Raw genomic sequence first — 57,671 nt, forward strand, 5'->3', positions numbered from 1 at the left:
CGCCAGACCTCGCGGTCGACGATGCCGTCGGCCTCCCAGCGGTCGTGGTACGGCACCGCCTCCCGGCGGAGGAACGCCCGGCACAACTCCCGGAACTCGTCGTGCACCGGCTCGTAGAGGTGCTGCTGCATGCTCAGCGGCGCGCGTCGACGCCGGCAAGTGCTCCGGCCACGACCGTCAGGTCGGCGACCAGTCCCGCGTAGGCGGCGTCCCGGTCGTCGGCCCGGAGTACCGCGGACGGGTGGATGGTGGCGACGAGCCGGGTCGGGGCGACCGTTTCCCGCTGGCCGGTCGGGCCGACCGGCACCTTGGCGAAGTCCTGCGGTCGCTGCGCCGACTCGGGCCACGGCAGCAGGACGCCCCGGGACTGGGTGACCCGGAACGAGGGGCCGAGCAGCGCCTTGGCCGCCGTCGCGCCGAGCACCACCACGACCTCGGGGTGCAGCCGGGCGAACTCGGCGACCAGCCAGGGGCGGCAGGCGACGATGTGCACCCGGTCGGGGGTCTTGTGCAGCCGGCGCTTGCCGCGCATCTCGAAGCGGAAGTGCTTGACGGCGTTGGTGATGTAGAGGTGCGCGGGATCGATACCGGCCTCGTCCACGGCGCGCCGCAGCAGGTGCCCGGCCGGTCCGACGAACGGCAGACCCTTCTGGTCTTCGATGTCGCCGGGCTGCTCGCCGACGAAGACCACCCGAGCCTGCTCGTCTCCGCGGCCGAAGACCGTCTGGGTGGCGTCCTGGTACAGCTCGCAGCCGCGGCAGCCGCCCGCCGCGTCGCGCAGCTCGGCCAGGCTGCCGGCATCGGGTGGGATGAACTCCTGTGCGCCGGGTGCGGTCTCCGTCTCAGGCATGTCGGATGTTCTACCCCGTACCCCGGGGCTCACGCACCAGGGGCACCGGCGTGCCGCCCCGCCGATGTCAGGATTCCCGACGAACTACAGCTAGTAGTATTTCGTAGCGACGGCACCGGCAACGGGTACGGTCGCCCGGTGATCGACGACACCTCCGCCCAGCGGGTCGACACCTCCGCCCAGCGGGTCGAAGAGCACCGGCGCGCGAGCTGCGGGTGCACTGCCACCGCAGGCCGGGCAGCCGGTCGGGGCCGGGCAGCCGGCGACTTCGCATTACAGACCGCCGACGGCACGGTCCTGTGGCACTTCACCATAGTCCCTTGACGGGTTCGCGGCCGGGCCCGACCACGACGTGAGCCGACTGATCCGGAAGTTGGCGGGGCGGCCGCGTGGGGTCGGACGGGCAGCCGGATCGCCCTGCGGCGTGCCGCTGGGTCACGCGCTGAGGGTGGCCGGCGTGGTGGGGTCGGCGGCCCTGGCAACCGCGTCGGCCAACGGCGGGATCTCCGCCCCGGTGAGCGGGCTGACGGTGATCCGGATTCCCGCCCCGCTGGCCAGCCGGAACAGCGAGCCGGGCGCCACCACGTAGCCGGCGTCGCGCAGCACCGCGACCGCCCGGGTCTCGTCGGGCACCGGCACCCAGACGTTGATTCCGGTACGCCCATGCCCGGTCAGGCCGCGTTCGGCGAGTGCGGCGCGGAGTGCGGCGATCCGCCCGGCGTAGCTGGCGCGGGCCAGTGCGATCCGCTCGGCGGTCGCCGGATCCTGCCAGAGCGCGAGGGTGAGCCGTTGCAGCACGGTGGAGACCCAGCCGGAGCCGACCCGGAGCCGTCCGGCGACCCTGGCCACCGTCACCTCGTCGCCGGCGAGCACGGCGAGCCGCAGATCCGGCCCGTACGGCTTGCTGGCCGACCGGACGAACGCCCAGCTCCGGGTGGCACCGGCCAGGGTGTGCAGCGGCTCGACAGAGATCTCGGCGGCGTGGTCGTCCTCGATCAGCAGCACGTCGGGGTGCCCGGCCAGCACCGCGCGCAACGACGCCGCCCGCCCGGCGGTGACCACCGCACCGGTCGGATTCTGCGCCCGGCTGGTCACCACCACCGCCCTGACTCCGCCGGCGAGCGCGGCCCGCAGCCCGGCCTCGGTGGGACCGGCGTCGTCGATCGGCATCGGCACCGCCCGCAGTCCGAGCGTGGCGACCAGGTCGATGGTGTTGGCCCAGCCCGGGTCCTCGATGGCGACCGCGTCACCGGCGCGCAGGTTGCCGACCAGCAGCCGTTCGAGGCCGTCGGACGCCCCACCGGTCACCGTGACCGCCTCGGCCGGCACCCCGTCGGCGGCCAGCCGCACCCGGGCCGCGTCGACGAGCTCGGGCAGCACGCCACCGTCCCGGTAGTTGACCGGGCCGCCGGCGGTGCCGGCCAGCGCGACCAGGTGCGGGCCGAGCGGTGGCAGCAGCGTGGGATCGGGTTCGCCGACCGAGAGGTCGAGCGCGCCGGGCGGCGCCGGGAGCCGCAGTGCGGCGCGGCGGCCGGTGAGCGGCGGCTCGGGGCGGATCCGGGTGCCGTTGCGGCCGGCGGTCTCCACCACGCCACGCTGCCGCAGCCCCTGGTACGCCTTGGCGACCGTGGCCGGGCTGACGCCGAGCCGCTGCGCGAGAGCTCGGACGGCTGGCAGTGGCGCGCCGGCCGGCAAGCCGCCGGTGCGGACTCCGGCCTCCACGCTGGCCGCAATTTCGACTGACGTCGTCCCGGCGATCTGGTAACGTACTGGCACAGTTTAAAGATTGTACTATAACAAAAGGGCGGACGCGAGATGGTCGAGCAGACGCAGCCCCGGAACACACACCCCCGGAACGCGCAGCCCGAGGACGACCCCGCGGCCCGCTATCCGCAGACCCGGCGGACCACCGCCAGCCGCGACCGGGGACGGACCGACTATCGCCGCGCCACCGCACACGACCTGCTCGACGAGGCGTACCACTGCCACCTCGGATTCGTCGTGGACGGCGAACCCCGGGTGCTGCCCACCCTGCATGTGCGGATTGGCGACGTGCTCTACCTGCACGGCTCCACCGGCAGCCGGCCGCTGCTCGCCGCCCGGCGCGAGAGCGGGCTGCCGGTCTGCGTCGCGGTGACGGCGCTGGACGGTCTCGTGTACGGCCGGTCCCAGTTCCACCACAGCGCCAACTACCGCTCGGTGGTCGCGCACGGCACCGCTCACCTGGTCGAGGGCGAGGCGGAGAAGCGGGCCGTGCTGACCGCGCTGGTGGAGAAGGTCGGCCGGGGCCGCGCCGCCGACAGCAGGCCGCCGAGCCGGCGGGAGCTGGCCGAGACCGCCGTACTGGCCCTGCCGCTGCGGGAGGTCTCGGTCCGGAGCCGCACCGGGGGCGTACGCGACGAGCCCGCCGACCACGACCTGCCACACTGGGCCGGGGTGCTGCCGCTGCGCACCGTCGCCGGCCGGCCGGAGCCGGATGCCGGGGTGACCGCAGAACTCCCCGCCTACCTGCGCGATCGCCACCCTTCCGGGTCCGCTCCCTTCCCACCTTCCGGGTCCGCTCCCTTCCCACCTTCCGGGTCCGCGCCCTTCCCACTCTCCCCACCCGCGCCACACCCACCCGCGCCACCCGCACCACCCGCGCACACGTCACACAAGCACACGCCGCGTCCACACATGCCGCGCCAACACACGCCGCCCGGCCGGCACGGCCCGGCACTGACGGCAAGCCCGCACAGCCCGGCACCGACGCCCGCCCGGCACAGCCCGGCACCGGTAGACGCCTGGTACAGCCCGGCACCGATGGCCGGCGATCACGTCCGGCTCGAGCCACTCGCCGAGTCGCACGTCGACGGCCTCTACGCGGCCACCCGGGATTCGGAGGTCTGGCCACATCTCAGTACGGCCCGGCCGGAGGACCCGGCCGGGATGGCCGCAATCGTCGGGATGGCACTCGACGCCCACCGGCGGGGCGAGCGGGTACCGTGGGCGCAGCTCGACGCCGTCACCGGCGAGGTCGTCGGCACCACCTCCTACTACGAGATCAACCCGGTCCACCGCGCGGTCGCGATCGGACACACCTTCCTCGGCCGGCGCTGGTGGCGCACCGGGGTGAACACGGAGGCGAAGCTGCTGCTGCTGGGCCGGGCCTTCGACGTACTCGGTGCGGAGCGGGTCGTCTGGCACACCGACATCCGCAACGAGCGCTCGCAGCGTGCCATCGCACGGCTCGGCGCCACCCGGGAGGCGGTGCTGCGGCGGCACCGGCAGCGCCCAGACGGCTCGTGGCGGGACACCGTGCAGTACGCGATGATCGCCGACGAGTGGCCGAAAGCACAGGTCAGGCTGCGGGAAAGGCTTCGCGTCGCGGTCGCGCCGGAGCGATGATGACCGGCGTGCTGGGGATCACCGACATCTGGACGTACGTGCTGGGCACCGTCGCCATCATCCTGCTGCCCGGACCCAACTCGCTCTACGTGCTGAGCACGGCCGCAAAGTCCGGGGTACGCGCCGGCTACCGGGCCGCCGCGGGGGTCTTCCTCGGTGACACGGTGCTGATGGTCCTCTCCGCCGCCGGGGTGGCGTCGCTGCTCCGGGCGTACCCGCCGATCTTCCTGGTGATCAAGTACGCCGGCGCGGCGTACCTGGGCTACGTCGGGCTGATGATGCTGCGCGGGGCGTGGCGGCGCTGGCGTACCCGGAACGACCCGGCGGCCCCGCGCCTGGTCGACACCCGGCCGGCGGTGGCCGACCGGCCGTTCCGCCGGGCGGCCGTGATCAGCCTGCTGAACCCGAAGGCGATCCTCTTCTTCATCTCCTTCTTCATCCAGTTCGTGGACCCGGCCTACCCCTACCCGGCGTTGTCGTTCCTGCTGCTCGGGGCGATCGCCCAGGTCACCAGCGCGCTCTACCTGACAATGCTGATCTTCACCGGCACGTTCCTGGCCGTCCAGTTCCGCCGGCGCCGGCGGCTGGCCGCCGGGGTGACCACCGGAATCGGCGCACTCTTCCTCGGCTTCGGCATCAAGCTCGCCACCGCCAGCGTCGGCTGAGCCGCACGCCTCAACAGGTGTTAGGAAGGGCCCCCGCTACAACAGAAAACGATAAGCGGGGGCCCTTCCTTTCAGGTTCCGGCGCCGCCGCTGCCACCGGCGGCGCCGCCCGCACCGCCGCCGATCCCGCCCTCGCCGCCGCCCATCTGGCGCAGCCCTCGGTCGGGGTCCGGGTCGTGGCCGGCGGCGGGTGCCGCGCGGTGTGGTTCACCGCCGGCGGGGGCGCTGTCCGGGGTGTTGGTGCCGGACGGGCCCCGGTGGACCCCCTCGGTGCCGGCCGGACGGGGCGGCGGTGAGGGGCGGCGTTCGGTGCGGACCTGGTAGCCGGCAGCGGTGGCCGAGTGCCGCTGTACGGCGTACCGGAGCCAACTGTCGACCACGGTGATCCAGTCGAGCTCCGCCGCTCCCTGGTGCGCCACCCGGAAGCGGCTGAAGCTCAGGTGCCCGGCGCCGGCCAGCGCGACCCGGCGGTCCAGGGCGAAGAGCACCTCCACCCGGGACGGGTCGGCGAAGAAGCTCACCTCCAACTCGCTGAAGGGACCGCCGTAGAGCGGTGCCGCCCAGTACGCGATCTTCTGGTGGAACGGCAGCTTCTGGTCGATCCCGGGCAGCCGTTCGGCGAGGAGCCCGACCTGCCGCAACTCGAAGCCCAGCTCGCCGAGGGCGCCGAGTACGCCCGCCTGGGCGGGGAGCGGGTGCACGTGCACCGGGCGCAGGTCACCCCGGTCGAGCAGCGGACTGACCGCGACCTCGGCGCGGAGTCCCATCCGCAGGTTGAGCAGGCAGTGGCCGTTGACCACCGTCACCGGGGTCTCCCAGGGCACCGGTACGCCGAAGTCGAGGATCCGGCGCTCGTGGGGGGCGAGCACGAACGGTCCGGCGGCCGGCACCCGGTGGAACTCCACCGGCTGGTATTCCACCTCCCCGCCGGCCGGCTCGACCCGGGTGACCAGGCCGAGGGTCACCCGGTCGACCGTCACCGGGGACCGGCCGGCGGTGACGCTGAGCCGGCCGGGCAGCGACAGACCCGGCCGGGTGCTCGGATTCGTCAACATGGTCCGCACGGTCAGTCCCGAACCTGGTAGGAGTCCCCCGAAGCCCACCATCGCCGCCCTCGCCCCGCCCTCGTCCCGGCTCCGTCCCGGCTCCGTCCCGCGCTCCGTCCCGGCTCCGGTCCGCGCTCCGTCCCGGCTTCGTCCCGCGTTCCGGTCCGGCGGCTTCCGCCGGTTCCGCTGGCTCCGCGTCAGCGCAGCCGGCGGCCGCGCGGGATCGGGTCGGTCTCGTCGTCGAACTCGCCGATGACCTCCTCCAGCAGGTCCTCCAGCGCGACGAACCCGACCGGCCGGCCGGCACCGGCGCCGTTGCTGACCATCGCCAGCTGCACCTGCCTGGCACGCATCGCCGCCACCGCCTCGGTGACCGTCGCCGTCGCCTCCAGGGTGAACGGCGCCGTCATCAGGTCTCTCGCCGTCGCCGCCCGGCCGGCCGTGGTGGCCCGGACCGCCTCCCGAACGTGCACCAGCCCGGCCACCCGGCCCGGACCGTCGAAGACGGCGAGCCGGGACCGGCCGCTGGAGCGGCAGACCTCCTCGACCTGTTCGGCGGAGTCGTCGGGGCGTACCGAGACGATCGTCTCGACGGGCTCCATCACCTGGGCGACGGTGGTGCCCTGGAGTTGGAGCATGCTGGTCAGCATCTCGTGCTGGTCGGCGGCGAGCAGGCCGTGCTCGCGGGACTGCTGGATCAGCATCCGCAACTCCTCCGGCCCGTGCGCCACCGCCAACTGCTCCTCGGGGCGTACCCGGGCCAGCCGCAATGTCACGTTGGCGAGCCCGTTCAACGCGGCCAGCACCGGCCGGGCGACCCGGGCGAACGCCCGGAACGGCAGGGCGAGCAGCACGGCGGAGCGCTCGGGATCGGTGATCGCCCACGATTTGGGGGCCATCTCGCCGACGACCAGGTGCAGGAAGGTGACCACGGCGAGCGCGATCACCAGCGCGATCACGTGGCTCGGTGCCTCCGGCAGGCCGACCGCGTGCAGCAGCGGACTGAACAGGTGTTCGATGGCCGGCTCGGCGAGCGCGCCCAGCCCCAGCGTGCAGATGGTGATGCCGAGCTGGGCACCGGCGAGCATCAGGGTCAGCTCGCGTACCCCGTCCAGCGCCGCCCGCGCGGCCCGGCCGCCGGAGGCGGCGGCCTGCTCCAGCCGGTAGCGCTTCGCGGCCAGCAGCGCGAACTCGGCGGCCACGAAGAAACCGTTCAGCGCGAGCAGCAGCAGGGAGATCAGCAACGCCCAGGTGGTACTCACGGGCTGCGCTCCGTCCCGCCCTGCGGCACCAGGATCCGGAGCCGGACGGAGTCGGCGACGTGCCGGTCGACCGCCAGCACCTCGACGTGCGCCCGGGGCGGCGGCGCCTCCTGGTCCGGCTCACCGTCCGCGGAGAGTTTGATCTCCAGCCGGTCGCCGACCTCGGGTATCCGGCCGAGTTCCCGCATGACCAGTCCGGAGAGGGTGTCGTATTCCGGGGCCTCCGGCAGGGTGATCCCGGTGCTGTCCGCGACCTCGTCGATCCGCCAGCGTGCCGGTACCACCCAGGACCCGTCGGCCTGCCGGACCGGGGCCCGCTCGGGTGGGTCGTCCTCGTCCCGGATCGGCCCGACCAGTTCCTCGGCGATGTCCTCCAGGGTGATCACCCCGGCGAATCCGCCGTACTCGTCGACCACGCAGGCGAGCTGGCGGTGCCCGGCCCGGAGCCGGTCCAGCACCGTCGGCAGCGGCAGGGTCGCCGGCACCAGCAGCGGCGGTACGGCGACCGCCGAGACCGGTGTGCTGGCCCGCTGCGCCGGCGGCACGCCGAGTACGTCGGAGATGCCGACGATCCCGACGACGTCGTCCACGCCCTCGGCGCCGCGTACCGGAAACCGCGAGTGCCCGGTGTCGAGCAGCTCGACCAGCCGGCTGACCGGTTCGTCGGCGCGTACGGTGTGCACGTCCACCCGGGGCACCATCGCCTCGGCGGCGGTGAGCTGCCGGAAGTCGAGGCCCCGGTCGAGCAGCGTGGACATCTCGGCGTCGAGGTGCCCCTCCTGGCGCGACTCGGCGATGATCTGCTCCAGATCCTCCGGCGTCGCCCCGCTGGGCAGCTCCTCCACCGGTTCGATCCCGATCCGGCGCAGCAGCCGGGTGGCGGCGGCGTCGAAGAGCCGGATCACCGGACCGGCGACCGCCAGGTAGATCAGCGTGGAGCGGGACAGGAACCGGGCCAGCCACTCGGCCCGGACGATGGCGAGGTTCTTGGGGGCGAGTTCGCCGAAGACCATCTGCACGACGGTGGCGATCACCAGGGCCAGCGCGACCGCGAGCGGCGTGCTGACCGCCGCCGAGACCCCGGCCACGCCGAGCAGGTCGGCCAGTCCGTCGCCGAGGTACGGCTCCGCGACGTAACCGACGAGCAGGGCGGTGACGGTGATCCCGAGCTGCGCTCCGGAGAGCATGAAGGAGAGCCGGCCGGTGACCGCGAGGGCGCGTTCCGCGGCGACGTCGCCCTCCTCGGCGAGCTGGCGCAGTTTGCCCCGGTCTACGGCGACGTAACCGAATTCCTGGGCGACGAAGTAGCCCGTTGCCACGGTGAGCAGGATGATCAGCAGAAGACCGAAGGCGATCAACACGGAGGGCTCAGCGCTCCCCGCTGTCGCGACCGGTGCGAGAGGTGCCGGGTGCGACCCGGCTGGCTACAGCTGCCCTCCTGGACAGTTGAGTCGATCACCCGACCATCGTACCCAGGCCGGCGGGCCGCTGCCGGCCAACCGGCACCGGCGCTGACCAGCGGCCGAGCGCCGGTGGGGACGGCAGCGGCACCGGTGGGGACGGCAGCGGCACCGGTGGGGACGGCAGCGGCACCGGTGGGGACGCAACCGGCCACGGGCCCGGCGGCGGCGCCGTCCAGCATCCGATTCATGCGGACCGGATGCCGGCTCCACTCACTCCGCCGGGCCCGCCCTACCGCCGCGCTCGGCCAGCTCGTCGGCGTCCAGCAGGTCCCGACGGAGGCGTCCGGTGCGGTACACGGCCCGGGCGATCATCTGGGCGGCGAGCGGCGCGGTGCCGAGCTGGAACCCCCCGATCAGCACCAGCGTGGCCAGCTCCGCGCCGTTGCGCAGGCTCGCCGCCAGCGCCACCAGGATCAGCAGTACGCCGAGCACCTGCGGCTTGGTGACCGCGTGCATCCTGCTGAGTACGTCCGGGAGCCTGATCAGCCCGATCCCGGCGACCAGGCTCAGCAGCCCCCCGGCTATCAGGCAGACCACCGCCACCCCGTCCAGTACGGCCGCCCCGGTCACGCCTCCTCCCCGGCGGCGAAGCGCACCAGGGCCACCGAACCGACGAAGCCCAGCGCGCTGAGGACGATCAGGATCGGCAGCGTGGTGGCGTGCCGGTTGACGGCCGCCTCCGCACCGAGCGCACCGATCATGACCGAGATCAGCATCTCGCCGGCGACCACCCGGTCCAGCAGGTCCGGGCCGCGGACGATCCTGATCAGGGCCAGCCCCACGGCGGCCGCCAGCAGGACGGCGACGATGACGACGGCAACTGTCACGGCGTACCCCCCGTTTCGGTGTTTGTGGTGTGCGACGAGACCAGGCGCAGTTCCGCCGCGGAGCCGACACTGCGGACGATGCGTGCCTCCAGCGCCAGGACGCGGTCCCGGTTCCGGGCCAGGTCCTCGGCGCCGCGCACGTCCAGGACGTGCAGGTAGAGCGTTCCGGTCTCCCGATCCGCCTCCACGATGAGCGAACCCGGCACCAGCGACAGCACCTCGGCGGTCAGTGCCAGGTTGAGGTCGCTACGCACGCGCAGCTGGACGGCGACGATCGCGTTCCGGGGCGGGCGCCCGGGGCGGAGCGCGACCCAGCCGACCTGCACACTGGCGACGATCAGTTCGACGACGAACCGCCCGGCCAGCTCGGCCAGCGCCAGCGGCCGGAGCCGGCCACCGAAGGTCACCCGGGGCAGTGGGAGGAAGACCAGGATCACCACCGCGACCAGCGCGCCGCCGACGAGGTTGCCCCAGGTGAACTCCCCCCAGAGCAGGCTCCAGAACCCGGCCAGCCAGCCGACGGTGATCAGGTGGTCCCGGAAGCGCCGCCGGTCCGGAAGCCGGCGCCGCAACGCGGTCCAGCCCGCCACGAGTCGGCCGGAGAGCCGGCCGGGCCGGGCCGGAGCGGTCGGCCGGGCATCGCCGGTCACGGTGGGCCGTCCGGGAAGACGGCCCGCACGTACGGCGTACGTTCGATCAGGTTCGTGGCGGCGTCGGCGCTCACCTCGAAGAGCGGGCCGGCCAGCACCGTCAGCCCGACCCCGAGCAGCACGAGGACGGTCGTGGTGCCGACCATCAGCCGGGGCAGCCGGCCCGACTCGGCAGGGCTCGCCAGCCGGGGCGGGCGCCAGAACGCCAGGCTCCAGACCTTCGTCGTCGCGTAGAGGGTGAGCAGGCTGGTCAGGGCACCGGTGACCACCAGCAGCCAGGGCAGCACGCCGCCGGCCGAGACCCCGGCCTGGAACAGGCCCAGCTTGCCGAGGAAGCCGGAGAAGGGCGGGATGCCGGCGAGGTTGAGGGCGGGCATCAGGAAGAGCACGCCGAGCAGCGGGGCGACCCGGGCCAGTCCACCGATCCGGTCCAGGTTGGTGCTTCCAGCGCGCCGCTCGACCAGGCCGGCGGCCAGGAACAGGGTGGTCTGCACGGTGATGTGGTGCACCACGTAGAAGATCGCCGCGGCCAGCCCCGGTCCCGAGGTCAGCGCGACCCCGAAAAGCAGGTAACCGATGTGGCTGACCAGCGTGAACGACAGCAGTCGCTTGATGTCGGTCTGGGCGACGGCGCCCAGGATGCCGACGAGCATCGTCAGCAGGGCCAGCACCAGCAGCAGTTCGCTGGCGCGTCCGTCGGGAAAGAGCAGCGTCTCGGTACGGATGATGGCGTAGATGCCGATCTTGGTCAGCAGGCCGGCGAAGACCGCGGTGACCGGGGCCGGGGCGGTCGGGTAGCTGTCCGGGAGCCAGGCCGCCAGCGGGAAGACCGCCGCCTTGATGGCGAAGGCGAGCAGCAGCGCGCCGTGCAGCGCCAGGCGCAGGTCGGGCGGGAGTGCGTCGAGCCGGCCCACCATCTGGGCGAGATTCAGCGTCCCGGTCGCCGCGTAGACCAGGCCGATCGCGGTGAGAAAGACCAGCGACGAGGCCAGGCTCACCACGACGTAGGTGGTACCGGCCCGGATACGCTCCTCGGTGCCACCGAGGGTGAGCAGCACGTAGCTGGCCGCGAGTACGACCTCGAAGCCGACGAAGAGGGTGAAGAGGTCCCCGGAGAGGAAGGCGTTGGTGACTCCGGCGGTCATCACCAGGTAGGTGGGGTGGTAGATGACCACCGGCGTCCGCTCACCGGACTCCCCGCCGTCCTCTCCCAGCGAATAGAGGAGCACGCCGAGCGTCACCACCGCCGAAACGATCAGCATCAGTGCCGCCAGCTGGTCGGCCACCAGGACGATGCCGAGCGGAGCCGACCAACCGCCGATGCTCACCACCGCCGGGGCGTCCAGGTGTGCGTTCCACAGCAGCATCCCGGCGACGACGAGCGTGATCACCAGAGCCGCGACGCTGACCACCTGCTGCGCCATCCGCCAGCGGCCGAGCATCAGGGTCAGGGCCGCGCCGAGCAGCGGCACGATCACCGGCAGCGGTACCAGGCGGCTCATGTCCCGTCCGTCCCGGTGCCGAGCCGCCGGGGGGCCGGCTCCGGGTCGACCTGTTCGGGGTCGAGGTCGGCGGTCCTGCCCGATGAGGGCTGCGGGTCCTCGCCGGTGTTGTCGTCCGGGCCCGCGAGTTCGTGCCGCTCGGCGCGCTGGACTATTCGGCGGTCCTCCGGGTCGTCGCGTACCTTGTCGTGCCCGCTCAACTGCCAGTTCCGGTACGCCATCGCCAGCAGGAACGCCGTCAGCCCGAGAGTGATCACGATGGCGGTCAGCACCATCGCCTGGGCCAGCGGATCGCTCATCCTGGGCCCGGGGGTGACGCCGAGGATCGGCGCCCCGCCGGACCGGCCGCCGAGCAGGACGAGCAGGTTGGCGCCGTTGGTGAGCAGAATGGTGCCGAGCAGCACCCGGCTGAGGCTGCGCTCCAGCAGCAGGACGACTCCGCAGCCGAAGAGCACTCCGACGACGATCGCGAGCGTCAGGTCCGGCCTCATCGCCCCTCCGCACCGGCTGAGTCGGGATCCGTCCCGCCCGGCGTGGCCGGCGACCCCGTACCCGCCATCCCGGCCGACCGCACCGGGTCGGTGCGCAGCCCCGTGCCCGGCTCGTCCTCCACCTCGATCTGCCGGTCCAGCTCGGCACCGAGGCTGCGCAGGATGTCCAGCGCCAGACCGACCACGACCAGGTAGACCCCGATGTCGAAGAAGATCGACGTGACCAAATGGACGTTGCCGACCAGCGGCAACCTCGGCTCCAGGACCGCGCTGCCCAGCACGTCGCCACCCACCGCCATGGACGCCAGGCCGGTGCCGACCGCGACGAAGAGACCGATGCCGAGCATCACCCCGGCGTCGACCGGGGCCGCCTGGTCGAGCTCGTGCCGGCCACCGGCGAGGTAGCGGACCGCGAGTGCCAGCCCGGCCACCAGACCGCCGACGAAGCCGCCACCGGGAGCGTTGTGGCCGGAGAAGAGCAGGAAGATGGAGAAGAGCACGACGGTGTGGAAGAGCAGCCGGACGACCACCTCGAAGACGATCGACCGACGCCGGGTCCGCAGCGTGGCGCCGGCCCGCAGCCAGACCCCCTCCGGGCCGGGCGGCGGCAGGTCGTCGCGGCGGGGAAGGTCCGGGCCGCGCCGGCTCTGGAAGATCAGACTGGCCACGCCGGTCGCCGCCACCACCAGCACCGCGATCTCACCCATGGTGTCCCAGGCTCGGATGTCGACCAGGGTCACGTTGACGACGTTGCGGCCGTACCCGAAGGAGAGCGCCGGGCCGGGATAGTCGGCCGAGATCCGCGGCGCCCGCCGCACCCCGGCCGCGGCGACGGCCATTCCGGCGACCACGACCCCGACCGACACCCCGAGGAGCAGCCGGAGCCAACGGCTGCGCCGCACCGGTCGGTCCGAGAACCGGGCTGGTAGCCGCCGTAACACCAGGACGAAGATCACGATGGTGACGGTCTCCGCCAGGAACTGCGCCAGGGCCACGTCGGGCGCACCGTAGAGCACGAAGACCATGGCGGTGCTGTATCCGGTGACGCCGGTCAGGATCACGGCGGTGAGCCGGCGCCGAGCCCGGACGGTGAGCAGCGCGGCAACCACGAGCACGGTCCCGACGGCGGCCTGCAGCGGATGTTCCCAGGCGACCGTCTGCTCCGGCCACGGGACGCGCACCAACGCGCCGCCGAGCACGACGACCAACGCGATCAGGATGATGCCGAGGTACTGCGGCAGCGAGCCACGCTGCGTGGCGCCGGTGAGCTTGACGGCGACGAGGTCCAGGCCCCTGCTCAGCGTCTGGTACACCCTGTCCCCGTCGAACGGCGCGCGCAGCCGTGCCTGCATCGCGCCGACCGGGCGGCGCAGCCCGAAGACCAGCAGCCCGGCGACGACGACCACCGCCCAGAGCCCCAGGCCGAGCCCGGACGCCGGCAGGAACGCGAGCTCGTGCTCGGGCGCTCCGAAGAGCCGGGGATAGCCGATGAGGGCCTCCTGCACCGTCCCGGCCGCCAGGCCCAGGGCCAGCCCCACGACGGCGAGCAGGCCGGCCGGGGCGGAGAGCGCGACCTCGACCCGGCGGACCGGGGTCGGCTCCTTCCCGCGCCGGTCCCCGAAGGCGCCCCAGACGAACCGGGCGGTGTAGGCGACGGTCAGCACGCCACCGAGCATCACGGCGGCCAGCAGCGGCGGCTCCGCGGCGAACGCCGCCAGGACCACCTCCTTGGCCGCGAAGCCGAACAGCGGCGGCATCCCCGCCATCGACGCCGCGGCGAGCATGGTCATCGCGAAGACCAGCGGCATCCGCCGCCACAGCCCGGAGAGCACGGTGAGGTCCCTGGTGCCCGCCCGGCGGTCGATGATCCCGACCACCAGGAAGAGGGCCGCTTTGAAGAGGGCGTGCGCGAGCAGCGTCGCGATACCCGCGAGCGCGGCGTCCGGCGTACCGGCCCCGACGAGTACGACCAGGAGGCCGAGCTGGCTGACTGTGCCGTACGCCAGCAGCAGCTTCAGGTCCACCTGGCGCAGCGCGGCCCAGCCGCCGGCCAGCACGGTGACGATCCCGGCGACGTAGACCACCGGGCGCCACGGGCCGGTGTGCACGTAGGCCGGGGCGAGCAGGGCGATCAGGTAGACGCCGGCCTTCACCATCGCGGCGGCGTGCAGGTACGCGCTGACCGGGGTCGGCGCGGCCATCGCCGCAGGCAGCCAGAAGCTGGTCGGGAAGATCGCCGATTTGCTGAGCGCACCGACCAGGATCAGCACCACCGCGACCGCGAGGTAGCCGCCGGAGGGCGGCGGGCGGGCCGCGATCTCCGACCACCGGTACGTCCCGGCGTGCTGGCCGAGCATGACGAAGCCGATCAGCATGGTCAGGCCACCGAGGGTGGTCACCAGCAGGGCCTGTGCCGCCGATCGGCGGCTGGCCGGCTGCTCCGGGTGCTGCGCGATCAGCAGGAAGGAGAAGACGCTGGTCAGCTCCCAGAAGACGTAGAGCAGCAGAAGATCGTCGGCGACCACCACCCCGAACATGGCACCGGCGAAGCCGACGAAGGACGCGGCGAAGCGACCGAGGCCGGACTCGTCGGCGTCGAAGTAGCGCACGCAGTAGAGGAGCGTCAGGGCGCCGATCCCGCCGATCAGCAGCACCAGCAGCCAGGAAAGGGTGGTGAGCCGCAGTGCCAGGTCGAGATCCAGTTGCGGCACCCAGCGGTACGTCTCGACAACCGCACCGCCGTCGCCGACCGCGCCGGTCTGTCCGAGCGCCCAGCCGAAGGCGCCGGCCGGGACGAGCGCCAGCGGCAGGAAGGCCGAGCGTCCCCACCGGTGCACCAACGCGGGTGCCAGCGCCGCAGCCGCCAGATGCAGCGCCAGCAGCATCAGCATGCGTACTCCAGTAGGTGTCGGCGAGCCCGGTCCGAGCAGACGGCTGCACTCAGACAGACCACACCGACATTTGCCGCTAGATGCGCGGAATCATCCGAAACCACCCGAGTGGGTTTCGGATCAGTGGCCGTTCGGGCGGTCCTGCGCGGGCCCGGCGGCGACCGGCCGGGTCAGCCCGTACGCCACGACGGGAGCAGCCTCAACCGACCCTGCACGCCGAGTCGACGGCGGCGTCCGCCCCACCGTCGCGCGCCCCGGCACTCCCGGCGGCGGCGTCGCACGCGGTGGGACTCCCGGCGGCCGCGCTCCGGGCGGCGGAAGCGTTGCCGCGGTGGGTGCGACCGGTGGGCGCGGGCTCGGAACCATCCGATGTGGACAGGACCGCCAGGTCGGGGCGGTCGAGCTGCCGAGCGACCTTGTTGATCACTTGCTGCGCGGCGGCCAGGGACCGTCGGGGCAGTATCCGCCCGTGGGCCCCGCGCCGCAGCACCAGGGCGTGCACCGCCGCCCGGACCCGGGCCCGGTCCGCCGCACTGGCGGTGGCGGTCGCGGCGACCAGTCGACGCAGCGAGTCGGCGAGCCGTTCGGCGAGGTCGAGCTCGGCGCCCCGCATGCCGGCTCGGGCCACGGTCAGGTAGGTCTCGACCCGGCGGGTCAGCACGTCCGTACCGGCCGGGGCGTCGCGCGGAACGCTGGTCATCCGGGCCCCCTTGGTGCCGAGCGTGGGTTTCCGAGAAGTTACTGTAGGTTGCACATTATTCGCAAGCAGTTAAGTGAGACTTAGCCCGCATCTCAGGCAGAAACAACGATCAACCGGGCATGCGGACAGCCGTTCCGGCGAACCTGTCGGACCGACCGGGCACGATGGGTCGGTGAACGATGTGCTGGCGATGTTCGGTGCGGCGACCCGGGAGTGGTTCGGCGCCGCGTTCGCCGCACCCACCGACGCCCAGACCGGGGCCTGGCAGGCGGTCGGCGCCGGCCGCAACGCCCTCGTTGTCGCCCCGACCGGCTCCGGCAAGACCCTGGCGGCGTTCCTCTGGTCGCTGGACCGGCTGGCCCGGGAGCCGGCACCTACCGACCCCCGGCAGCGCTGCCGGGTGCTCTACGTCAGCCCGCTCAAGGCACTCGCCGTCGACGTGGAGCGCAACCTGCGTGCTCCGCTCACCGGCATCCGGCAGGCCGCGGCCCGGCTGGAGCTCCCGCCACCGGAGATCACCGTCGGAATGCGGACCGGCGACACCCCGGCCGACGAGCGCCGGGCGTTCGCGCGTACGCCGCCGGACATCCTGATCACCACGCCGGAGTCGCTGTTCCTGCTCCTCACCTCCGCCGCCCGGGATTCGCTGCGCGGCGTGCAGACGGTGATCGTCGACGAGGTGCACGCGGTGGCCGGCACCAAGCGCGGCGCGCACCTGGCGCTCTCGCTGGAGCGGCTGGACGCCCTGCTGCCCGCCCCGGCGCAGCGGATCGGGCTCTCCGCCACCGTCCGCCCGACCGACGCCACCGCGCGCTTCCTCGGCGGCGCCCGGCCGGTCGCCGTGGTGCAACCCGAGACCGCGAAGACCATCGAGGTCAGCGTGCAGGTGCCGGTCGAGGACATGACCCGGCTGGACGAGCAGGAAGCCCCGGACGACGAGTTCGGCACCCCGCGCCGGGCATCGATCTGGCCGGCGGTCGAGGAGCGGGTCTACCGGCTGGTCCGGTCGCACCGCTCGACCATCGTCTTCGCCAACTCCCGGCGCGGTGCGGAGCGGCTCTGCGCCCGGCTCAACGAGCTCGCGGCCGACGAGGCCGCACTCGCGCCCGACCGGAGCGCGCCCGACCGGAGCGCGCCCGAACCGCCCGACCGGCCCGCCGTGACGGCGCCGCCACGGCTGCCGGCCGAGATCATGGCGCAGTCCGGTGCGGCGGGCGGGGCACCGCCGGTGATCGCCCGGGCGCACCACGGCAGCGTCTCCCGGGAGGAGCGCCGGCACATCGAGGAGGCGCTCAAGTCGGGCCGGTTGCCGGCGGTGGTCGCCACCTCCAGCCTGGAGCTCGGCATCGACATGGGCGCCGTCGACCTGGTGGTGCAGATCGAGGCGCCGCCGAGCGTCGCCGCCGGCCTGCAGCGGATCGGCCGGGCCGGGCATCAGGTCGGCGCGGTCTCCCGGGGCGTGGTCTTTCCCAAGCACCGGGGCGACCTGCTCTCCTGCGCCGTGGTGGCGGAACGGATGACCGAGGGCGCCATCGAGGAGCTGCACTATCCGCGCAACCCGCTCGACGTGCTCGCCCAGCAGATCGTCGCGATGGTCGCCCTCGACGGGTGGCGGGTCGCCGACCTCGCCGCCCTGATCCGGCGCGCCGCACCCTTCGCCGAGCTGCCCGACTCGGCCCTGCACGCCGTGCTCGACATGCTCTCCGGGCGCTATCCCTCGACCGCCTTCTCCGAACTGCGCCCCCGGCTCGTCTGGGACCGGGCCGCCGACCTGCTCACCGGCCGGCCGGGCGCGCAGCGGTTGGCGGTGACCAGCGGCGGCACGATCCCCGACCGGGGACTCTTCGGAGTCTTCCTGGCCGGCGCCGAACGAGCTGCCCGGGTGGGCGAGCTGGACGAGGAGATGGTCTACGAGTCGCGGGTCGGCGACGTCTTCCTGCTCGGCTCCTCGTCCTGGCGGATCGAGGACATCACCCCGGACCGGGTGCTCGTCTCGCCCGCACCCGGCCAGGCGGCGCGGATGCCGTTCTGGAAGGGCGACCAGCTCGGCCGCCCGGTCGAGCTGGGCCGGGCGCTCGGCAACCGGCTGCGTGGACTGGTCCGGGCCGACGACGAGACCGCCCGCGCCGCACTGCGCGCCGGAGGTTTGGACGACTGGGCCGCCGGCAACCTGGTGGCATACCTGCGCGAGCAGCAGGCCGCCACCCGGTCGGTGCCGGACGACCGGACGGTGCTGGTGGAGCGCTTCCGCGACGAGCTGGGCGACTGGCGGCTCGCCGTGCACTGCGTGCTCGGCGCCCGGGTCAACGGCCCCTGGGCGCTGGCCGTCGCGCGCCGGCTCGCCGAACGCTACGGCGTGGACGCCCAGGTGGTCCCCTCCGACGACGGCATCGTGGTCCGGCTCCCCGACACCGCCGACGAACCGCCCGGCGCCGAGCTGGTGGCCTTCGACCCCGACGAGATCGCCGCCCTCGTCGAGGAGTTGGTCGGCACGTCGGCCCTCTTCGCCGCCAGGTTCCGGGAGTGCGCCGCCCGCGCCCTGCTGCTGCCCCGCCGCGACCCGCGCCGGCGCCAACCGCTCTGGCAACAGCGCCAGCGGGCCGCCCAACTCCTCGATGTCGCCCGGGAGTACGCCGACTTTCCGGTCACCCTGGAGGCCGCCCGGGAGTGTCTCCAGGATGTCTTCGACCTGCCCGGCCTGGTGACCCTGATGCGGGAGGTGGCCGCCCGCAGGGTCCGGCTGGTCGAGGTGGAAACGCCCCGGCCGTCGCCGTTCGCCCGCTCGCTGCTCTTCGGCTACGTCGGCGCGTTCCTCTACGAGGGCGACGCGCCGCTGGCCGAGCGGCGGGCCGCCGCGCTGGCGCTCGACTCGGCCCTCCTCGGCGAGTTGCTCGGCCGGGTCGACCTCCGCGAGCTGCTCGACCCGGCGGTGGTGGCGGAAACCGAGCGGCAGTTGCGCTGGCTGACCGAGCAGCGCCGCCCGCGCGACGCCGAGGACGTCGTCGAGCTGCTCCGGGTGCTCGGTGACCTCTCCGACGCCGAGCTGGCCGAGCGCGGGGTCGTGCCGGAGTGGCTGACCGGGCTGGCGTCGGCCCGGCGGATCCTCCGGGTCCGGGTCGCCGGCCAGGAGCGCTGGATCGGCGTGGAGGACGCCGGCCGGTACGCCGACGCGCTCGGCGTGGCGCTGCCGGTCGGGGTGGCCGAGGCGTACCTCGCACCCGTCGCCGACCCGCTCGGCGACCTCGTCGCCCGCTACGCCCGCACCTCCGGCCCGTTCGCCGCCACCACCTGCGCGGCCCGGTTCGGGCTCGGGGTCTTCGTGGTGGAGCAGACCCTGCGCCGGCTCGGCGCCGACGGACGGGTGGTCTCCGGCGAGTTCTCGCCGACCGGTGCCGGGCCGGAGTGGTGCGACGCGGAGGTGCTGCGGCTGCTGCGCCGGCGCTCCCTGGCGGCGCTGCGCCGGGAGATCGAGCCGGTGCCGGCGCGGGCGCTCGCCACCTTCCTGCCCGGCTGGCAGCAGGTCGGCGGCGCGGCCCGGGGCGTCGAGGCCGTCGCCGCCGTGGTGGAGCAGTTGCAGGGGGCCGCCGTGCCGGCGTCCGCGCTGGAGAGCCTGGTGCTGCCGGCCCGGATCGCCGACTACTCCCCCGGTCACCTGGACGAGCTCTGTGCCGGTGGCGAGGTGGTGTGGGCGGGTTCCGGCGCGATCGGCCGGGGCGACGGCTGGGTCACCCTGGCGTACGCCGACACCGCCGCCCTGCTGCTGCCACCGCCGGACGAGGCGCTGGCGCTGACCCCGCTGCACCAGGCGATCCTGGCCGCGCTCGACGACGGTCAGGCGCTCTTCTTCCGGTCGCTCGCCGAGCGGCTCTCCTCGCCCGGCCGGTCGGCCTCCTCCACAGCCGGGTCGGCGGCTGCCACCGTGGCGGGTCCGGTCGACGACGCCACCGCGGGCCCGGTCGACGACGCCACCGCGGGCCCGGTGGAGGAGGCCGCGCTGACGGCCGCGCTGTGGGAGCTGGTCTGGGCGGGCTGGCTGACCAACGACACGCTCGCGCCGCTGCGCGCCGTACTCGGCGGCGGGGGTGCGCATCGGCCGCGTGCCAGCACACCCCGGACCCGCTACCGGCGACCGGGCCGCCCGACGCTGCCGGCCCGGGGCGGGGCACCGACGGTCGCCGGGCGCTGGTCGCGGCTTCCCGCCCGCGACACCGACCCGACGCGCCGGGCCGCCGCCCTCGCCGACGTGCTGCTGGAGCGGCACGGTGTGGTCACCCGGGGGGCGGTGGTCGCCGAGGGGGTCTCCGGCGGCTTCGCGGCGGTCTATCCGGTCCTCTCGGCGCTGGAGGAGCGCGGCGCGGCCCGCCGCGGCTACTTCGTGGAAGGGCTGGGCGCGGCGCAGTTCGCGGTGCCCGGTGCGGTGGACCGGCTGCGGGCGCTCGCCGAGCCGGAGGAGTTGCGCCGCCGGTCCGGCGGCGCCCGGGTGCTCGCCGCCACCGATCCGGCGAACCCGTACGGCGCGGCGCTGCCCTGGCCGGCCCGGGTGGTCGACTCCGGGGACGGTGCCGCCGAACCCGGTGCCGGCGCGGCGGCGACCGGGCACCGGGCCGGGCGCAAGGCCGGCGCGCTGGTGGTGCTGGTCGGCGGCGAGCTGGTGCTCTACGTCGAGCGCGGCGGCCGGACCCTTCTCTCGTTCTCCGACGACGGCGAGGCGCTGGACGCCGCCGCCCGGGCTCTCGCCTCGGCGGTCAGTTCCGGCGCGCTCGGCGCGCTCGCGGTGGAACGCGCCGACGGCGCCTCGGTGCATGCCTCACCGCTGCGAAACGCGCTCACCGCCGCCGGCTTCCGGACCACCCCGCGCGGGCTACGCCTACGCGGCTGACGTGTAAGGAAGGGCCCCCGCTTATCGTTTTCTGTTGTAGAAGGGCCCCTTCCCAACGGCTCAGAGCCGGGGTGCCACCTCGGCGGCGATCAGATCGAGATGGTCCAGGTCGTCGATGTCGAGCACCTGGAGGAAGATCCGGCCGGCGCCGTGCGCGGCGTACGCCTGGATCTGCTCGACGACCTGCTGCGGCGTACCGGCGACGCCGTATCCGGTGCGCATCTCCTCCGGATCGCGGCCGATCGCCTCCGCGCGGCGGCGCACCTCGGCGTCGGTACGCCCGCAGAGCACGGCCAGCGCGGCGGAGAGCACCAGCGGGCCGCGCCCCGACGTCTCCCGCCCGGTCCGCTCGCAGGCCTCGGCCACCGCCGCATAGCTGCGGGCCACCTCGTCGGCGCTGCTGAACGGCACGTTGAACTCGTCGGCGAACCGGGCGGCCAGCTTCGGGGTACGCCGTAGTCCCTTGCCACCGACGATCACCGGCACACCCGGCGACTGCACCGGCTTCGGCAGCGCGGGTGAGCCGGCGAGCTGGTAGTAGGTGCCCGGGTAGTCGAAGGTGTCACCGACCGGGGTGCCCCAGAGCCCGGTGATCACCTCGAGCTGCTCGGTGAGCCGGGCGAACCGCTCGGCGGCCGGCGGGAACGGAATCCCGTACGCCTGGTGTTCGGCCTCGAACCAGCCGGTGCCAAGTCCGAGTTCGACCCGGCCGCCGCTCATCGCGTCCACCTGGGCGACCCCGATCGCCAGCGGACCGGGGAGCCGGAAGGTTCCCGACGTGACCAGGGTGCCGAGCCGGACCCGGGAGGTCTGCACCGCCAGGGCGGCCAGGGTCAACCAGGCGTCCGTCGGGCCGGGCAAGCCGGTGCCGCCCATCGTGAGGTAGTGGTCGGAGCGGAAGAACCCGTCGAACCCGCACTCCTCGGTGTGCCGGGCGATCCGGAGCAGATCCTGGTAGCTCGCACCCTGCTGAGGTTCGGTGAAGATACACAAGCGCATACCCGCAGGTTAATCTCCGGCTGTGCCCGGTTACGCATGGCTCAGCCTCACCACCGACTACGGCCTCTCCGACGGCTTCGTGGCGGCCTGCCACGGTGCGGTCGGCCGGATCGCGCCGGAGGTCCGGATGATCGACGTCAGCCATCTGGTCCCGCCCGGGGACGTCGCCCGGGGCGCCACGGTGCTGTCCCAGACCGTCGGCTATCTGCCGCCGGCCGTACACGTGGCAGTGGTCGATCCGGGAGTGGGCACGGCGCGGCGCGGTGTCGCGCTGGCCACGCCCGGTGGCCTGCTGGTCGGTCCGGACAACGGACTGCTTCCCCGGGCCGCGGCGGTGCTCGGCGGGATCACCGGGGCGGTGGAGCTGACCAGTACGACGTGGTTCCCCAACCCGTCCCGCACCTTCCACGGCCGGGACGTCTTCGCCCCGGCCGGCGCCCGGTTCGCGCTCGGGGCGCCGCTGACCGACGCCGGGCCGGCGGTCGACCCGGCCACCCTGGTCACGCTGGCCGAGCCGGTCGTCGCCGAGGGGGCCGGCTGGCTGGAAGCGGAGGTACTGGCCGTCGACCACTTCGGCAACGTCCAGCTCGCCGCGCCCGGTTCCGCACTGCGGCGGCTGCCCACGGCGCTCCGGATCGCGTCGACGGTTCCGGAGAGTGGGGCGCAGGCGACCGGGGAGGCCGGGGAACGGGCGGCGCGGGACACCGGGGTACGGGCGGTGCGGGGAGCAGGGGTACGGGCGGCGCGGGACACCGGGGTACGGGCGGTGCGGGGAGCAGGGGTACGGGCGGTGCGGGGCGGCACCTTCGGGGATGCGCCGCCCGGCGGCCTCGTCGTCTACCCGGACTCGGCGGACCACGTGGCGGTCGCGGTCAACGGTGGCCGCGCCGACGAACTGCTCGGCGTCGCACCGGGCGACGTGCTGCGGTTGGAGTGATGGGAGCACGGCGTGCTCCTGCTGGAGTCCGGGAAGCACGACGTGCTCCTGCTGGAGTCCGGGAAGCACGACGTGCTCCTGCTGGAGTCCGGGAAGCACGACGTGCTCCTGCTGGAGTCCGGGAAGCACGACGTGCTCCTGCTGGAGCATGCTGGGCGGCATGGTGCGTTTGGGCGTGATGCCCGGCATCGCGGGAGCCGGCGTCGGCCGGCGGGATGACGCAGGATGGCAAAACTGTCTACTGTGCCCGTGGTGGGCGGCTGTGAAATGCTTACGGGTGTGGGGAAACACTCGATCGACGTCGCCGCCTGTCCGTGCTGTGCGCACCGGACCGGTGGCGGCACCTGCCCGGTCTGTTTCTGGACCGAAGACGGTTCCACCGACCAGAATGCCGGCACCGCCCGGGGCGGCCCCAACGGTGACCTGAGCCTGTCAGACGCCCGGCTCAACTACGCCATCTACGGCGCGAGCCACCCGCGTTACCAGGACGCCGTCCGCCAGGCCCGTCCCGAGGAGTTGCCCTGACTCCGGGTGGGCGGCGGTAGGGCGGCCCAGCGCCACCACGCCGCCACCCACCTGCCCCTCATCGCCAGACCGGCCCGCACGTCTCGTCGCCGCAGCCGTACGGCTGGAGGAGGATGGACGGGTGCCCGAAGGCGACACCGTGTGGAACACCGCTCGTGCGCTGCACCGCGCCCTGGCCGGTGACCGGTTGACCGCCACCGAGTTCCGGGTACCACAGCTCGCCACCGCCGACCTGGCCGGTGCGACCGTGGCCGAATCCGCCGCCCGGGGCAAACACCTGCTGCTCCGGCTGCGTACTGCAGACGGCGAGGCAGCCGTCACCCTGCACTCCCACCTCCGGATGGACGGGGCCTGGCGGACGTACGCCCCGGGGGAGCGCTGGGCGGCCCGACCGGCGCACACCATCCGGGTGGTGCTGCGTACCGCCGGTGCGGTGGCGGTCGGCTACCACCTGCACGATCTCGCGCTGCTCCCGACCGCCGAGGAACCGTCGCTGGTCGGCCACCTCGGGCCGGACCTCCTCGGTGCGGACTGGGACCCGGCCGAGGCGGTCCGCCGGCTCGCCGCCCGGCCGGCCCGGGAGATCGCCGAGGCCCTGCTCGACCAGACCAATCTTGCCGGCATCGGCAACCTCTACAAATCCGAGCTGCTGTTCCTGCGCGGTGTCTCGCCGTGGACGCCGGTCCGGGACGTACCCGATCTGCCCGGCATGGTGGCGCTGGCACACCGCCTGCTGATGGCGAACCGGGGGCGGTGGACGCAGAGCACAACCGGGTCGCTGCACCGGGGACGGACCAGCTACGTCTACGGCCGGCGGGCCGAGCCGTGCCGCCGGTGCGGCGCGACGATCCGCAAGCGGGACCAGGGCGAACGGGTCACCTACTGGTGTCCGGTCTGCCAGCCCGAACCCGGCCACCGGGTCCCCACCAGCCCTGGCCGCCGCACACCCTGACACCCCGCCGGCGGAGCCGGGCGGCCCCACTCTCGGTCACTGCCCTCGGCGGTGGCGCGGCGTGCCAATCCGAACTCGGAACGCTCCCCCCGAGCTGGCCACCGTATCCAACACTGGCCGTAGGCGGTTGACTGCTTACGGATCGTCAGCAGCTCGCCGGGCGGAAGCCGGGGTCGGGCGGACCCGGTCGCGCGGAAGCGGGATCCGGTGCTGACGGACGGAGCGATCCGGTCGAGCTGATCTCCCGGAAAGGGGTGCGGTCATGTTCAAGAGGTTCGCGGCAAGCCGGGCGGCCCGGGCGGAGCGGGCCGGGCGAGGGGGCGAGGTCGCCGCCGGGGCCGGCACCGGCCAGGCCCGGGGTACGGTGGTGCCGGCCGCCCGGACCGGCGTGGATCCGCTGCCGACGGTCGCCCTGGACCCGACGTCCCCACCGGACTACTTCGGTTTCGTGCCGAACTTCGCGCACAGCCCGCTGCCGGTCTGCGACGCCGACGGGCGGGTGGCGGCGGGCACCGGGATGCGCAAGTTCGTCACCTCGCTGCCCCGGACCGGCGACACCGCCAACGAGCTGGGCAATCTCATCCCGATCGCGGTGCCGGACACCATCACCTACCCCGGCTGCGACTACTACGAGATCGGCGTGCAGGAGTACCGCCAGCAACTCCACCCCGACCTGCCCCCGACGCGGCTGCGCGGCTACCGACAGGTCAACAACGGCACCGACGCCACCGGGCACAACACCGTGCACCCGCCGAGCCGGCCGTACCACCTCGGGCCGCTGATCCTGGCCCAGCGGGACCGCCCCGTCCGGGTCAAGTACGTCAACCAGTTGCCGGTGGGCGAGGCGGGCGCGCTCTTCCTGCCGGTCGACACGACGATCCGGGGCGCCGGCACCGGCCCGCTCGGCGACGCCGAGCACTATCCGCAGAACCGTTCCGCCGTGCACCTGCACGGCGGCTGCACACCGTGGATCAGCAACGGCGGCCCGACCCAGTGGACCACCCCGGCCAGGGAGTCGACACCGTATCCGCGCGGCGCCGGCCACGCGAACGTGCCGGACATGCCCCGGCCCGGCGCCGGGGCGACCACCGCCTACTATCCCAACCAGCAGAGCGGTCGGCTGCTCTGGTGGCACGACCAGTCCGACGGGATCGCCCGGCTGACCGTCTACTCCGGGCAGCTCGCCCTCTACCGGCTGGACGACCCGGTGCAGCGGCAGCTCGTCGACGACGGGGTGCTGCCGGCCGAGGAGATCGTGCTGGCTGTCCAGGACAAGACGTTCGTGCCCGGCCACACCCAGCTCGCCGCCGAGGACCCGACGTGGGACGTGGCGCGCTGGGGCGGCCTGGGCAGCCTCTGGTTCCCGCACGTCTACATGCCGAACCAGAATCCCTACAACGAGTCCGGCACGAACCCGATGGGCCGGTGGGACTACGGTCCGTGGTTCTGGCCGCCGGTCACCGGGATCACGCACGGCGCGACGCCGAACCCGCACCACGACCCGGCCACCCGGCCCTGGGAGCCGCCGGTGCAGCCCGGCACGCCCACCCCGTCGGCGGTGCCGGACGCCTTCGGCGACACCCCGCTGGTCAACGGGGCCGCCTATCCCTATTTGCGGCTGCGGCCGGCGGCGTACCGGTTCCGGATCCTCAACGCCTGCAACGACCGGAGCCTGAACCTCCAGCTCTACTACGCGGCCGCACACGAACCGATGTGGCATCCGGACGGCACGCTGCGCTGCGGCGACGCGGGCGAGGTGCCGACGGTGGCGGCCCGGCCGAACCCCGACTTCCCGCCGGGATGGCCGACGGACGGCCGGTGCGGCGGGGTGCCCGACCCGGGCGCGGCCGGACCGGACTGGATCCAGATCGGTTCGGAGGGCGGCCTGCTGCCGGCGGTGGCGGTGCTGCCGAGCCAGCCGATCAACTACCAGTACAACCGGCGGGACGTCACGGTGCTCAACGTTACCGAGCACGCCCTGCTGCTCGCCCCCGGCGAACGCGCCGACGTGATCGTGGACTTCTCCTCCGTACCGCCCGGGTCGAACCTGATCCTCTACAACGACTGCCCGGCGCCGATGCCGGGCTTCGACCCGCGCTACGACCACTACACCGGCGCCCCGGACCGGACCCCGTCGGGCGGGCCGCCGACCACCCGCCCCGGTTACGGCCCGAACACCCGGACGCTGATGCAGATCCAGGTGGTCGGCGCGCCGGCACCGCCGTTCGACCTCGACCGGCTCCGGGTCAGGCTCCCCCCGGCGTACGGGAAGAGCCAGCCGCCACCGATCGTGCCGCAGAACGCGTACGACGCGGCGTTCGGCACCGGTACGACCCGGAACACGTACGTGCCGGTCGAAGAGACCTCGATCACCTTCACCCCGTACGGCGGCACGGCGCCGGTGACCCTGCCGCTGCTGCCCAAGGCGATCGTCGCCGAGTTCGACCCCGAGTACGGCCGCACGACTTTTCTGCTCGGCACCGAGTTGCCCAAGACCAGCGCGCTGGTCCAGACCACCATCCCGCTGTCACCCGTCGACCCGCCGACCGAGGTGCTGCTCCCGTCCGACCCGGCCGTCCCCGTCGGCTCCCCCGGGGACAACACCCAGCTCTGGAAAATCACCCACAACGGGATGGACACCCAGGCGATCCACTTCCACCACGTCACCGTCCAGCTCGTCAACCGGGTCGGCCGGGACGGTGCGATCAAGCCGCCGGAGCCGAACGAGGTCGGCTGGAAGGAGACCGTCCGGATGAACCCGTTCGAGACGACGATCGTGGCGATCCGGCCGACCCTGCCGGGGCCGCTACCGTTCACCGTCCCGGACAGCGTCCGGCTGCCCGACCCCACCCGACCGGCCGGAACGGCGGAGGGATACACCCAGGTGGACCCGGAGACCGGCGAGCCGGCGGCGGTGACCAACCGGGAGCGGAACTTCGGCTGGGAGTACGCCTGGCACTGCCAACTCCTCGGCCACGCCGACTTCCAGATGGCCAGGCCGATGGTGCTGCGCTGCTCCCCGGCGGCGCCCACCGGACTCGCCGCGAGGCCGGAACCGGGCTCGGCGACGGTGTTGCCGGCGATCGTGCTGGCCTGGACGAACAACACCCGGTCGCCGGCCGGCACCACCGCACCGGCGCCCCCGGCCACCCGCAGCGTGGTGCAGCGCGCCACCGATCTCGGCTTCACCCGGGACCTGCACACCTGTCCCGTCCCCGCCGCCGACAACCGGTACGTCGACTCGACCGTCACCCCCGGGGTCACCTACCACTACCGGGTACGGGCGGAGAACGGTGTCGCCCATTCGGCGTGGTCGAACACCACCAGTGCGGTGGTGCAGTTGCGGGCACCGACCGGGCTGGTCGCCACGGTGGCGAGCGGGCCCCCGCTGCGGGTCAACCGGGGCTGGGTCAACCGGTCCTTCGCCACCACCGTGGACCTGCAACGGGCCACCAATCCGACCTTCACCAGCGGGCTGGTCACCAGCACCGTCCCGGTCACCGGTGCCGCCCCGGACACCCGGATCTCGCCGGACACCACCTACTACTACCGAGTCCGTACCTGCTACCGGGGCGCCTCGTCACCCTGGTCGAACGTCTCCACGGTGATCACACCCGCGCTGCCGGCCACCCCCACCGACCTGCGCGCCGCGCTCGACGGCCCGGCGGGGCAGGTCGGCGGCACCAGCGTGACGCTGCGCTGGACGGTCCCGCTCACCGACGTGGTCGGCGGCTTCGTCCTGCACCGCGCCACCGACCCCGGTTTCGCCACCGGCGTGGTGACGGCGTCGATCCCGGGTGGTTCCCGCTCCTTCACCGACACCGGCCTGACCGGCGGCGTCATCTACCACTACCGCATCCAGGCCGGCAACGCCGCCGGGACGTCGACGGTCGGCCCGCCGGTCTCGATCCGTATCCCGGGCTGACGCCCGGACCGGCAGGTCGCCCGGACCGGCAGGTCGCCCGGACCGGCAGGTCGCCCGGACCGGCAGGTCGCCCGGACCGGCAGGTCGCACCTGTCAGGACATCGCCTGGGTCGGGCCGGTCCGGGACCGCAGGTCCGCCAGGCCGCCGGCCACGCCCCGGAGCAGATCGGTCGCCTCGGTGAGCCGGTCCACCGAGGAGTAGCCGTCGTACTCCCGGCCGTCCTCGGCGACGAAGCTCGCCGCCGCCGCGACCAGCCGTTCGTACGCCCCCACACCGCTGTCGAGCTGCGCCGAGAGGTGCCGGTGCGCGGCCTCCAGATCGGGTCGGGTGTCGGCGGGGGCGACCCGCACCGCACTCTCCACAGTGGCCACCCGTTCGGCCAGGTCGCGGAGGGAACGCTCCGCCACGGCCGCCTCCAGCACCGCCGGACCGGCCGGGCCGGTCAACCGTTCGGCCAGCCCCGCCATCGTCGTGGCGGCCCGGTCCAGCCGCCCCCACGGGCCGGACGCGGCAGAGCCGCGCAGCGCCATCCGGGTGCGCTGCCGGCGTACCTCCGCCAGCGCCTCACGCCCGGCGGGCAGTCGCTCTACGGCGGCGACCAGCCGGGCGCGGACCTGGTCCGGCGTCACCGGCTCCGGCGGCGGTGGCACCGGCTGCGCCGCCAGCGCCCGCAGGTCCACCCAGCGCCAGGCCGCCAGCGCGACCGAACCACCGGCCGCCGCCGCCCAGAACGCGTCCGGCAGCCCGAGCCCCTGGTACGGGGTGAGGATCGCGGCCGCTCCACCGAGCCCGCCCGCGAGTACGCTCCACCGGCGTGCCGACCGGCGCAGGCCGCGCAGCCGGCGCAGGTGGCGGGTACGCAGATCCGCCATCTCGACCTCACTCCCCCACCGCCGCCGGTCCGACCGGCGGCTCCACTGCCCCTACCGTGGCCCTGTTCGCGGATCGGCCGGCTCAGCTGGCCGTGCTGCTCCCGCCGCCGGCCTGCTTGTCCCGGCCGAGGCTGGCGCGGATCTCGTCGAGCCGCGCCACACCGGCCGGGTCCGCCGCCGGAGCTGCCGGTTCGACAGCCGGGCTGGCCGTGCCACCCAGTTTCTCCCCGGCCATGCTGGAGCGGATCTGCTCCAGCCGGGAGGCGCCCGCCAGGTCGAGGGTGGACTTCTGGATCTCCAGCATCCGGCCCTCGACGGAGTTGCCGGCCAGCTCGGCCCGGCCCATCGCGTTGGCGTAGCGCTGCTCGATCCGGTCCCGCACCTCGTCGAGCGAGGGGGTGTTGCGGGGCGCGGCGAGCGCGGACATCGACTCCAGCGAGCGGGCCACGCTCTCCTGCATCTTGGCCTGCTCGAGCTGGCTGAGCAGCTTGGCCCGCTCGGCGAGCTTCTGCTGGAGGATCATCGAGTTGTTCTCGACCGCCCGGCGCGCCTGGGCCGCGGCACCGATCGCCTGGTCGTGCAGCGTCTTGAGATCCTCGGTCGACTGCTCGGCGGCGACGAGCTGGGTGGCGACGGTCTGCGCGGTCTGCTCGTACTTGTTGGCCTCGGCCTCGTCGCCGGCCCCGCGGGCCCGGTCGGCGAGCACCAGGGCCTGGCGCGCCATCCCCTGCAGGCGCTCGACCTCGGACATCTGCCGGGACAGCCGCATCTCGAGCTGGCGCTGGTTGCCGATGACGGCCGCCGCCTGCTGGACCAGCGCCTGGTGTTGGCGCTGCGCCTCCTCGATGGCCTGCTGGATCTGCACCTTGGGATCGGCGTACTCATCGATCTTGGCGCCGAAGAGCGCCATCATGTAGCGCCAGCCCTTGACGAACGGGTTCGCCATGTCCCGGTATCCCCTCAGTGTCATCATTCCGGTGACCGTGTCGGCCGGCCCGGAAAGGCGCCCGCACGACAGGATCTCCATCGTCCCAGGATCGCGCCACTCCGGCATACGACCTCAGGGGGATATCCACCGGATATGCCGCTAGGGGCCCACCGTAACGCGGTAGGCCCCGGGCGAGCCACACCTTCGGCTCGCCGACGATCCGTAACAGGAGCTTCGGGTCGTCGATGACCGGTTACGGGCCGGCCGGCCGAGCGACCGGCCCGCGCCGTCAGCCGGCCCGCGCCGTCAGCCGGCGCGGACTCAGCCGACGCAGACGACGTCCCGCTCGGAGCTGGCAGCCCGCTCGGCGTCGCCGCCCGGCTGGATCCGGCGGGTTGCCCGCAGCGTCGCCTTGAGGGGGGATTCCTGCCGTACCGTCACGGATACGGTGCCATCGGTCGCGATCTGCCGCACCGGCTCGGTGCCGAGCTGGTGGGAGACGCCCGGCTCGGCGAGGGTGCGCAGGGTCCGGTCGGTCAGCGCCGGTCGGTGCAGCGACGCGTCCGCCCGCGCCGGCCGCGCCTGGGCCGGCTGGACGGCGGGCTGGACCTGGGCCGGCTCCGCCTGGGCCGGCTCCGCACCTGCCGCCTGTCGGAGCGGCTCGGCCCCGGCCGGCTGCCGCACCGGTTCGGCGGTCAGCGGTTCGGCGGCCAGCGGTTCCGCTGTCTCGCGCCCGTTGGTCTCGGCAGGCGTGGCGGCGTCCCGCCCGGTCGCCGGCCCCTCCTGGGCCGGCACCAGCACCCGCGGCAGCCCTTCGGCCACTTCGACGGTGTCGCTGACGTCACGGAGCAGCTCGGAGAGGCGGGCACCGAGGGCGTCGCAGATGGCCGCCAGCAGCTCGCTCGATGCTTCCTTCTGCCCTCGCTCGATCTCGGAGAGGTAGCCCAGACTGACGTTGGCGGCGGAGGAGACCTCGCGCAGGGTCCGGTGCTGTCCCTGCCGGCGCGCCCGTAGCGCGTCACCGATCACCCGACGTAGCAGGACCATCGCACCTCCCGTGTCGCGGGCTCAGGCCACTTCCGGCACATCGGACCGTCGCCGCCACCCGCCCCCGCCGCACTACGGCGAGATCCACCCGCCACAGCCGTGGTGGTGGGACCGCGACGTCAACCGCCCGAGCCTTCCCGCAACCGTACCCGGTGCGGCCGCCGACGACATCCCGCCCCGGCGGTCCGATATTTCCCGCCGGTCACCCGGCCGCAGCTCGACCGCCACCCGCCGGGGTCGCCCGTGGATCAGCGTGCACCGCCGACCGGGCTCTCGCCGGCCTCCGCGTGCAGCCGGTCGGCGAGCAGCCGCAGCGCCCCCGCCACCGCACCGATCCTGATCCGCAGGCGGTTGCCGGAGAGGTCGAGCCGCCGCACGACGGTGCCCGGCGGCCCCGCCGCGGCCACGTAGACCAACCCGACCGGCTTGCCGTCCTGCGGCTCCGGGCCGGCGACCCCGGTGGTGGAGAGGCACCAGTCCGCGCCGCAGCGTGCCCGGCCACCCTCGGCCAGCGCCACCGCCACGTCCGGGTCGACCGGGCCCCGGCTGGCGAGGAGTTCCTCCGGTACGCCCACCAGCGACGCCTTCAACTCGGTCGAGTACGCCACCAGACCGCCCCGGAACACGCTGCTGACCCCGGCGATGTCGACGATCGTCGCGGCCAGCAGGCCACCGGTGAGCGACTCGACCACCGCCAGGGTGGCGCGCTGGTCGGCAAGGGCGTGCACGACAGCCGCGGCTGAGGTGTCGGCCGCCCGCGCGGCATCCTCCATCCGATCCTCCTCAATTTCCGCCCGGACCGAACTCCCGATCGCACCCGGGTTCCGGTCGCACCCGGGTTCCGGGCGGACCCGAGGGTCAGCGCCGCAGCCGCAGCGCGCGCACGACGTAGTCGAGCCCGGTGACCACGGTCACCAGGACGGCGACGCCGAGGATCCAGGGCCCCACACCGGCCAGGCTGGCCGGTACCGGCCAGAGGTACCAGACGATGGCCAGGATCTGGACCGCCGTCTTGGCCTTGCCGCCCCGGCTGGCCGCGATGACGCCGTACCGGATCACCCAGAAGCGCATCATTGTGATCCCGAACTCCCGAACCAGGATGAGTACGGTTATCCACCACGGAATACGGTCATACCACGACAGTAGTATCAGGGCGGTGCCGGTCAGCGCCTTGTCCGCGATCGGGTCGGCCACCTTGCCGAACGACGTGACCAGCGCGTAGCGGCGCGCGATCCACCCGTCGACCAGATCCGTCACGGAGGCGAGGACGAAGGTCAGGCAGGCCGCCACCCGCCAACCGGAGTGCACCATCCCGGAGGCGAGCACCAGTCCGACGAAGACCGGCACCAGCGCCAGCCTGAGCGCGGTCAGCCCGTTGGCCGCGTTGATCACCGGGACCGGGCCGACCCGGCCGGACGGAGCCGGCTCTCCGGCCGTCCCGGCCTCGGGCCCGCTCCGCCCCGCGCCGACGCCCGCTCCGGTGCGCCCCTGCACCGGCGCACCGGCCGCAGCCGCCGCCGGATCCGCCGCCTCGGTCACGACCGCATCCCGTCGCCCGCGCCGGCGCGGCGACGGCAGTTTCCCGATCGTGCCGTCGTGCCCACCCCGATCACCGTGCCCCACGCGGCGCCGCCGAAACGATCTCCTCGGGTACGGCCACCAGGTCCACGCCCTCGGTGCCGGTGACGGTGGCCCGGACCAGGTCGCCCGGGTGTAGCGTGCCCAACTCCACCCCGCCACCCGCGACCGGGGCGACCAGGGTGGTCGAGCCGTCCACCTCCGGTGCCTGGTGTGCCGCCCGGCCCTCCACCACACCGCCGTCGACCGAGTCGACCAGCACCTCGACCGTGGAGCCGAGCCGCTCCTCGGCCCGCTGCGAGCAGATCTCGTCGACGATCGCGCAGAGCCGGTCGTAGCGCCGCCGTACCGTGGCCGCCGGCACCTTGCCGGGCAGCGTGGCGGCCTCGGTGCCGTCCTCGTCGCTGTAGTCGAAGACACCGATCGCGTCCAGCCTGGCGGCGACGAGGAAGCGTTCCAGCTCCCTGACGTCCGCCCGGGTCTCCCCCGGGAAACCGACGATGACGTTGCTCCGCGCCCCGGCGTCGGGGGTGAACTCCCGCACCGTCGCGAGCAGGTCGAGAAAGCGCCCGGTCGAGCCGAACCGGCGCATCCGGCGCAGCACCGCCTCGCTGGAGTGCTGGAACGACAGATCGAAGTAGGGTGCGACCCCGGGTGTGGTGGCGATCACCTCGACCAGCCCGGGGCGGGTCTCCGCCGGCTGGAGGTAGCTGGCCCGGACCCGGACGATGCCGTCGACCGAGGCGAGCTGCGGCAGCAGCTTCTCCAGCAGCCGGGGGTCGCCGAGGTCCTTGCCGTAGGAGGTGGAGTTCTCACTGACCAGCACCAGTTCCCGGACTCCCGAACGGGCCAGCCACTCCGCCTCGGCCAGCAGTTCGTCCGGAGTACGCGAGACGAAGGCACCGCGGAACGTCGGGATGGCGCAGAACGCGCAGCGCCGGTCGCAGCCGCTGGCGAGCTTCAGCGAGGCGACCGGGCCGGAGTCGAGCCGGTGCCGCAGCACCGGGCGCAGGTGCGCGGGGGTGTGTTCGTCCGCCACCAGCGTGCCGCCGGCCGGCCGGGCGGCGGTGTCGCCGTGCCCTGGCAGCACGACCGCGCCGCCCTGCCGGGCCACCGGGGTCAGCGGCAGCAGTTGGCGCCGGTCCCGGGGCGCGTGCGCGGGCAGCTCCCTGCCGGCCAGCACCGCGTCCAGCCGGTCGGAGATGTCGGGGTAGTCGTCGAAGCTGAGCACCGCAGCCGCCTCGGGCATGCCCTCGGCGAGTTCCCGGCCGTACCGCTCGGCCATGCAGCCCGCCGCCACCACCCTGGCGCCGGTGTCGGCGGCGGCGAGCAGCGTCTGGATCGAGTCCTGCTTGGCCTTTTCCACGAAACCGCAGGTGTTGACCAGCACCACGTCGGCGCCCTCGCCGTCGGTGGTCACCTGCCAGCCGTCGGCGTGCAGCCGGGCGGCCAACTCCTCCGAGTCGACCTCGTTACGGGCACAGCCGAGAGTGAGCAACGCGACCCGGCGGCCGGCGGTCGACGGGGAGGAAGCGGCAGACACCATCCGAGGGTACCGGGAGCGCCGGGCGACCCCGCCACGGCGCTGCCCCGCGGGTCACCCCGGCCGGGTCAGCCGGTCGAGCAGGAACGCCTCGCCGCCGGCCAGGCCGACCGAGCAGAAGACCGTCACCTGGTCCGCCGTGGTCCGGCCGGCGACCGTGCCGGCCAGCGCCGCGCCCAGCGAGCGCAGCCGGCCGGCGTACGCCCCGACGGTGGCGAGCATCGGCGGATCGTACGCCCCTGCCTGGGCCAGCGAGTCGGTGACCAGCAGTTCCGCCCGGTCCAGCAGGTCGGTGCCGAACTCCGCCCGGCCAAGCTGCTTGTGGCCGACGGTGTTGAGGTGGCTGCCGGGGCTGAGGTCGGTGGCCGAGATCACCGGAGTGGGGCTGGTGGTGGCGAGCACCACCAGGTCGCGTCCGCGCACCGCCTCGGGGCCGGTCGGCACCGGGCGGGCCGGGATACCCAGCTCGGCCCGGACCCGGGCCGCGAACTTCTCCCGACCGGCAGGGGTGCGGCAGAAGACCGTCACCTCGCGCAGCCGGCGTACCGCCGCGATCGCCGAGACCTGCGCCCAGGCCTGGCCACCGGCGCCGATCACGCCGAGGGTGGTCGCGTCCGGCCGGGCGAGGGAGTCGACGGCCACCGCACCGAGCGCCCCGGTGAGCCGGGAGCCGATCTCCGCGCCGACCGCGACCGCCCGGATCCGTCCGGAGCCCGCCTCGTGCAGGGCCACCACCTGCTCACCGTCGGCATGCCCCAGCGTGTCGTACGAGCGGAAGCCGTACCACTCACCGACGAGCTGGCCGGCGGTGAAGACCAGCCTGCCTCCGGTCAGCGGCGCGGCCACCCGGGGCGGGGCGACGAGCCGGCCCCGGTGCGCCGCGAGCAGGGCGTCCCGGATCGCCCGTACGGCCGTTGCGGCGTCCAGCCTGGCCGCCACCTCGGCGTCGGTGATGAAGACGGTCATCAACCGATTCTGATAGCTCAACCACGATTAAGGTCAACTGCGGTCCGGATGGTGGGCGTCGGGCGCGTACCGGCAACCGGCGCCGGAAACGGGTGCCGGAGCGTGAAGGCCGCCGATGTCGGCCCGGTGCGGGCGAGCCGGTCGAGCCGGGCCCGCGCCTCGTCCAGGGTGGGCAGCTCACCTGCGGGCAGCCACCAGAGCACCAGGTACGGATCGGCACCGGCGGGATGGAACCACTCCCGGCGGCGGCGCAGCGACTCCAGGTGCGGGCTGCGGTAGACGTAGCCCCGCAGCGCCGACACGGACTCCCAGACCGTGAGGTTGACCAGCAGGTCAGGCCCGAACGGGCGCAGCGCGGTGGCGTCGGCGCCGTCATCGTCCCGCAGCCGCCAGACGAAGCCGGGCGAGGCGTCAGCGAGCCCGTTCAGGGCCGGCAGGTCGGCCACGAAGTCCGCCATCAGTGGGTCGTCCAACGGTGCCCGCAGCCGGGCCGTGTTGAGTTGCGCGAGGTGGTATGCCATCCCCGCAGCGAAGCAGCCGAGGATTTCTTTGTCAATCCCGATTGGTTTTACAACGGCTCCGCCGCGCCGCCCTCGGCGGCGCCCTCCCTGCGGCGCTCCAGCACCACGCAACAGAGCCCCGGCCGTGGATCGAGCCTGGCCCGCCACTCCGGCCGCCCCGCACCGGCCAGCAGCCCGCCCAGCAGGGCCAGGTTCATCCCGCAGACCGCTGGCGGGAACTCGTCGGCGAGGTGGTGAAACGGGCAGTTGCGCAACCGGACGATCTCCTCGCCCGCCGTCGGCGCGTAGCCGTGGGTGTGCAACACGTCCAACAGATCCGCGCCCGGCGCGACCGCCGCGCCGGCCGTACGGCCCCGCTCCCTCGCCACCTCGAAGAGGGTCTCCTCCCCGCCGAGCCGCAGCACGGTCTCGGCGAGCAACTCCGCGCCAGTCCGGTACGCCCGGGGCGGCACGCTGACGACGTGCTCGCCCGGCGCCCGGCGGTAGAGCTTGGCCGGACGCCCGGCACCAGGCCCGGAGCGTCCGGACCGGCGTGCCAGGGTGACGGTCAGCAGCCCCGCGTCGACCAGCTTGTCCAGGTGGAAGGCGGCGAGGGTACGGCCGATGCCGAGTGCGGCGGCCACCTCGTCCCGACCCAGCGGCTCCGTCCCGGCGCCGGCCACCACCCGGTACGCCGCCCGCCGGACCGGATCGACCAGCGCCGAGACGGCGTCGAGGCCGGGCTCCAGATCATCCAGGCTCGCCATCCGCCCAGCCTAGGCCGGTGAGCCGGTCACTCCTGCGGCCGGAGGGCCGGTCGCTCTCGCCCGGACAGCCGGTCACTCCTGCGGCCGGAGGGCCGCCAGCGCCTCCTCCAGCTCGTCCGGCTTGACCAGCACGTCCCGTGCCTTGGAGCCCTCGGAGGGCCCGACGATGCCCCGGGTCTCCATCAGGTCCATCAGCCGGCCGGCCTTGGCGAAGCCGACCCGCAGCTTGCGCTGGAGCATCGAGGTGGAGCCGAACTGCGAGGTGACGACAAGTTCGATCGCCTGCACGAGCAGGTCGAGATCGTCGCCGACCTCCTCGTCGATCTTCTTCTTGCCGTCCTGCGCCGGGGTCAGCACGTCGGGCCGGAACTCCGGCTCCCGCTGGTCCTTGCAGAACTTGACGATGTCGTTGATCTCGTTCTCGGTGACCCAGGCGCCCTGGATGCGTACCGGCTTGGATGCGCCCATCGGCAGGAACAGCCCGTCGCCCCGGCCGATCAGCTTCTCCGCACCCGGCTGGTCGAGGATGACCCGGGAGTCGGCCAGCGACGAGGTGGCGAAGGCGAGTCGGGAGGGGACGTTCGCCTTGATCAGGCCGGTCACCACGTCGACCGACGGGCGCTGGGTGGCCAGCACCAGGTGGATGCCGGCGGCGCGGGCGAGCTGGGTGATCCGGACGACCGAATCCTCCACGTCGCGCGGCGCGACCATCATCAGGTCGGCCAACTCGTCGACGATGACCAGGAGATAGGGGTACGGCCGGATCTCCCGCTCACTGCCGGGCGGCGGCTTGATCTGGCCGGCGCGTACCTTGCGGTTGTAGTCGTCGATGTGGCGTACACCGGCCGCCGCGAGGTCGTCGTAGCGCATGTCCATCTCGCGGACCACCCAGTCCAGCGAGTCCGCCGCCTTCTTCGGATTGGTCACGATCGGGGTGACCAGGTGCGGGATCCCCTCGTAGTTGCTCATCTCGACCCGCTTCGGGTCGATAAGCAACAGCCGCACCTCGTCGGGGGTGGCCCTGGTCAGGATGGAGACGAGAAGGCTGTTCAGACAACTCGACTTTCCGGCACCTGTGGCGCCGGCGATGAGGATGTGCGGCATCTTGGCCAGGTTGGCGACCACGAAGCCGCCCTCGATGTCCTTGCCGAGCGCCACCAGCATCGGATGGTGGTCGGAGGTCGCCGCCCGGGACCGGAGCACGTCGCCGAGGGCCACGTCCTCCCGATCGCTGTTCGGGATCTCGACCCCGACCGCGCTCTTGCCCGGGATCGGGCTGAGGATCCGCACGTCGGGGGACTTGACGGCGTACGCGATGTTGCGGGAGAGCTGGGTGATCCGCTCCACCTTCACGCCGTGGCCCAGCTCGACCTCGTACCGGGTGACGGTCGGGCCCCGGGTGAAGCCGGTCACCGCCGCGTCCACGTCGAACTGCTCGAAGACCCCGGTCAGCGCGGCGATCACCTCGTCGTTGGCCCGGCTACGACTCTTCGGCGCGGCACCGGGGCGCAACAGGTTGCCCGGCGGTAGGGCGTAGTCCCCGGCCAGCCCGGTGATCGCCAACTGCTCCGCCCGGGTCGGCACCGGCGAGTGCTCCGGCGGCTCCGGCGCCCTGCGGGCCGCCGGCACCTTGCCCGACCGGCGTGGCGGTGACACGGACTCGTGCTCCGGGGAGCCGATCTCGTATCCCGGTTCCTCGTCGTCGAGCGGCTCCGGGCGCGGTGCGGCGCGGCGGCGCGGTCGGCGGCCCTCGGCGCCGCGCTCCGGTTCCGCCTCGGCGTCCTCCTCGGACTCCGGCCGGCCCAGCATCGCACCGGCCAGCAGGCCGAGCCGCTCCGGAATCTTGTTGATCGGGGTGGCGGTCACCACCAGCAGTCCGAAGAGCAGCAGGAGCACCAGCAGCGGTACGGCCACCCAGGCGCTGACGGCACGCTCCAGCGGCCCGCCGATCCCGGCCCCGATCAGGCCGCCGGCGAAGTCCCGCTCCGCGTTGTTCACCGGACGCTGTCCGATGTGCAGCAGCGCCGCCGTCCCGACGATCAGCGCCGTCCAGCCGACGAGCCCTCGGCCCCGGTATTCCGGTTCGGCGGGCGCGCGCATCAGCCGGACGGAACCTATCAGCAACAGGATCGGCAGCACGATGGAGATCGCACCGAAGAAGAGCCGGATGGTGTCGGCGAGTCGGCCACCCACCGGCCCCGCCGAGGAGAACCAGACCGCCACCGCGCTGAGGATGGCCAGGCCGAGGAGGAACAGGCCGGCGCCGTCGCGGCGGTGCTCCGGATCGATGTCGCGGGCGGTGGCGGCCTGCCGGCCGGCCGCTCGCATGGCCCAGCCGACGCTGTGCGCCAGCCCCATCCACATCGCGCCGATCGCCCGGCCGACGTACGCCGCCGGGCTGGTCCGGGTCGGCCGGCGAGCGGCCGCGGCCCGGCCCCGGGCCGGCTGCCGCCCCCGGGTGTTGCCTGCCCGACCGGCGCCGGACCGGGTGGTCGACCCGCTCCGGCGCCGGTTCGCCTGAGAGGAGGCACGGCCCGCCATAAGTTCACACGTTAGCGTCGTCCGCCGAGGATTCCCCGCCTTTGCGCGTCGTGTCCGGCCAGTTACCTCAAGATTCACACCGCCGGCACCCGCCGGCCGGCACCCGGCGCACCCGGGGCGCGGCACGACCGTCTCCATGTCATAACCCTGAGTAAAATCTCGTCCGGCCGGCCCCGACCCGCGAACGGAGACCCGCCATGACCGGACCCGCCTGCACGGTACGCGGACCCGCCTGCACGGTACGCGGACCCGCCTGCACGGTACGCGGACCCGCCTGCACGGTACGCGGACCCGCCTGCACGGTACGCGGACCCGCCTGCACGGTACGCGGACCCGCCTGCACGGTGACCCGACGCACCTGCACGGCCAGGTGAGCCTCGACCGGCTGCTCGCCGCGCTGGCCGACGCCCGAGACCAGCCGGACGGCCCGGCCAAGATGGCGGACCTGGACCGGATCGTCGCGTACGCCGACGCCGCCGGGGACGTTCGGGTCGGCGTCGCGGCCCGGTTGGCCCTGGTCGAGGTGAAGCGGCGGGTCGAGCCGTGGCGGATGCTGCCGGCCGTGCAGTGGTGTCTCGCCGCCGCCGACCGGACACCGGGAGTGCTCGACCCGGCGGAGACCGTGCAGCTGCGCCGCCATCACCGGACGGCGGTGGCGGCGCTCTGCGGCACCTCCCGCATCGGGCTGGCCCGCACCGGAGCCGCCCTCGACGACCTGGAGCGCCGGCTCGGGTCCACCGGGCAGAGCCGGCGTCCGGTGTACGCGCTGCGCTGCCGGATCGCCGACCACATCGGTGCGGAGGCGACCGCCCGCCGGTGGCTGGCGCGATGGCGGGCCGCGGCCGTCGACGAGTCCGGCGGCTGCGCCGACTGCGAGGCGGCCGACCAGGCACGCCTGCTGGTCGGCTGGGGCTGCTGGACCGAGGCACTGGAGATCGTCGCACCGCTGCTCACTCGCGCATACTGCTGTCCCGACCAGCCGGAACGCGCCCTCGGCACCATCCAGCTGGCCTACCTGAGGCTGGGCCGGTACGACGAGGCGGGCGACGCCCACGTCCGCGCCCTACCGGCGGCACCGGCGGGAGCGGGACGGCTTCCCCTTCCTCGCCGACCACCTGCGGTTCTGTGCCCTGGCCGGCCACCACGGACGCGGACTGGAGATCCTCGCCCGGCATCTGCCGGCGCTGGACCAGCCGTACGACGAGACATCCGCCCTGGAGTTCGCCGCCGCCGGGGCGCTGCTCTGCCGGCTGGCCGGCGCGGACGGCTTCGCGCGATATCCGGTCCACCGTCCCGGGTACGCGCAGCGGCACGCCGCCGACCTCACCGTGGCCGCGCTCGGTGCGGAGTTGACGGCCACCGCCGAGGACCTGGCCGGTCGGTTCGACGCCCGCAACGGGACGGGCCACCAGTCCGGCCGGATCGCCGGCTGGCTGGCCGAGCGCCGGCCATCCGGTCCGGTGCCGCTGCCGGCGGATTCACCGCCCGCCGACGAGTGGCGGCCGCCCGACGACGAGTTGCCGGGGCGGCCGCCGGGGCGGCCATGACCGGTCAGCGCGACCCTCGCCACCACAGCCGCCTCCGTGGTCGCGGCAGGGCGGTCGTCCTGAGCCGACGGAGGAGGCCGGCCCAGGAGACCAGCACCAGTACGGCGACGAGTGCCTGGGCGAGCGCGGCGTACCGCTCGGGATAGACCACGCCCTCGATGTAGCGGTCGATGAAGCCCTGCCCCACACCGTGTTCGCCGGCCCGGCGCCGCGCCCAGTGCTCCAGGTAGGTGAGCGGGCAGGTCAGTTGGGCGGCGACCACCAGCACGCCCCAGGCCGCCGCACCGGCGTGCAGCCAGATCGTCCTCGGCCAGCGCCAGGCGAGAAACCCGCCGACCACCAGGTAGGCCAGGAACCCGAAGTGCAGCGTCAGGACCAATGTGACCAACAGCCGGTAACCCATCGCCGCCCTCCTGCGGCAAAGGCTACCCAGCCGGGCGGCCGGCGGACCGGGTACGAACACTCAGCCCGCCGGCCGTGCCGGTGCACCGGGAACGACGTTCAGCGCAGCGAGAAGCCGAGCACGTAGTCTCCGGAGCCGCGCCGGGACTCCACGCGGTAGCGGTAGAAACCGGCCGTACCGGCGTACGAGATCCGTTCGTCGGCGGTCGGGCCGGCGGCCACGGCCACGGTCCGCCAGGCGCCCCGGCTCCACTTCTGGAGTACCAGGTCGAAGTTGGCCCTGGCCGGACCGTCCAGACAGCCGGTGTGCCGGCCGTGCCCGGCCCGGAAGTAGCGGCCGGCGGGCTGCACCTGGCGCCGGCCCGCCCCGAGGGTGGCGGTCTTCAGCGCCTTGTGCCCGGCGCACTCCGAACCCGGTGGCGGGCCCGGCGGCTCGGTCGCGGCGGGCGGCGGTTCGGTCGCGGCGGGCGGCGGTTCGGTCGCGGCGGGCGGCGGTTCGGTCGCGGCGGGCGGCGGTTCGGTCGCGGCGGGCGGCTCGGTCGGCGCCGGCGGCTCGGTGGCGGCCGGCGGTTCGGACGGCGGCGCCGGCGGGCCCTCGGTGGTGACCAGGGTCAGGTCGTTGACCTCGAGGATCTCGGTCAGCGGCTGGAAGAAGGTGGTGCCGCCCACGGTGCAGTCGCCGGAGCCGCCCGAGGTAACCCCCTGAGCCTGGTCGCCGGACATCCAGGAGCCGCCGGAGTCGCCCGGCTCGGCGCAGACGTTCGTCCGGGTCAGCCCGGTGACCGTGCCCTCCGGGTAGACGACCGTGGCGTTCAGCGCCTCGATCACGCCGCAGCGTGCCCCGGTGGTGGAGCCGAAGCGGCAGACCGAGCTGCCGACCGGCGCCTCCTGCCCACCGGCGACGCTCACCGTGCCGCCGGCGAAGTCGTTGACCACCGGCTGCGGGACGAAGTCGTCGTTGGTCTCCACCACGCCCCAGTCGTCGCCCGGGAAGGAGGAGGCCGCCACGACACCCTGGGCGACCCCGTCCGGGCTGCTGGTGGTGGCTCCCGGCGCTCCACAGTGGCCGGCGGTGACGAAGCCACCGACCACGGAGAAGCCGATCGAGCAGCGGGCCCGCCCGTCGATCAGGTACGGGTCGCCGCCGCGTACGTCGATCAGCGGCACCGGGGCCTCCGCCGAGGCGACCACCTCGACCGCGCCCTCCGGTGCGCCACTGGCCCGCACGAACTGCCGGACGGCGGTTTCGGTGCCGGGCTGGGCGCGTACCACGACGCGGTTGTTCGACACGTCGACGTACCAGCCGGCAACGTCCGGGGTGGCCTCGTCGGCGATCCGGTCGAGACCGGCCTTGACGGTGTCGAGTTGCCGGGCGTTGCGGGTGACCAGCTTCGGTTCGGCGCCGGCGCCGCGGACCCGCTCGGCGTCCGCCTCGTCGGTCACCGCCACCATCAGCCGGTTGCCGTCGGCGGCGAGCCAGGTGCCCGCGTACCCGGAGCCGAGTTCGGCGCGCAGTCGCTGACTGGTCCCCCGGGCCCACCGCTCCCGGTCCAGCCGGGCGCGCGCCTGCGCCTCGGTCAGCGACAGGTCCCGGCGCAGCGCGTCGACGACCTGTTGGGACGGCCCGGCCGACCCCGGCTCCGGCCGCGGCGGATCATCCTCGGCGAGCGCCGGCAGGGTGACCGCCGCCAGACCGGCGACGGTCGCCACGGACACGCCGATCGCGATTCCCCGCCGCTGTGCCGTGCTCCGCCGACCGGCAGCCGTACTCCGCCGGCTCCGCGTCGCGCGTCCGCGATCCATCGATCGCCTCCTTCACCATCGGGCAGCCCGCGGGAAGGTACGGCCGACGGGCACCCGACGATGAACGGATCAACAATGGACAATCTCACAGCCGAACGGTTGAACCGACAGCGCCCCGCACCCGTAGAAGGAAGGGCCCCTTCTTATCGCTTTCTGTTGTAGCGGGGGCCCTTCCTAACAGCCTGGGTTCGGGGTGTCAGACCTCGACGACGGTGGGAACGATCATCGGGCGCCGTCGGTAGGCGTCGTTCACCCAGCGCCCGACCGTGCGGCGGACGATCTGCTGCAACTGGTGCGGGTCGGTGATCCCCTCGGTGGCGGCCCGGCCGAGCGCCTCGGTGATCAGCGGAATCACCGGGCTGAACGCCTCCGGGTCGTCGGAGAAGCCCTTGGCGGAGACGGTGGGGCCGCCGACCACCTTCCCGGTCACCGAGTCGACCACCACGGTCGCCGAGATGAAGCCGCCGTCGCCCAGGATGCGCCGCTCGGTGAGGAGCGACTCGCCGACGTCGCCGACGGCGAGGCCGTCGACGTAGACGTACCGGCTCCGGAGGTGGCCGACCACCCGGGCATGCCCCTCCACCAGGTCCACGACGTCGCCGTCCTCGCAGAGCACCACCCGGTCGGTCGCGACGCCGGACTCGATGCCGAGCCGGGCGTGCGCCCGCAGGTGGCGCCACTCGCCGTGCACCGGCATCAGGTTGCTCGGCCGCACGACGTTGAGGAGATAGAGCAGCTCGCCGGCCGGGGCGTGCCCGGAGACGTGCACCTTGGCCACGTCCTTGTGGATGACGGTCGCGCCGGCCCGGGACAGCTGGTTGATCACCCGGTAGACCGATGTCTCGTTGCCCGGCACCAGCGAGCTGGCCAACACCACCGTGTCGCCCGGGGCGACCGTGATGTGCCGGTGATCGCCGGTCGCCATCCGGCCCAGCGCGCTCATCGGCTCGCCCTGCGAGCCGGTCGACATCAGCACGATCTGGTCCGGCGGCAGCATGGTCGCCTCGTCGAGCCCGACGACCAGGCCGGGCTCGATCCGGAGCAGCCCGAGGTCGCGGGCGATCCCCATGTTGCGCACCATCGACCGGCCGATGAAGGTCACCTTCCGGCCGTGTTCCGCGGCGGAGTCCAGCACCTGCTGCACCCGGTGCACGTGCGAGGCGAACGAGGCGACGATGATCCGGCCGCGCGCCTTCGCGAAGATCGAGTCGAGCACTGGCCCGATCTCGCGCTCCGGGGTGACGAAGCCGGGGATCTCCGCGTTGGTCGAGTCGGAGAGGAGCAGGTCGACGCCTTCGGCGCCGAGCCGGGCGAAGCCCGCCAGGTCGGTGATGCGGCCGTCCAGCGGGAGCTGGTCCATCTTGAAGTCGCCGGTGTGCAGTACCAGGCCGGCCGGGGTCCGGAGCGCCACCGCGAGCGCGTCCGGGATCGAGTGGTTGACCGCGAAAAACTCGCACTCGAACGGGCCCAGCCGCTCCCGGCCGCCCTCCCGCACGGTCAGCGTGTAGGGCTCGATCCGCCGCTCGGCAAGCTTCGCCTCGACCAGGGCGAGGGTGAACTGCGAGCCGACGAGCGGAATATCCGGTTTGTGCGCCAGCAGGTAGGGCACGGCGCCGATGTGGTCCTCGTGCCCGTGCGTGAGCACGATCGCCTGCACGTCGGCGAGCCGGTCCAGGATCGCCGTGAAGTCCGGCAGGATCAGGTCGACACCGGGCTGCTCGACGTCGGGGAAGAGCACCCCGCAGTCGACGACCAGCAGCTTGCCGTCGTATTCGAAGACGGTCATGTTCCGCCCGATGGCACCGAGCCCGCCCAGCGGCATGATCCGGAGCCCGCCCTCGGGCAGCTCCGGCGGCAGTTCCAGCTCCACTCCCGGCTGGCTCATACCGCCGCCCCGCTTCGCTCCCGTCCGATGACGCTGATCCCGATCATTACAACTCCGGTCCTGATCACGGCAGCTCCAGACCTGCTGCGGCGCAGTCCGCGCGCAACTGGGTGATCTCGTCTGCGGTGGCGTCGACCAGCGGCGGGCGTACCGGCCCGGCGGGCAGGCCCCGGGCGGCCAGAGCCGCCTTGACCAAGATGGTGCCCTGGGTACGGAAGATCCCGGTGAAGAGCGGCAGCAGCCGCCGGTGCAGGGCCAGCGCCTCGCCGGCAGCTCCCCGCTCGTACGCCTCGATCATCTGCTTGGTCAACGCCCCGGTCAGGTGCGTCGAGGTGCCCACCAGGCCGACCGCACCGACCGCGAGTGCGGGAAGCGTCAACGCGTCCTCGCCGGAGTAGTAGGCCAGCTCTGTCCGGCCGGTCACCGACGAGCTGGCGACCAGGTCGCCCTTGGCATCCTTGACCGCGACGATCCGTTCGTGCTCGGCGAGGCGCAGCATGGTTTCGGTGGCGATCGGCACGCCGCTGCGGTGCGGGATGTCGTAGAGCATCACCGGCAGGGCGGTGGCGTCCGCTACCGCCGTGAAGTGCCTGATCAGGCCGGCCTGGGGTGGCTTGTTGTAGTACGGCGTGACCACCAGCAGCCCGTGCGCCCCGGCCTTCTCGGCGGCACCGGCGAGCTCGATGGTGTGCCGGGTGTCGTTGGTGCCGACCCCGGCGACCACCTTGGCCCGGTCGCCGACTGCCTCCACGACCGCGCGGACCAGCCGCTCCTTCTCCGCGTCGGTGGTGGTCGGCGACTCGCCGGTGGTGCCGTTCACCACCAGCGCGTCGTTGCCCTGCTCCTCCACCAGGTGAGCCGCGAGCCGCGCCGCGCCGTCGAGATCGAGCGAGCCGTCCGCGGCGAACGGGGTCACCATCGCGGTGAGCAGGCGCCCGAACGGGCGGGGTGCCGCCCGGTCGGCGTTGGCAGGGTGGTGGGTCATGCGAACAACCTATCGGACTGCCGCCGCCCGGCCGGCGGGGAAGGGTTCAGGACAACTGGGCGTACGGGCTGGTGGCGATCTCGCTGCCGTCCGGCAGCGTACTGATGGTGAAGTCGCCGAAGACGTTGGGTGCGACCCGCTGGAGCTGCCGCAGGCACTCGACGGCCAGCTCGCGGATCTCCACGTCGGCGCCCTCGGTGGCCCGCATCGCCACGAAGTGCCGCCAGGCGCGGTAGTTGCCGGTGACCACGATCCGGGTCTCGGTGGCGTTCGGTAGCACCGCCCGGGCGGCCTGCCTGGCCTGCTTTCGGCGCAGTGTCGGATTCTCGACGTCGGCGAAGCGCTGCTCCAGCCCCTCCAGCAGGTCGTTGTAGGCCCGCAGACTCGCCTCGCCCGCCGCCACGAACCGCTTGTGCAGCTCCGGATCCTCGGCGATCACCGCGGGCTCCACCATCGCGGCCTCGCGCTCCGGCACGTACCGCTGGGAGAGCTGTGAGTAGGAGAAGTGCCGGTGCCGCACGAGCTCGTGGGTGAACGAGCGCGACACGCCGGTGAAGTAGAAGGTCACCGAGCCGTGCTCCAGCACGGAGAGATGTTGGCTCTCCAGAATGTGCGCGAGATATCCCGCGTTGGTCGCGGTGGCCGGGTTGGGCTTGCGCCACGACTGGTAGCAGGCCCGGCCGGCGAACTCGGCCAGCGCCTGGCCTCCGTCGGCGTCGGTCGACCACGGCACGTCCTCCGGTGGCTCGAAGTGCGTCCACGCGATGACCTTGACCTGGGGGACCACCATCTCCGGCATTCCTGGGACTCTAGTCGTCCCCGAGGCCGTCCCGGCCACCCCCTGCCGGCGTCGATTCTCCCCTGGCATCCGGCCCCGCCGGCCGACCGGCTCGGCGGGGCGTCCTGGCCCGTCCGGCGTGATCCCCCCACGGAGGGATAAACCAGACAGAACTGGCGGTCGAGTCCCCGTGGGATCACCACGGTCGTCACCGGTGACCCGGCCAGCGCACGGCGGCCCGGCGGCGGTGCCGAGGGCGGGACCGGAACCCGGGTTGGAGCTGGGACTGGGGCCGAGGCGGGGAGTCGGCCCTGGCGAGGGCTCGGGTCCGGGCCCGGGCGTTCGTCGTTGCCGCTGCCGCAGCCGCAGCCACAGCCGCTGCCGCAGCCGCAGCAACGATCAGCAACCCGGCTCCCCACAGTCGGGCACGATGAGGCATTCTGTCATCGACCTTCCACGATCAGTATCTTCGGAGGGTGGTCCTCCGCCCCGACCTGGGCTTGCCGACCGGCCGGCGCGAAGGACCACGGCCCGCCCGCCAGCCGGTCGGGCCGGCGAGGAGCCGCAGCTACTCTCGCCGGCCCGTCGACTGTCGGAAAAGAGCACCGCCGCCCTACCCCGCGTTTCCGACAGGCTCCCCGCTGTCGCAGACGCCTCCTCCCGGCAAGGACGACCGACATGCCCCCCGGACCACCCGGCATCGACGACGACACGATCCGCGCTCGCTGCGCCAGCGCCGAGGCAGCCGCGTACACGCTGTACGTCCGGCACCTCGTCGCCGGTCCGGAACTGGCCGGCGGACAGGCGGAAGTCCTGCGTACGGCCGCTGCCCGGGCGATCCTGCCGACCGGCTACACCCGGCAGACCCTCTCCGAGCACCTCTCCGGCCGCTACCGGCACGGACCGCCATGGCGCACCACCGAGATGGTCATCCGCTGCCTGCCGGAGCATGCCCCACGGGACCGGATCCGGGCCGAGGCAGCCGCCCTCTACCAGGCCGCCACCCGGCACGCCGCCCAACCGGCATCCGGTCCGACCCGCCCCGACAGATCCGCTCCGGACAAGCCTCCCGCTCCGGACAGACTCGCCGCTCCGGACAGACTCGCCGCCTCGGACGGGCTCGCCGCTTCCGACAAGCTGCCCGGTCCAGACCGGCTCGCCGATCCGGCGGGGTTCGCCGGTTCGGACGGCTTCACCGGGCCGGCCGGGCCCGTCGGTCCGGACAGGACGGTGCGCGGTCGTAACGCGTCCGCACCCGCGCGGCACCGCGCACCCGTACGGGGGCGTGCTCCGAACACCGCACCGGTCGGTGACGCCCGCCCCGACGCCAACCAGCCCGCCGGGCAGTACGCGCGCGGCAGCGGTTCGGGAAAGGTGTGGCCCGGCCGCGACATCGCGATCGACATCGCGGACCTGCGCGCCGACTGCGCCCGCCTGACGGTGCAGATACTGCTGATCCAGGCGCCCGGCACCCATCCGGACCGGGCCGCCGAGCTGTCGGCCGCGCTGCAGGGGCGGCAACGCAGTCCGCTCGGGCAGCTCTCCCGGCACGTCGATCCGGCCGCACCGCTGCCGCACCGGGCACTGGCCCAGTATCTCTGCACATACGCGGAGCTCGGTCGGACCACCATCACCGAGCTGGCCGTCCGGGCCGGGCTGACCGCAGCGGCCGTTGCGGAGATCCTCACCGCCCGACGGACGCCCACCGACGCCGAACTGCACGCCCTGGGCGCGGTCCTCGGGGTGGACGGCGTCGTGCTGCGGCAGCTTTCCGCGCACGCCCGCGGCCCGCGGCCCGGCGCGGCGGAGCAGCGTCGGTAACCATCGGAAGCACCCGGGTCGGCGCCGGTCGCCGCGCGGTCAGGCGACCATCTCAATCTATGGACGTCTATGTTGCCGCTGTCCCCGGTGGTGTGCTTCGGTCTATCTGGAGCGTACCGGTATGACCGGTATCCAGGGAGGCACACCATGAATACACGTAGGAGGCTTACGCGGGGAGTAGCCAGTCTCGCCCTGGTGCTCGCGTTCGGCGTACCGGCACCGCCGGCGGCCTCGGCCGCGACCGGCGGGCCGGCGGACCGCACCGACCGTCCAGCAGCGACCGGCCTGCCCGCAGCGACCGGGCAGCACACACCGGTGGAGCCGGCCTCGGCCGATCCGCCGGCCGGCGCCGGCACCCGGACCGTCAGCCTGATCACCGGTGACCGGGTCACCGTCACCGCCGATCTCAAGGCGAGCGTCGAGGCCGGACCCGGCCGGACCGGGATGGGCTTCCTCACCCGCCGCGTCGGCGACCGGCTGCACGTGATCCCGACCGACGCCCTCGCCCTGCTCCGCAGCGGACGGCTGGACGAACGGCTCTTCGACGTCACCGCCCTGCTGGAGTTCGGCTACGACCGCCGCGGTGACCTGCCGCTGCTGGTCACGTACGCCGGTGCCGACGCCCGGGACGAGGGAGAGCGGGTGATGGTCGGCGCGGGCGCCCGACTGGTCCGCGACCTGCCCACGGTCGCCGGCCAGGCGATCGCGGTGGACCGGGCCGGACTGCCCGACTTCTGGGCCGACCTGACCGGGGCGGAGCCGACCCGGCCCGGCATGGCCGCGCCGCTGCGCACCGTCTGGCTCGACGGCCTGCGCCATCCCGCCCTCGCCGAGAGCGTCCCGCAGGTCGGCGCGCCGACCGCCTGGGCCGCCGGGTTCGACGGCACCGGAGTCACCGTGGCGGTGCTGGACACCGGCATCGACGAGACCCACCCCGACCTCGCCGGACAGGTGACCGGGCAGCACAACTTCACCGACGACGTCGAGGACGACCGGGACGTCGTCGGGCACGGTACCCACGTCGCGTCCACGGTGGCCGGCACCGGCGCGGCCCGGTTCACCGGCGTCGCCCCCGGCGCCCGGCTGCTCGACGGCAAGGTCTGCGCGGCCGGCGGCTGCGCCGAGTCGGCGATCATCGCCGGCATGGCGTGGGCGGCCGAGTCCGGCGCGCGGGTGGTCAACATGAGCCTGACCGGAATGGACGCCCCGGGGGTGGACCCGGTGGAGCAGGCCGTCGCGGAGCTGACCGAGGCGCACGGGACGCTCTTCGTGGTTGCCGCCGGCAACGTCCCCGGCGCGAGTACCGTCGGTTCGCCGGCCACCGCCGACGCCGCGCTCGCGGTCGGCGCGGTCAGCAAGTCCGACCAGCTCGCCGGCTTCTCGAGCCAGGGTCCCCGACTCGGCGACGGTGCCATCAAGCCCGATCTGACCGCACCCGGCCTGGACATCGTCGCCGCCCGCAGCATCGACTCCGGGACGGACGTACCGGCGGGCGGCGGCATCAGCATGTCCGGCACCTCGATGGCCGCCCCGCACGTCGCCGGGGCCGCCGCCATCCTGGCACAGCGGCGACCGGAGCTGCCGGCGGCCAACCTGAAGGCCGCGCTGATGGCCGCTGCCCGGCCCGACCCCGAACTCGGCGTCTTCGCGCAGGGCGCCGGGCGGCTGGACGTGGCCAGGGCGGTCGACCAGGAGGTCAGCGCCGACCCGCCGAGCCTCAGCTTCGGCCGGCAGTCCTGGCCGCACGAGGACGACACACCGGTCCGGCGCACGGTCAGCTACCAGAACGTGGGCAGCGAGCCGGTGACGCTGCGCCTCGGCGTACGGGCGGCGGCGCCGGACGGTGTGGCCGTACCGGCCGGGATGTTCACGGTCGAACCGAGCAGCGTCACCGTGCCGGCGGGCGGCTCCGCCGAGGTGACCGTCACCGCCGACACGGCCGGCACCGCCGGCCCGGTGGGGCAGCTCACCGGCCAGCTCACCGCGAGCGTCGTCGGCGGTGGGGCAGGAGTGCCCATCCCGCTAGCGATCGAGCGCGAGGTGGAGAGCTACGACGTCACCGTCTCGCACCTGGGTCACTCCGGCGAGCCGACCAACGGCCACCTGAGCATGCTCGGCGGGCTGGACGTCCGTCACTCGATCTCGGTGCCGGGAACCCCCGACGGCACGGCCACCCTCCGGGTGCCGAAGGGGCGCTACTCGATCCTCACCGCGATCACCAGCCCGGGCGCCGACGGCAGCTATCCGACCAGCGTGCTCGCCCAGCCGGAGCTGGTGGTCGACGGTGACCGGAGCGTGGTTCTCGATGCCCGGCTCGGCCGGCCGCTCACGGTGAGCGTGCCGGCCGGTGGCGCCCGGCAGGTCTTCGCCGAGCTGGCGACCAGCGTGCTGGCCGCCGGGCGCACCGTCGAGGTGGGCACCCTCGGCGCCACCTTCGGGAAGCTGCGGATCGGCCGGGTCGGGCCGGACGTCGCGGCCGAGGGGTTCGTCTCGCGGACCACCGCCACCTTCGCCCCGGCCGACGCGGCGGACCACTCGTACGCGTACCTGCTCTGTTGGATCGGCGAAGGGCGGATGACCAGCGGCTTCACCCGACAGGTGACCGCCGCCGAGCTGGCGACCGTGCGGGCCGACCACGGGCACGAGTCCTCCGGCAGCAGCGGCCGGAAGCTGGGCTGGGCGGTGCTGCCGGAGTCGGTGATGGGCGGCTTCGCGCATGCGATGACGTTCCCTCTGCCGTCGACCAGGATCGAGTACTACAACACCGACGGTCGGGCCCGGTGGTTCCGGTCGGTGGACGAGACGACCGGGACCGGGGCGGAGCAGGCGTACCTGACGAGTCTGGTGGCGCCGCCGATGGCGTACCGGGCCGGGCAGTCGTACCAGGAGCAGTGGAGCCGAGGGGTCTTCGGGCCGACGGTGGCGGCGCCGCCGTACGAGCACCAGTGGGTGACCCGGCTCGGCGACACCCTCACCGTGCAGGCCCCGCTCTACGGCGACGGCGTCGGCCGGGCCGGTTTCTCGTCGATCGCCACCGGCCGGATAACCCTGGAGCGCGACGGCAAGGTGCTGGCCGACCTCGACGGGGTGAACGGGACGGTGGAGCTGCCGCCGGAGGCCGGCGACTACCGGCTGACCATGACGGCGGAACGCGGCGGGCCGGCGACGCTCTCCACCCGGGTCGGGGTGACCTGGACCTTCCGCTCCGGACACGTGGACGGGGAGACGCCGGTCCGGCTGCCGATCTCGACAGTGCGCTTCTCGCCCCGGGTCGACAACGACAACAGCACCCCGGCCGGGCAGACCGGCACCGTCCCGGTGGCCGTCACCGCGCAGCCGGATTCGGGAGCCGGCGCCAACGAGACGCTGACGGTCGAGGTGTCGTACGACGACGGGGTCAGCTGGGCTCCGGCGGAGGTGACGGCGGGGCAGGCGGTGCTGCGGCACCCGGCCGAGCCGGGATACGTCTCGCTGCGGGCGAGCGCCACCGACACCACCGGGAACACGGTGACGCAGACGGTGATCCGGGCGTACAAGATCGGTTGACGTCGGCCGGGGTTTTCGACAGGTTTCCGGGCTCGGCCCGCCGCGCATCCGGCGGGCCGAGCCCGGTGGAGGTTCATCCGAAGGCCCTGACGCTGCTCCAGTCCCCCTCCAGCACGACCTTCACCGGGCCACCGGTGTCGGTGGTCGAAGCGTGGTAGACATTGATCCGCCCGTCGGCTCCGGACCGGGTCCAGAGGTCGGGCACCCGGTCTCCGTTGACGTCAGGGATGCCGATGACCATGCTGACGTTCGCCTCGGTCCAGCTGTTCCCGTACTGGACGTCGCCCTGGCGCGAGGCGGCGGCGGTCTTCAGCGAGTTCAGGTCCACACTGCCCGCCGTCGGACCGGGCCGTCCATGGCGGACGAACATCCGGCCGGTGTCCAGTTCGCGCCAGAGCAGGTCCGGAGTGCCGTCCAGGTCCACGTCCGCCACGTTGACGATCTGCCGACGGGCCCACGCGGTGCCTTCCATCAGCGTCGCCTCCTGAAAGCTCGCCCCCGTGTAGCCGGTCAGTGCCCAGAACTGGGTGCCCGCCCGCAGGACCAGCTCCGGGCGACCGTCGCCGGTCAGGTCACCGACCGCCTTGATCTGGGTCCAGGTCGACGGCGCGGGGCTGTTTCCCGGCAGCAGGACCCGCAGCCGGCGGTCGGTGTTGAAGCTGCCGTACCCGTCGCCCGGGTAGAGCCAGAAGCCGTCGTCCGGGGTGCGGACGAAGAGGTCGGTGGCGCCGTCACCGGGGTAGGTGTCGGAATGCTTGGTGATCAGGGCGGCCCTGCCGGTGGCCGGGTCGTACCAGTGACCGGGCGGGTTCAGCGTCCGATCGTCCGCGTACGAGGCGGCGAGCCACCAGTTCATCTCGCCGTCCACGTCACCGGCGTAGGTACGCAGGTTGCCCGTCGAGTCCACCAGGAGCAGATCGGGGATTCCGTCGCCCCCGGTGTCGCCGGGTCCGTCGGCGATGTCCCTGGGCGGTACGTAGAACAGGTACTCCTTGCGGTCGCTCCGGTTACCGATCGCGTCGTACGCGTAGACGTGCAGGTTGTTGGGGCCGGCGTGCCGGGGCTTCAGCGCGGGCACGGTGGCGGCACCCGCGGTGGCCGGCACCTCCGTGCTGCCGACGCCGTCGAAGGAGTAGCTGAATTTCCTCGCGTCGGTGGCGCTGAAGGTGATGGCTCCGGTCTCGCCGAACCTGACCGTCGCCCAGGTCGCGCCGTCCGGAGTGGCCTCCCGGAAAACGTCGCTGCTGATCTCCGGGATCGAGGGCGCGGTGGCGTCGACGGTGATCCGGCAGGGCGCGTCGCCGGGCGGGAAGTACGACGAGACCGCGCCCGCCGCGTCCTCGGCACGTACGTCCCAGGAGTAGGAGGCCGCGTGCTCGAGGGTGGTGGAGGGGATCGTCACACTGCCCCGGCCGCTGCTGAGGCTGGTGACCAGGGTGCCCGCCGGCACCGCGCTGCCGTCCTTCCAGAAACGGAAGCGCAGCCCACTCAGGTTGTTGTCGGGATCGCTGCCGGTTGCCGCGAGTACCAGGTTGGTCCGGCCGACGGTGGCCCCGGCGCCAGGGCCGGGGACACAGGCGCCACCGGGCGAGGTGGTGCCGCTGGTCGGCTCCCTTGGCGGCCTGTTGTAGTCGACGGTCAGCTCGGCGGTGCCGACGCGGAACTTGCGCCAGGTGTCGGTGTCGGACTCGTTGGTGGCCCGCATGCCGAGCGTGATGCTCGACCAGCCGTTGGCGGTGGCCTGCCCGGCCGCGTTCGAGACGTTGAAGCTGACATAGTCGCCGGCGCAACTGCTGTTGTAGCCGTGTGCGAAGGTCCTCCGTTGCTGTTCCCTGGTCCAGCTCGGTTGCCTGCTCCACGTCGTCCCGGAGGAGATGGCACCGGTGAGCCAGAGCTGCAACTCCCGGGCGGTACAGCTGAAGGAGTAGTGGTTGAGGACCTTGAAGGTGGCCGAGCTGACCGCAGCGCCCCGGAGGCTGCTGCTGAAGCCCATCCGCCAGAAGGAGCGGGTCCGCAGCGGCGTCCGTTCCTCGTAGCCCACCCGGATCTCCGTCGTTCCGGAGTTGAAGTTGGTGCCGTTGTAGGTGTTGGTGTTGGGGTGCTGGGCGTAGACCGTGGCCCAGGCCTGGGTGCCGCTGATCAGGGTCGGGTCGAGAAAGATGGGGAACCGGACATCTGCGTCGGTGAGCAGACCGGTGGCAGCCACGTCGAGGTGCAGGCGGCCGGTGCCGGTGCCGGTGCCGTCGAGCCGGGTAGGCATCGCGGCCTGGTGGGCGCCGGGTTCGTTGCCGCTGAGCCCGGAGAGGCGCAGCACGTCTGCGGAGGTCGCCACCGAGGTGCGGGTAGATGCCTCCGGGGATCCGGGGTCCCGACCGGCGGAGTCCCAGGCGAAAGGTGCGGGAATCGAGCCGATCTCGTGGCCGCCGCTGGTCGGATCGAGGACCCGGACGCCGCCGGTGGTCGGGTCGTGACGGAAGACCGCCGTCGCCGAGCGCAGGCCGTAGGTCACGGAGCGGACCGCATCGATCGTGGCGGTGGCGCGGTTCTTGACGATCAGAAGTTGGCCGAAGCCACCCTCGTCCCGAGCCACCATCAGCAGGTCCACCCCGGGAAGGACCTCGGGATAGAGGGCGCGCGGGCCGTCGAGGACCGGTTTGGGCAGCACGCCGGGCCAGGTGTAGGCGACGGTGTGCCCGTCGAGCTCCACTTCGGCAAGTACGGATTCGGTGGGCGTACCTCCGGTGGTGGCGCCGCCTCCGGAGAAGCGGACCGGAACGGGCGGGTTCTTGGGGCGTACATCGAGGCCGCCAGGGCTGTCTCCGGTGCGCGCCAGTGTGATGTCGATCGGGGACCACTGTCCCGTGGCGTTCCTGGCCCGCTGCGGGATGGCGTGGATCCTGGTGCGGAACAGGCCGCTCGGAAGTGCCCAGGTTAGTGCGGTGGCGCTGGTGGCCGTCTCTACGAGCACCTCCTTGCCGGTGCGGAGGGCCTCGGCCATCGCGGCCGGCTCGTCCCGGGGTGCGATCGGCGCCGGCACGACCGGGGCCGCCATCGTGCGGGGCTCGTCACCCGCCAGCCACCACGGCAGCGGCGCGGCTATGAGTGCCAGCACGAGGCAGAGGCTGAGGATCAGCCTGGTACGTGTGCGCACGAAGGGTCTGAGCAGGCTGGGCGCGATCACGGCGGGTCTACTCCCGTTGGGGCCAGCGGACAGGGACGACACGGCCCGGCAGCCCGGTCTTGGTGGCCGCCGGCAGAACGCGGGCACACGATCGCACGGCTCCGGGGCACCTCGTCCATCCCGTAACCGTTATCAATACGTTACGTCATCCGATACATGACACAGAGTTACGTCAGAATTGATCTTAAATATTTCATTCCGCCGAGCGGAATGCGGAACACATGACGGTTCACCGCCTCCGCGGCAGTTGAGCGTTTCCGTACCGTCCGATGGCAGAGATACGGTGGCGAAGATCACTTCTGTTTCCTTCCAATTACGCCTCGTTACCTTGAGCGGCTGACCCTGCCGGCGCAGAGTGCTCACGCACGTGCCGCGCCCGGCGCGTGCCTTCGCGGTTTTCCGCGCCCTTTCGTCCGCACGCCTGGGTGGGAGTCGACACGTATGCGTGGTACCGGTTTGCTGTCCCGACGGTGGCAGGGCCGACGAGTCCCGGTTGGTCGCCGACGGGTCCCGGTTGGTCAAGGTCCCCGCTGGCGGCGTCGCGCCCGTACGGCGTTGGTGCTGGCCCTCTCCACGACCCTGGTCGCGACGGGCCTGCCCGCGACGGCGTGGGCGGTGCCCGGCCCCGGCATGGGCCGCGAGGACATCCAGGTCGATCTGCCCGACCTTCCGACCGCCGAGCGGGTCGGCCAGGACGAGAACGCCGAGACGAACCTGACCACCGCCGATCTGGTGCCGGTGGACCCATACCAGCCCCAGGCCGTCACGCCCTGGCAGCAGGACAGCGGCGTCGTGGACCTGACCGGCGTCGAGCCGGGCGGCAGCAGACCGGTTGACGACCTGCCCGTCGCCCTCGGTGTCCCGGAGGACGGCGATCCGGCCGCTCTCGCCGGCACCTGGACCGTCGACCTCGCCGCTCCCGAGGCGTCGCAGGCCGCCGCCGTGTCGGGGCTGATCATGAAGATAACGCCACCTGCCACCGCCGATCCGGCGGCCGAGGTCGCGCTCAGCGTGGACTACACACCCTTCGCCGACCTCTACGGCCCGCAGGCCGCCGACCGGTTCGGTGTGGTGCTGCTGCCCGACTGCGTCTACGACGCCCCGGACAGCGGTGACTGCGCCACCGTCGCCGACGCGGGGACGACCGGAACCGTCCCCGCCGTCCCGGCCACCGCCCGAGCCGTGCCCAGTGAGGTGAAGCTGGTCCCTGGTGCCGGGGCGCCGGCCAGGGGCACCGCGGCCGCGGGCGATCCGCCGCGCCGGGTCGTCACCGGCCGGGTACCGGTCGACCCGCTGCTCGCCGCCGCACCCGCACCATCCGCGGGCGCCGGGCCCGCCGCCGGTGCCGCCGACGCCCGCGCCGCCGACGCCGGGTCGAGCGTCATCGGCGTACTGGACACCGGGTCGTCGGCCGCCGGCGACTACACCGCCACACCGCTGCTCTCCGCGGGTTCCTGGGCCGCGGGCGCCTCCTCCGGCGCGTTCACCTACTCCTACCAGGTGCAGGTGCCGGAGACCGCCGGCGGGCTCATGCCGAAGGTGTCCCTGGGATACTCCTCGCAGTCCGTGGACGGCCGTACCTCCGCCACCAACAACCAGGCGTCCTGGATCGGGGACGGCTGGGACTACAACGCGGGGGCGATCACCCGCAGCTACGCCACCTGCCGGCAGGACTCGACGAAGCCGGGCGCGAACAACTCCGAACACCGCACCGCCGACCTGTGCTGGGGTTCCGACAACGCCACCCTCTCCCTCGGCGGCATGACCACGGAGCTGGTCTGGGACCGCGACCAGAATGCCTGGCACACCGCGAACGGCGACGGCTCCAGGGTCGAGCTGCTGCGGGACACGGGTCTCGCCAACGGCGACGCCGACGGCGAGTACTGGATCGTCACCACCCGGGACGGCACCCGCTACCACTTCGGCCGCCACCGCCTGCCCGGCTGGTCGGATCACGGCAGCGGTGAGGACGACCCGGTCACCAACTCCGTCCTCACCGTGCCGGTCTACGGCAACCATCCCGGGGAGGCGTGCTACCAGGCCGGCAACTGGGCCGGCTCCGGCTGCACCCAGGCGTGGCGGTGGAGCCTCGACTACGTCGAGGACATCCACGGCAACGCGATGTCCCTCTGGTGGGCCAGGGAGACCAACTACTACGCCCGGAACTTCAACTTCAAGGACCCGGTCGCCTATCACCGCGGCGGACACCTCACCCGGATCGACTACGGACAGCGGCGGGAGACCCTCTTCAGCAGTCCCGCGCCGGCCCGGGTCGACTTCACGGTGGCCGAGCGCTGCTTTGCCGAGGGCTCCGTCACCTGCACCGACGCCAACTTCAACAGCACGGATCCCAGCAGGTTCCGGATCTGGTACGACACCCCGGCGGACCTGCGCTGTGCCGCCGACCAGAAGTGCTGGAACGCCGGCCCGTCCTTCTTCTCCCGGAAACGACTGGACAAGATCACCACGTCGGCGCAGCGACGCAGCGACACCCAGGCCCGGCAGGTGGTGGACGAATACCAGCTCCGGCAATCTTTCCCGATCCTGCGGACCGGCCCCAACACCGCTCTCTGGCTGGAATCGATCACCCGGACCGGTTACGCCCGCAACGGCGCCAGCGACGCGAAGATCGCCCTCAACCCGGTGCGGTTCGAGCCGAACACCGAGGACATGCCGAACCGCGTCCGGCGCGACGACCGCCCGGGCTTCTCCCGGCTGCGGATGGGTCGGGTCATCAACGAGTACGGCGGCGAGACGGTCGTCACCTACAAGGCGCCCGTCGGCGCCTGCGCCACCGGCACGGGCCTGCCCGGCAAGGGTGACACCGCCGCGTTGAAGGCCAACAGCCGGCTCTGTTACCCGGCGTTCTGGCACCCGGACCCGAGGGTGGAGGAGATCGACTGGTTCCACAAGTACGTCATCGACTCCGTCGAGGAACTCCCCAACGTGGACGGTGCGTTCAGCACCGTCACCCGGTACGCCTACCAGAACCCGAGATGGCGACTCGCCGAGCAGGAGTTCACCAAGAA

Annotated in this window: 41 protein-coding genes and 3 pseudogenes (2 of these 44 only partly in view); 12 read left to right on the forward strand and 32 right to left on the reverse strand. The window is 73.3% G+C overall.

Annotated elements, in window-relative coordinates; genetic code table 11:
* From ACN28C_RS29275 to ACN28C_RS29285, 3 genes are all read right to left on the reverse strand, one after another.
* Nucleotides 1–131, reverse strand: partial view of an acyl-CoA dehydrogenase family protein gene (locus ACN28C_RS29275; RefSeq protein ID WP_422770728.1) — the start only. It extends 1,093 nt beyond the left edge of the window; only the first 131 of its 1,224 coding nucleotides appear in the window; it begins with the start codon at nucleotides 129–131; its stop codon lies off the left edge, out of view.
* 2 nt (nucleotides 132–133) lie between these two features.
* Complete coding sequence (locus ACN28C_RS29280) at nucleotides 134–850, reverse strand: UdgX family uracil-DNA binding protein (protein WP_422770729.1); 717 nt, start codon at nucleotides 848–850, stop codon at nucleotides 134–136.
* A 435-nt stretch (nucleotides 851–1,285) separates the two neighbouring features.
* Nucleotides 1,286–2,626, reverse strand: a complete 1,341-nt coding sequence (locus tag ACN28C_RS29285) for an aminotransferase class I/II-fold pyridoxal phosphate-dependent enzyme (protein ID WP_422770730.1) — start codon at nucleotides 2,624–2,626, stop codon at nucleotides 1,286–1,288.
* A 39-nt stretch (nucleotides 2,627–2,665) separates the two neighbouring features.
* Here ACN28C_RS29285 and ACN28C_RS29290 point away from each other — a divergent pair, with 39 nt between their 5' ends.
* Nucleotides 2,666–4,237 (forward strand): bifunctional pyridoxamine 5'-phosphate oxidase family protein/GNAT family N-acetyltransferase, encoded by a 1,572-nt coding sequence (locus ACN28C_RS29290; RefSeq protein WP_422770731.1) that lies wholly within the window; start codon nucleotides 2,666–2,668, stop codon nucleotides 4,235–4,237.
* Nucleotides 4,234–4,902: a leucine efflux protein LeuE gene (leuE, locus tag ACN28C_RS29295; protein ID WP_422770732.1), complete on the forward strand. Its 669-nt coding sequence runs from the start codon at nucleotides 4,234–4,236 to the stop codon at nucleotides 4,900–4,902. Before ACN28C_RS29290 ends, leuE begins: the two co-directional genes overlap by 4 nt.
* Nucleotides 4,903–4,973: 71 nt before the next feature.
* Here leuE and ACN28C_RS29300 read toward each other — a convergent pair whose 3' ends face one another.
* From ACN28C_RS29300 to ACN28C_RS29345, 10 genes and pseudogenes are all read right to left on the reverse strand, one after another.
* On the reverse strand, nucleotides 4,974–6,008 hold the full coding sequence (locus ACN28C_RS29300) for a sporulation protein (RefSeq protein ID WP_422770733.1): 1,035 nt from the start codon (nucleotides 6,006–6,008) through the stop codon (nucleotides 4,974–4,976).
* Between the two features lie 137 nt (nucleotides 6,009–6,145).
* A complete protein-coding gene (locus ACN28C_RS29305) occupies nucleotides 6,146–7,210 on the reverse strand; it encodes a hemolysin family protein (RefSeq protein WP_422770734.1) in 1,065 nt (354 codons plus the stop codon).
* Nucleotides 7,207–8,571 (reverse strand): hemolysin family protein, encoded by a 1,365-nt coding sequence (locus tag ACN28C_RS29310; RefSeq protein ID WP_422770735.1) that lies wholly within the window; start codon nucleotides 8,569–8,571, stop codon nucleotides 7,207–7,209. The genes ACN28C_RS29305 and ACN28C_RS29310 overlap by 4 nt, the downstream gene beginning before the upstream one ends.
* Nucleotides 8,572–8,883: 312 nt before the next feature.
* The gene (mnhG, locus tag ACN28C_RS29315; protein WP_422770736.1) at nucleotides 8,884–9,243 is read right to left on the reverse strand and encodes a monovalent cation/H(+) antiporter subunit G; all 360 of its coding nucleotides are present in this window, start codon (nucleotides 9,241–9,243) and stop codon (nucleotides 8,884–8,886) included.
* Nucleotides 9,240–9,500 (reverse strand): monovalent cation/H+ antiporter complex subunit F, encoded by a 261-nt coding sequence (locus tag ACN28C_RS29320; protein ID WP_422770737.1) that lies wholly within the window; start codon nucleotides 9,498–9,500, stop codon nucleotides 9,240–9,242. The genes mnhG and ACN28C_RS29320 overlap by 4 nt, the downstream gene beginning before the upstream one ends.
* Nucleotides 9,497–10,150 carry a Na+/H+ antiporter subunit E gene (locus ACN28C_RS29325; RefSeq protein ID WP_422770738.1) on the reverse strand — a complete coding sequence of 218 codons (654 nt, stop codon included), beginning with the start codon at nucleotides 10,148–10,150 and terminating at the stop codon, nucleotides 9,497–9,499. Before ACN28C_RS29325 ends, ACN28C_RS29320 begins: the two co-directional genes overlap by 4 nt.
* A complete protein-coding gene (locus tag ACN28C_RS29330) occupies nucleotides 10,147–11,652 on the reverse strand; it encodes a Na+/H+ antiporter subunit D (RefSeq protein ID WP_422770739.1) in 1,506 nt (501 codons plus the stop codon). Before ACN28C_RS29330 ends, ACN28C_RS29325 begins: the two co-directional genes overlap by 4 nt.
* Complete coding sequence (locus ACN28C_RS29335) at nucleotides 11,649–12,143, reverse strand: Na(+)/H(+) antiporter subunit C (protein WP_422770740.1); 495 nt, start codon at nucleotides 12,141–12,143, stop codon at nucleotides 11,649–11,651. The genes ACN28C_RS29330 and ACN28C_RS29335 overlap by 4 nt, the downstream gene beginning before the upstream one ends.
* On the reverse strand, nucleotides 12,140–15,034 hold the full coding sequence (locus tag ACN28C_RS29340) for a Na+/H+ antiporter subunit A (RefSeq protein ID WP_422770741.1): 2,895 nt from the start codon (nucleotides 15,032–15,034) through the stop codon (nucleotides 12,140–12,142). Before ACN28C_RS29340 ends, ACN28C_RS29335 begins: the two co-directional genes overlap by 4 nt.
* A 379-nt stretch (nucleotides 15,035–15,413) precedes the next feature.
* Nucleotides 15,414–15,734 (reverse strand): annotated as a pseudogene (locus tag ACN28C_RS29345) (hypothetical protein); the annotation flags it as partial.
* 190 nt (nucleotides 15,735–15,924) lie between these two features.
* Between ACN28C_RS29345 and ACN28C_RS29350 the strand changes: the two are divergent.
* Nucleotides 15,925–20,613: an ATP-dependent helicase gene (locus ACN28C_RS29350; protein ID WP_422774850.1), complete on the forward strand. Its 4,689-nt coding sequence runs from the start codon at nucleotides 15,925–15,927 to the stop codon at nucleotides 20,611–20,613.
* Nucleotides 20,614–20,673: 60 nt separating this feature from the next.
* Here ACN28C_RS29350 and ACN28C_RS29355 read toward each other — a convergent pair whose 3' ends face one another.
* Entirely contained in the window at nucleotides 20,674–21,612 is a 939-nt protein-coding gene (locus tag ACN28C_RS29355) for an LLM class F420-dependent oxidoreductase (protein ID WP_422770742.1), read from the reverse strand.
* A 22-nt stretch (nucleotides 21,613–21,634) separates the two neighbouring features.
* Here ACN28C_RS29355 and ACN28C_RS29360 point away from each other — a divergent pair, with 22 nt between their 5' ends.
* From ACN28C_RS29360 to ACN28C_RS29380, 5 genes are all read left to right on the forward strand, one after another.
* Entirely contained in the window at nucleotides 21,635–22,549 is a 915-nt protein-coding gene (locus ACN28C_RS29360; protein ID WP_422770743.1) for an SAM hydrolase/SAM-dependent halogenase family protein, read from the forward strand.
* Nucleotides 22,550–22,561: 12 nt separating this feature from the next.
* Nucleotides 22,562–22,768: a hypothetical protein gene (locus ACN28C_RS29365; RefSeq protein WP_422770744.1), complete on the forward strand. Its 207-nt coding sequence runs from the start codon at nucleotides 22,562–22,564 to the stop codon at nucleotides 22,766–22,768.
* A 60-nt stretch (nucleotides 22,769–22,828) separates the two neighbouring features.
* A complete protein-coding gene (locus ACN28C_RS29370; protein ID WP_422770745.1) occupies nucleotides 22,829–23,074 on the forward strand; it encodes a CPCC family cysteine-rich protein in 246 nt (81 codons plus the stop codon).
* Nucleotides 23,075–23,195: 121 nt separating this feature from the next.
* Nucleotides 23,196–24,026: a DNA-formamidopyrimidine glycosylase family protein gene (locus tag ACN28C_RS29375; protein ID WP_422770746.1), complete on the forward strand. Its 831-nt coding sequence runs from the start codon at nucleotides 23,196–23,198 to the stop codon at nucleotides 24,024–24,026.
* A gap of 262 nt (nucleotides 24,027–24,288) precedes the next feature.
* Nucleotides 24,289–27,951, forward strand: coding sequence for a hypothetical protein (locus ACN28C_RS29380; protein ID WP_422770747.1), 3,663 nt, complete (start codon nucleotides 24,289–24,291; stop codon nucleotides 27,949–27,951).
* 93 nt (nucleotides 27,952–28,044) lie between these two features.
* On the opposite strand, the gene pspM is transcribed toward ACN28C_RS29380, so the two are convergent.
* From pspM to ACN28C_RS29440, 12 genes and pseudogenes are all read right to left on the reverse strand, one after another.
* Complete coding sequence (gene pspM, locus ACN28C_RS29385; protein ID WP_422770748.1) at nucleotides 28,045–28,824, reverse strand: phage shock envelope stress response protein PspM; 780 nt, start codon at nucleotides 28,822–28,824, stop codon at nucleotides 28,045–28,047.
* Between the two features lie 82 nt (nucleotides 28,825–28,906).
* Nucleotides 28,907–29,770, reverse strand: coding sequence for a PspA/IM30 family protein (locus tag ACN28C_RS29390; RefSeq protein ID WP_422774851.1), 864 nt, complete (start codon nucleotides 29,768–29,770; stop codon nucleotides 28,907–28,909).
* A gap of 711 nt (nucleotides 29,771–30,481) precedes the next feature.
* Nucleotides 30,482–30,799: pseudogene (locus ACN28C_RS29395) on the reverse strand (helix-turn-helix domain-containing protein); the annotation flags it as partial.
* A gap of 248 nt (nucleotides 30,800–31,047) precedes the next feature.
* Complete coding sequence (locus ACN28C_RS29400) at nucleotides 31,048–31,572, reverse strand: CinA family protein (protein WP_422770749.1); 525 nt, start codon at nucleotides 31,570–31,572, stop codon at nucleotides 31,048–31,050.
* An 85-nt stretch (nucleotides 31,573–31,657) separates the two neighbouring features.
* A complete protein-coding gene (gene pgsA, locus ACN28C_RS29405; RefSeq protein WP_422774852.1) occupies nucleotides 31,658–32,191 on the reverse strand; it encodes a CDP-diacylglycerol--glycerol-3-phosphate 3-phosphatidyltransferase in 534 nt (177 codons plus the stop codon).
* A 217-nt stretch (nucleotides 32,192–32,408) separates the two neighbouring features.
* Entirely contained in the window at nucleotides 32,409–33,923 is a 1,515-nt protein-coding gene (rimO, locus tag ACN28C_RS29410; protein ID WP_422770750.1) for a 30S ribosomal protein S12 methylthiotransferase RimO, read from the reverse strand.
* Between the two features lie 51 nt (nucleotides 33,924–33,974).
* On the reverse strand, nucleotides 33,975–34,886 hold the full coding sequence (locus ACN28C_RS29415) for an ornithine cyclodeaminase family protein (RefSeq protein WP_422770751.1): 912 nt from the start codon (nucleotides 34,884–34,886) through the stop codon (nucleotides 33,975–33,977).
* A gap of 17 nt (nucleotides 34,887–34,903) precedes the next feature.
* The gene (locus ACN28C_RS29420) at nucleotides 34,904–35,407 is read right to left on the reverse strand and encodes a DUF3291 domain-containing protein (protein ID WP_422770752.1); all 504 of its coding nucleotides are present in this window, start codon (nucleotides 35,405–35,407) and stop codon (nucleotides 34,904–34,906) included.
* A 47-nt stretch (nucleotides 35,408–35,454) separates the two neighbouring features.
* Nucleotides 35,455–36,153, reverse strand: coding sequence for a helix-turn-helix transcriptional regulator (locus ACN28C_RS29425; protein ID WP_422770753.1), 699 nt, complete (start codon nucleotides 36,151–36,153; stop codon nucleotides 35,455–35,457).
* Between the two features lie 72 nt (nucleotides 36,154–36,225).
* Nucleotides 36,226–38,694, reverse strand: coding sequence for a DNA translocase FtsK (locus ACN28C_RS29430; protein ID WP_422770754.1), 2,469 nt, complete (start codon nucleotides 38,692–38,694; stop codon nucleotides 36,226–36,228).
* Between the two features lie 139 nt (nucleotides 38,695–38,833).
* Entirely contained in the window at nucleotides 38,834–39,334 is a 501-nt protein-coding gene (locus ACN28C_RS29435) for a hypothetical protein (protein ID WP_422770755.1), read from the reverse strand.
* On the reverse strand, nucleotides 39,334–39,648 hold the full coding sequence (locus ACN28C_RS29440; protein WP_422770756.1) for a hypothetical protein: 315 nt from the start codon (nucleotides 39,646–39,648) through the stop codon (nucleotides 39,334–39,336). Before ACN28C_RS29440 ends, ACN28C_RS29435 begins: the two co-directional genes overlap by 1 nt.
* Nucleotides 39,649–40,043: 395 nt before the next feature.
* Here ACN28C_RS29440 and ACN28C_RS29445 point away from each other — a divergent pair, with 395 nt between their 5' ends.
* A complete protein-coding gene (locus ACN28C_RS29445) occupies nucleotides 40,044–40,241 on the forward strand; it encodes a hypothetical protein (RefSeq protein ID WP_422770757.1) in 198 nt (65 codons plus the stop codon).
* A 4-nt stretch (nucleotides 40,242–40,245) separates the two neighbouring features.
* On the opposite strand, the gene ACN28C_RS29450 is transcribed toward ACN28C_RS29445, so the two are convergent.
* From ACN28C_RS29450 to thyX, 5 genes are all read right to left on the reverse strand, one after another.
* Nucleotides 40,246–40,644 (reverse strand): DUF2784 domain-containing protein, encoded by a 399-nt coding sequence (locus ACN28C_RS29450; protein ID WP_422770758.1) that lies wholly within the window; start codon nucleotides 40,642–40,644, stop codon nucleotides 40,246–40,248.
* 98 nt (nucleotides 40,645–40,742) lie between these two features.
* Complete coding sequence (locus ACN28C_RS29455) at nucleotides 40,743–42,446, reverse strand: S1 family peptidase (RefSeq protein WP_422770759.1); 1,704 nt, start codon at nucleotides 42,444–42,446, stop codon at nucleotides 40,743–40,745.
* Between the two features lie 196 nt (nucleotides 42,447–42,642).
* On the reverse strand, nucleotides 42,643–44,331 hold the full coding sequence (locus tag ACN28C_RS29460) for a ribonuclease J (protein ID WP_422770760.1): 1,689 nt from the start codon (nucleotides 44,329–44,331) through the stop codon (nucleotides 42,643–42,645).
* Between the two features lie 64 nt (nucleotides 44,332–44,395).
* Nucleotides 44,396–45,316: a 4-hydroxy-tetrahydrodipicolinate synthase gene (gene dapA / locus ACN28C_RS29465; RefSeq protein ID WP_422770761.1), complete on the reverse strand. Its 921-nt coding sequence runs from the start codon at nucleotides 45,314–45,316 to the stop codon at nucleotides 44,396–44,398.
* A gap of 46 nt (nucleotides 45,317–45,362) precedes the next feature.
* The gene (thyX, locus tag ACN28C_RS29470) at nucleotides 45,363–46,106 is read right to left on the reverse strand and encodes an FAD-dependent thymidylate synthase (RefSeq protein ID WP_422774853.1); all 744 of its coding nucleotides are present in this window, start codon (nucleotides 46,104–46,106) and stop codon (nucleotides 45,363–45,365) included.
* Between the two features lie 666 nt (nucleotides 46,107–46,772).
* Here thyX and ACN28C_RS29475 point away from each other — a divergent pair.
* Complete coding sequence (locus ACN28C_RS29475; protein WP_422770762.1) at nucleotides 46,773–47,915, forward strand: hypothetical protein; 1,143 nt, start codon at nucleotides 46,773–46,775, stop codon at nucleotides 47,913–47,915.
* Nucleotides 47,916–48,062: 147 nt separating this feature from the next.
* The gene (locus ACN28C_RS29480; RefSeq protein WP_422770763.1) at nucleotides 48,063–51,461 is read left to right on the forward strand and encodes a S8 family serine peptidase; all 3,399 of its coding nucleotides are present in this window, start codon (nucleotides 48,063–48,065) and stop codon (nucleotides 51,459–51,461) included.
* A 73-nt stretch (nucleotides 51,462–51,534) separates the two neighbouring features.
* Here the strand turns inward: ACN28C_RS29480 and ACN28C_RS29485 are convergent, their stop codons facing one another.
* Nucleotides 51,535–54,642 carry a DNRLRE domain-containing protein gene (locus ACN28C_RS29485; protein ID WP_422770764.1) on the reverse strand — a complete coding sequence of 1,036 codons (3,108 nt, stop codon included), beginning with the start codon at nucleotides 54,640–54,642 and terminating at the stop codon, nucleotides 51,535–51,537.
* A gap of 441 nt (nucleotides 54,643–55,083) precedes the next feature.
* Here ACN28C_RS29485 and ACN28C_RS29490 point away from each other — a divergent pair.
* Nucleotides 55,084–57,671, forward strand: a pseudogene (locus tag ACN28C_RS29490) (ricin-type beta-trefoil lectin domain protein); its annotated part runs 4,822 nt beyond the window's last position; the annotation flags it as partial.

Origin of the sequence: Plantactinospora sp. WMMC1484 (genome assembly GCF_049315195.1) — a bacterium.
In the GTDB taxonomy this organism is placed as follows: Bacteria; Actinomycetota; Actinomycetes; order Mycobacteriales; family Micromonosporaceae; genus Plantactinospora.

What these genes read in the sequence shown, in the direction of transcription:
- ACN28C_RS29390 (WP_422774851.1), bottom strand. Translation starts at nt 29,770, where the DNA reads ATGGCGAACCCGTTCGTCAAGGGCTGGCGCTACATGATGGCGCTCTTC.
- ACN28C_RS29335 (WP_422770740.1), bottom strand. Translation starts at nt 12,143, where the DNA reads ATGAGGCCGGACCTGACGCTCGCGATCGTCGTCGGAGTGCTCTTCGGC.
- rimO (WP_422770750.1), bottom strand. Translation starts at nt 33,923, where the DNA reads ATGGTGTCTGCCGCTTCCTCCCCGTCGACCGCCGGCCGCCGGGTCGCG.
- dapA (WP_422770761.1), bottom strand. Translation starts at nt 45,316, where the DNA reads ATGACCCACCACCCTGCCAACGCCGACCGGGCGGCACCCCGCCCGTTC.
- ACN28C_RS29350 (WP_422774850.1), top strand. Translation starts at nt 15,925, where the DNA reads ATGTTCGGTGCGGCGACCCGGGAGTGGTTCGGCGCCGCGTTCGCCGCA.
- thyX (WP_422774853.1), bottom strand. Translation starts at nt 46,106, where the DNA reads ATGGTGGTCCCCCAGGTCAAGGTCATCGCGTGGACGCACTTCGAGCCA.
- ACN28C_RS29415 (WP_422770751.1), bottom strand. Translation starts at nt 34,886, where the DNA reads ATGACCGTCTTCATCACCGACGCCGAGGTGGCGGCCAGGCTGGACGCC.
- ACN28C_RS29450 (WP_422770758.1), bottom strand. Translation starts at nt 40,644, where the DNA reads ATGGGTTACCGGCTGTTGGTCACATTGGTCCTGACGCTGCACTTCGGG.
- ACN28C_RS29475 (WP_422770762.1), top strand. Translation starts at nt 46,773, where the DNA reads ATGCCCCCCGGACCACCCGGCATCGACGACGACACGATCCGCGCTCGC.
- ACN28C_RS29430 (WP_422770754.1), bottom strand. Translation starts at nt 38,694, where the DNA reads ATGGCGGGCCGTGCCTCCTCTCAGGCGAACCGGCGCCGGAGCGGGTCG.
- ACN28C_RS29355 (WP_422770742.1), bottom strand. Translation starts at nt 21,612, where the DNA reads ATGCGCTTGTGTATCTTCACCGAACCTCAGCAGGGTGCGAGCTACCAG.
- ACN28C_RS29480 (WP_422770763.1), top strand. Translation starts at nt 48,063, where the DNA reads ATGAATACACGTAGGAGGCTTACGCGGGGAGTAGCCAGTCTCGCCCTG.
- ACN28C_RS29290 (WP_422770731.1), top strand. Translation starts at nt 2,666, where the DNA reads ATGGTCGAGCAGACGCAGCCCCGGAACACACACCCCCGGAACGCGCAG.
- ACN28C_RS29400 (WP_422770749.1), bottom strand. Translation starts at nt 31,572, where the DNA reads ATGGAGGATGCCGCGCGGGCGGCCGACACCTCAGCCGCGGCTGTCGTG.
- ACN28C_RS29435 (WP_422770755.1), bottom strand. Translation starts at nt 39,334, where the DNA reads ATGGCGGCGCAGCTGCACGGTCTCCGCCGGGTCGAGCACTCCCGGTGT.
- leuE (WP_422770732.1), top strand. Translation starts at nt 4,234, where the DNA reads ATGATGACCGGCGTGCTGGGGATCACCGACATCTGGACGTACGTGCTG.
- ACN28C_RS29300 (WP_422770733.1), bottom strand. Translation starts at nt 6,008, where the DNA reads ATGGTGGGCTTCGGGGGACTCCTACCAGGTTCGGGACTGACCGTGCGG.
- ACN28C_RS29425 (WP_422770753.1), bottom strand. Translation starts at nt 36,153, where the DNA reads ATGGCGAGCCTGGATGATCTGGAGCCCGGCCTCGACGCCGTCTCGGCG.
- ACN28C_RS29330 (WP_422770739.1), bottom strand. Translation starts at nt 11,652, where the DNA reads ATGAGCCGCCTGGTACCGCTGCCGGTGATCGTGCCGCTGCTCGGCGCG.
- ACN28C_RS29380 (WP_422770747.1), top strand. Translation starts at nt 24,289, where the DNA reads ATGTTCAAGAGGTTCGCGGCAAGCCGGGCGGCCCGGGCGGAGCGGGCC.
- ACN28C_RS29420 (WP_422770752.1), bottom strand. Translation starts at nt 35,407, where the DNA reads ATGGCATACCACCTCGCGCAACTCAACACGGCCCGGCTGCGGGCACCG.
- ACN28C_RS29455 (WP_422770759.1), bottom strand. Translation starts at nt 42,446, where the DNA reads ATGGATCGCGGACGCGCGACGCGGAGCCGGCGGAGTACGGCTGCCGGT.
- pspM (WP_422770748.1), bottom strand. Translation starts at nt 28,824, where the DNA reads ATGGCGGATCTGCGTACCCGCCACCTGCGCCGGCTGCGCGGCCTGCGC.
- ACN28C_RS29340 (WP_422770741.1), bottom strand. Translation starts at nt 15,034, where the DNA reads ATGCTGATGCTGCTGGCGCTGCATCTGGCGGCTGCGGCGCTGGCACCC.
- ACN28C_RS29460 (WP_422770760.1), bottom strand. Translation starts at nt 44,331, where the DNA reads ATGAGCCAGCCGGGAGTGGAGCTGGAACTGCCGCCGGAGCTGCCCGAG.
- ACN28C_RS29280 (WP_422770729.1), bottom strand. Translation starts at nt 850, where the DNA reads ATGCCTGAGACGGAGACCGCACCCGGCGCACAGGAGTTCATCCCACCC.